This window comes from Streptomyces viridifaciens, assembly GCF_001888885.2.
Taxonomy (GTDB): domain Bacteria; phylum Actinomycetota; class Actinomycetes; order Streptomycetales; family Streptomycetaceae; genus Kitasatospora; species Kitasatospora aureofaciens.
Window position 1 is genome coordinate 7,121,030 of record NZ_CP090841.1, and the last position, 53,841, is coordinate 7,174,870.

At 73.0% G+C, this 53,841-nt stretch carries 58 protein-coding genes and 4 pseudogenes (2 of these 62 only partly in view); 27 read left to right on the plus strand and 35 right to left on the minus strand.

Annotated features, from left to right (window positions below; all coding sequences use genetic code 11):
* A protein-coding gene (locus tag BOQ63_RS39070; protein WP_223886171.1) for a HAMP domain-containing hybrid sensor histidine kinase/response regulator crosses the window boundary here: on the minus strand, positions 1–1,058 show its start. 2,398 nt of this gene lie to the left of the window's left edge; only the first 1,058 of its 3,456 coding nucleotides appear in the window; its start codon is at positions 1,056–1,058; the stop codon falls past the left edge of the window.
* Between the two features lie 286 nt (positions 1,059–1,344).
* Between BOQ63_RS39070 and BOQ63_RS39075 the strand changes: the two genes are divergently transcribed.
* The 7 genes from BOQ63_RS39075 (at position 1,345) to BOQ63_RS39105 (ending at position 8,047) form a co-directional block, all read left to right on the plus strand.
* The gene (locus tag BOQ63_RS39075; protein ID WP_072655880.1) at positions 1,345–2,247 is read left to right on the plus strand and encodes an RNA polymerase sigma factor SigF; all 903 of its coding nucleotides are present in this window, start codon (positions 1,345–1,347) and stop codon (positions 2,245–2,247) included.
* 74 nt (positions 2,248–2,321) lie between these two features.
* On the plus strand, positions 2,322–2,720 hold the full coding sequence (locus tag BOQ63_RS39080; protein WP_050367011.1) for an STAS domain-containing protein: 399 nt from the start codon (positions 2,322–2,324) through the stop codon (positions 2,718–2,720).
* Between the two features lie 136 nt (positions 2,721–2,856).
* Positions 2,857–3,336 carry an ATP-binding protein gene (locus BOQ63_RS39085; RefSeq protein WP_030288919.1) on the plus strand — a complete coding sequence of 160 codons (480 nt, stop codon included), beginning with the start codon at positions 2,857–2,859 and terminating at the stop codon, positions 3,334–3,336.
* Between the two features lie 369 nt (positions 3,337–3,705).
* Complete coding sequence (locus BOQ63_RS39090) at positions 3,706–4,530, plus strand: 2,3,4,5-tetrahydropyridine-2,6-dicarboxylate N-succinyltransferase (RefSeq protein ID WP_197698018.1); 825 nt, start codon at positions 3,706–3,708, stop codon at positions 4,528–4,530.
* Between the two features lie 49 nt (positions 4,531–4,579).
* Entirely contained in the window at positions 4,580–5,866 is a 1,287-nt protein-coding gene (locus tag BOQ63_RS39095) for an acyl-CoA dehydrogenase family protein (RefSeq protein WP_050367012.1), read from the plus strand.
* Between the two features lie 48 nt (positions 5,867–5,914).
* Positions 5,915–7,462, plus strand: a complete 1,548-nt coding sequence (locus BOQ63_RS39100; RefSeq protein WP_072655882.1) for an AMP-binding protein — start codon at positions 5,915–5,917, stop codon at positions 7,460–7,462.
* Between the two features lie 138 nt (positions 7,463–7,600).
* Positions 7,601–8,047: a MarR family winged helix-turn-helix transcriptional regulator gene (locus BOQ63_RS39105; protein WP_030288915.1), complete on the plus strand. Its 447-nt coding sequence runs from the start codon at positions 7,601–7,603 to the stop codon at positions 8,045–8,047.
* Positions 8,048–8,236: 189 nt separating this feature from the next.
* Here the strand turns inward: BOQ63_RS39105 and BOQ63_RS39110 are convergent, their stop codons facing one another.
* The 3 genes from BOQ63_RS39110 to BOQ63_RS39120 all read right to left on the minus strand — a co-directional run bounded on the left by BOQ63_RS39110 (position 8,237) and on the right by BOQ63_RS39120 (position 9,834).
* The gene (locus tag BOQ63_RS39110; RefSeq protein ID WP_072655883.1) at positions 8,237–8,407 is read right to left on the minus strand and encodes a hydrophobic protein; all 171 of its coding nucleotides are present in this window, start codon (positions 8,405–8,407) and stop codon (positions 8,237–8,239) included.
* Between the two features lie 101 nt (positions 8,408–8,508).
* On the minus strand, positions 8,509–9,477 hold the full coding sequence (locus BOQ63_RS39115) for an LLM class F420-dependent oxidoreductase (protein ID WP_030288913.1): 969 nt from the start codon (positions 9,475–9,477) through the stop codon (positions 8,509–8,511).
* 102 nt (positions 9,478–9,579) lie between these two features.
* Positions 9,580–9,834, minus strand: coding sequence for a DUF6479 family protein (locus BOQ63_RS39120; RefSeq protein WP_046386445.1), 255 nt, complete (start codon positions 9,832–9,834; stop codon positions 9,580–9,582).
* 421 nt (positions 9,835–10,255) lie between these two features.
* Between BOQ63_RS39120 and BOQ63_RS39125 the strand changes: the two genes are divergently transcribed.
* Complete coding sequence (locus BOQ63_RS39125) at positions 10,256–10,732, plus strand: Dps family protein (protein WP_030288908.1); 477 nt, start codon at positions 10,256–10,258, stop codon at positions 10,730–10,732.
* 58 nt (positions 10,733–10,790) lie between these two features.
* Here the strand turns inward: BOQ63_RS39125 and BOQ63_RS39130 are convergent, their stop codons facing one another.
* The 3 genes from BOQ63_RS39130 to BOQ63_RS39140 all read right to left on the minus strand — a co-directional run bounded on the left by BOQ63_RS39130 (position 10,791) and on the right by BOQ63_RS39140 (position 13,526).
* Positions 10,791–11,267, minus strand: coding sequence for a flavin reductase family protein (locus BOQ63_RS39130; RefSeq protein ID WP_030288906.1), 477 nt, complete (start codon positions 11,265–11,267; stop codon positions 10,791–10,793).
* Between the two features lie 3 nt (positions 11,268–11,270).
* Positions 11,271–12,755, minus strand: a complete 1,485-nt coding sequence (locus tag BOQ63_RS39135) for an MFS transporter (RefSeq protein WP_030288905.1) — start codon at positions 12,753–12,755, stop codon at positions 11,271–11,273.
* Positions 12,756–13,052: 297 nt separating this feature from the next.
* The gene (locus tag BOQ63_RS39140; RefSeq protein ID WP_046386444.1) at positions 13,053–13,526 is read right to left on the minus strand and encodes a hypothetical protein; all 474 of its coding nucleotides are present in this window, start codon (positions 13,524–13,526) and stop codon (positions 13,053–13,055) included.
* A gap of 350 nt (positions 13,527–13,876) precedes the next feature.
* Between BOQ63_RS39140 and BOQ63_RS39145 the strand changes: the two genes are divergently transcribed.
* From BOQ63_RS39145 to BOQ63_RS39160, 4 genes are all read left to right on the plus strand, one after another.
* Complete coding sequence (locus tag BOQ63_RS39145) at positions 13,877–14,365, plus strand: hypothetical protein (RefSeq protein WP_030555990.1); 489 nt, start codon at positions 13,877–13,879, stop codon at positions 14,363–14,365.
* A 231-nt stretch (positions 14,366–14,596) separates the two neighbouring features.
* Complete coding sequence (locus BOQ63_RS39150) at positions 14,597–15,538, plus strand: MerR family transcriptional regulator (protein WP_030288901.1); 942 nt, start codon at positions 14,597–14,599, stop codon at positions 15,536–15,538.
* A gap of 52 nt (positions 15,539–15,590) precedes the next feature.
* Positions 15,591–17,138: an SDR family oxidoreductase gene (locus tag BOQ63_RS39155; protein WP_046386443.1), complete on the plus strand. Its 1,548-nt coding sequence runs from the start codon at positions 15,591–15,593 to the stop codon at positions 17,136–17,138.
* Positions 17,135–18,454, plus strand: coding sequence for a cryptochrome/photolyase family protein (locus tag BOQ63_RS39160; protein ID WP_150476304.1), 1,320 nt, complete (start codon positions 17,135–17,137; stop codon positions 18,452–18,454). Before BOQ63_RS39155 ends, BOQ63_RS39160 begins: the two co-directional genes overlap by 4 nt.
* A gap of 114 nt (positions 18,455–18,568) precedes the next feature.
* Here BOQ63_RS39160 and BOQ63_RS39165 read toward each other — a convergent pair whose 3' ends face one another.
* From BOQ63_RS39165 to BOQ63_RS39195, 7 genes are all read right to left on the minus strand, one after another.
* Entirely contained in the window at positions 18,569–19,021 is a 453-nt protein-coding gene (locus BOQ63_RS39165) for a protease inhibitor I42 family protein (RefSeq protein WP_030288898.1), read from the minus strand.
* Positions 19,018–19,422, minus strand: a complete 405-nt coding sequence (locus tag BOQ63_RS39170) for a nucleoside phosphorylase-I family protein (RefSeq protein WP_223886172.1) — start codon at positions 19,420–19,422, stop codon at positions 19,018–19,020. Before BOQ63_RS39170 ends, BOQ63_RS39165 begins: the two co-directional genes overlap by 4 nt.
* Before the next feature lie 16 nt (positions 19,423–19,438).
* On the minus strand, positions 19,439–21,034 hold the full coding sequence (locus BOQ63_RS39175) for a peptidoglycan-binding protein (RefSeq protein ID WP_141763631.1): 1,596 nt from the start codon (positions 21,032–21,034) through the stop codon (positions 19,439–19,441).
* Positions 21,031–21,360 carry a type VII secretion target gene (locus BOQ63_RS39180; RefSeq protein ID WP_030288894.1) on the minus strand — a complete coding sequence of 110 codons (330 nt, stop codon included), beginning with the start codon at positions 21,358–21,360 and terminating at the stop codon, positions 21,031–21,033. Before BOQ63_RS39180 ends, BOQ63_RS39175 begins: the two co-directional genes overlap by 4 nt.
* A 334-nt stretch (positions 21,361–21,694) precedes the next feature.
* Positions 21,695–23,221 carry an FMN-binding glutamate synthase family protein gene (locus BOQ63_RS39185; protein WP_030288892.1) on the minus strand — a complete coding sequence of 509 codons (1,527 nt, stop codon included), beginning with the start codon at positions 23,219–23,221 and terminating at the stop codon, positions 21,695–21,697.
* 275 nt (positions 23,222–23,496) lie between these two features.
* Entirely contained in the window at positions 23,497–23,868 is a 372-nt protein-coding gene (locus BOQ63_RS39190; protein WP_030556005.1) for a hypothetical protein, read from the minus strand.
* A 128-nt stretch (positions 23,869–23,996) separates the two neighbouring features.
* Positions 23,997–24,494 (minus strand): hypothetical protein, encoded by a 498-nt coding sequence (locus BOQ63_RS39195; RefSeq protein WP_030288888.1) that lies wholly within the window; start codon positions 24,492–24,494, stop codon positions 23,997–23,999.
* A gap of 249 nt (positions 24,495–24,743) precedes the next feature.
* On the opposite strand from BOQ63_RS39195, the gene BOQ63_RS39200 reads away from it, so the two are divergent.
* The 3 genes from BOQ63_RS39200 (at position 24,744) to BOQ63_RS39210 (ending at position 25,560) form a co-directional block, all read left to right on the plus strand.
* A complete protein-coding gene (locus tag BOQ63_RS39200; protein ID WP_030288886.1) occupies positions 24,744–25,037 on the plus strand; it encodes a WhiB family transcriptional regulator in 294 nt (97 codons plus the stop codon).
* 137 nt (positions 25,038–25,174) lie between these two features.
* Positions 25,175–25,378, plus strand: coding sequence for a CsbD family protein (locus tag BOQ63_RS39205; RefSeq protein WP_030288884.1), 204 nt, complete (start codon positions 25,175–25,177; stop codon positions 25,376–25,378).
* A 17-nt stretch (positions 25,379–25,395) separates the two neighbouring features.
* Complete coding sequence (locus BOQ63_RS39210) at positions 25,396–25,560, plus strand: hypothetical protein (protein WP_167395845.1); 165 nt, start codon at positions 25,396–25,398, stop codon at positions 25,558–25,560.
* A 324-nt stretch (positions 25,561–25,884) separates the two neighbouring features.
* Here the strand turns inward: BOQ63_RS39210 and BOQ63_RS39215 are convergent, their stop codons facing one another.
* The gene (locus BOQ63_RS39215; protein ID WP_030288882.1) at positions 25,885–26,388 is read right to left on the minus strand and encodes a hypothetical protein; all 504 of its coding nucleotides are present in this window, start codon (positions 26,386–26,388) and stop codon (positions 25,885–25,887) included.
* Positions 26,389–26,505: 117 nt separating this feature from the next.
* Here BOQ63_RS39215 and BOQ63_RS39220 point away from each other — a divergent pair, with 117 nt between their 5' ends.
* On the plus strand, positions 26,506–27,429 hold the full coding sequence (locus BOQ63_RS39220; protein ID WP_223886173.1) for a hypothetical protein: 924 nt from the start codon (positions 26,506–26,508) through the stop codon (positions 27,427–27,429).
* 139 nt (positions 27,430–27,568) lie between these two features.
* Here BOQ63_RS39220 and BOQ63_RS39225 read toward each other — a convergent pair whose 3' ends face one another.
* Together BOQ63_RS39225 and BOQ63_RS39230 are read right to left on the minus strand one after the other, a co-directional pair.
* Positions 27,569–28,120 carry a hemerythrin domain-containing protein gene (locus BOQ63_RS39225; RefSeq protein ID WP_072655887.1) on the minus strand — a complete coding sequence of 184 codons (552 nt, stop codon included), beginning with the start codon at positions 28,118–28,120 and terminating at the stop codon, positions 27,569–27,571.
* A 180-nt stretch (positions 28,121–28,300) separates the two neighbouring features.
* Positions 28,301–29,191 carry a universal stress protein gene (locus BOQ63_RS39230; RefSeq protein WP_050367016.1) on the minus strand — a complete coding sequence of 297 codons (891 nt, stop codon included), beginning with the start codon at positions 29,189–29,191 and terminating at the stop codon, positions 28,301–28,303.
* Between the two features lie 310 nt (positions 29,192–29,501).
* Between BOQ63_RS39230 and BOQ63_RS39235 the strand changes: the two genes are divergently transcribed.
* Positions 29,502–29,963: a carboxymuconolactone decarboxylase family protein gene (locus tag BOQ63_RS39235; RefSeq protein WP_046386896.1), complete on the plus strand. Its 462-nt coding sequence runs from the start codon at positions 29,502–29,504 to the stop codon at positions 29,961–29,963.
* A 59-nt stretch (positions 29,964–30,022) separates the two neighbouring features.
* Here the strand turns inward: BOQ63_RS39235 and BOQ63_RS39240 are convergent.
* Positions 30,023–30,385 (minus strand): annotated as a pseudogene (locus BOQ63_RS39240) (TetR/AcrR family transcriptional regulator); the annotation flags it as partial.
* Between BOQ63_RS39240 and BOQ63_RS39245 the strand changes: the two are divergent.
* Positions 30,381–30,875: pseudogene (locus BOQ63_RS39245) on the plus strand (alpha/beta hydrolase fold domain-containing protein); the annotation flags it as partial. The pseudogenes BOQ63_RS39240 and BOQ63_RS39245 sit on opposite strands and share 5 nt — an antisense overlap.
* A 66-nt stretch (positions 30,876–30,941) precedes the next feature.
* On the opposite strand, the gene BOQ63_RS39250 reads toward BOQ63_RS39245, so the two are convergent.
* From BOQ63_RS39250 to BOQ63_RS39265, 4 genes are all read right to left on the minus strand, one after another.
* A complete protein-coding gene (locus BOQ63_RS39250; RefSeq protein WP_030556011.1) occupies positions 30,942–31,343 on the minus strand; it encodes a DUF2267 domain-containing protein in 402 nt (133 codons plus the stop codon).
* A gap of 98 nt (positions 31,344–31,441) precedes the next feature.
* Positions 31,442–31,846: a DUF2267 domain-containing protein gene (locus BOQ63_RS39255; protein ID WP_030288866.1), complete on the minus strand. Its 405-nt coding sequence runs from the start codon at positions 31,844–31,846 to the stop codon at positions 31,442–31,444.
* Entirely contained in the window at positions 31,843–32,190 is a 348-nt protein-coding gene (locus BOQ63_RS39260; RefSeq protein ID WP_072655888.1) for an STAS domain-containing protein, read from the minus strand. Before BOQ63_RS39260 ends, BOQ63_RS39255 begins: the two co-directional genes overlap by 4 nt.
* Positions 32,191–32,309: 119 nt before the next feature.
* Positions 32,310–32,744, minus strand: coding sequence for an Hsp20/alpha crystallin family protein (locus tag BOQ63_RS39265; RefSeq protein WP_030288862.1), 435 nt, complete (start codon positions 32,742–32,744; stop codon positions 32,310–32,312).
* A gap of 109 nt (positions 32,745–32,853) precedes the next feature.
* Here BOQ63_RS39265 and BOQ63_RS39270 point away from each other — a divergent pair, with 109 nt between their 5' ends.
* On the plus strand, positions 32,854–33,525 hold the full coding sequence (locus BOQ63_RS39270) for a type III effector protein (RefSeq protein ID WP_150476305.1): 672 nt from the start codon (positions 32,854–32,856) through the stop codon (positions 33,523–33,525).
* Complete coding sequence (locus tag BOQ63_RS39275; RefSeq protein WP_030288856.1) at positions 33,500–33,760, plus strand: hypothetical protein; 261 nt, start codon at positions 33,500–33,502, stop codon at positions 33,758–33,760. The genes BOQ63_RS39270 and BOQ63_RS39275 overlap by 26 nt, the downstream gene beginning before the upstream one ends.
* Positions 33,761–33,811: 51 nt before the next feature.
* Here BOQ63_RS39275 and BOQ63_RS39280 read toward each other — a convergent pair whose 3' ends face one another.
* The gene (locus BOQ63_RS39280; RefSeq protein WP_030556012.1) at positions 33,812–34,483 is read right to left on the minus strand and encodes a TetR/AcrR family transcriptional regulator; all 672 of its coding nucleotides are present in this window, start codon (positions 34,481–34,483) and stop codon (positions 33,812–33,814) included.
* 98 nt (positions 34,484–34,581) lie between these two features.
* On the opposite strand from BOQ63_RS39280, the gene BOQ63_RS39285 reads away from it, so the two are divergent.
* Positions 34,582–36,033, plus strand: coding sequence for an MFS transporter (locus tag BOQ63_RS39285; RefSeq protein ID WP_150476306.1), 1,452 nt, complete (start codon positions 34,582–34,584; stop codon positions 36,031–36,033).
* Entirely contained in the window at positions 36,030–36,434 is a 405-nt protein-coding gene (locus BOQ63_RS39290) for a cupin domain-containing protein (RefSeq protein ID WP_030288848.1), read from the plus strand. The genes BOQ63_RS39285 and BOQ63_RS39290 overlap by 4 nt, the downstream gene beginning before the upstream one ends.
* A gap of 158 nt (positions 36,435–36,592) precedes the next feature.
* Here BOQ63_RS39290 and BOQ63_RS39295 read toward each other — a convergent pair whose 3' ends face one another.
* A complete protein-coding gene (locus tag BOQ63_RS39295) occupies positions 36,593–37,291 on the minus strand; it encodes a DUF1444 domain-containing protein (protein WP_072655889.1) in 699 nt (232 codons plus the stop codon).
* A gap of 194 nt (positions 37,292–37,485) precedes the next feature.
* Here BOQ63_RS39295 and BOQ63_RS39300 point away from each other — a divergent pair, with 194 nt between their 5' ends.
* Positions 37,486–37,845, plus strand: coding sequence for a nuclear transport factor 2 family protein (locus BOQ63_RS39300; protein ID WP_030288844.1), 360 nt, complete (start codon positions 37,486–37,488; stop codon positions 37,843–37,845).
* A 52-nt stretch (positions 37,846–37,897) separates the two neighbouring features.
* Here the strand turns inward: BOQ63_RS39300 and BOQ63_RS39305 are convergent, their stop codons facing one another.
* On the minus strand, positions 37,898–38,122 hold the full coding sequence (locus BOQ63_RS39305) for a hypothetical protein (RefSeq protein WP_030556016.1): 225 nt from the start codon (positions 38,120–38,122) through the stop codon (positions 37,898–37,900).
* Between the two features lie 304 nt (positions 38,123–38,426).
* On the opposite strand from BOQ63_RS39305, the gene BOQ63_RS39310 reads away from it, so the two are divergent.
* Positions 38,427–40,241 carry an alkaline phosphatase family protein gene (locus tag BOQ63_RS39310; protein WP_072655890.1) on the plus strand — a complete coding sequence of 605 codons (1,815 nt, stop codon included), beginning with the start codon at positions 38,427–38,429 and terminating at the stop codon, positions 40,239–40,241.
* Positions 40,242–40,502: 261 nt separating this feature from the next.
* The gene (locus tag BOQ63_RS39315) at positions 40,503–40,763 is read left to right on the plus strand and encodes a GlsB/YeaQ/YmgE family stress response membrane protein (RefSeq protein ID WP_030288841.1); all 261 of its coding nucleotides are present in this window, start codon (positions 40,503–40,505) and stop codon (positions 40,761–40,763) included.
* A 79-nt stretch (positions 40,764–40,842) separates the two neighbouring features.
* Here BOQ63_RS39315 and BOQ63_RS39320 read toward each other — a convergent pair whose 3' ends face one another.
* Together BOQ63_RS39320 and BOQ63_RS39325 are read right to left on the minus strand one after the other, a co-directional pair.
* Positions 40,843–41,190, minus strand: coding sequence for a hypothetical protein (locus BOQ63_RS39320; RefSeq protein WP_072655891.1), 348 nt, complete (start codon positions 41,188–41,190; stop codon positions 40,843–40,845).
* Between the two features lie 8 nt (positions 41,191–41,198).
* Positions 41,199–41,303 (minus strand): annotated as a pseudogene (locus BOQ63_RS39325) (non-homologous end joining protein Ku); the annotation flags it as partial.
* A gap of 211 nt (positions 41,304–41,514) precedes the next feature.
* Between BOQ63_RS39325 and BOQ63_RS39330 the strand changes: the two are divergent.
* Complete coding sequence (locus BOQ63_RS39330; RefSeq protein WP_143174855.1) at positions 41,515–41,745, plus strand: hypothetical protein; 231 nt, start codon at positions 41,515–41,517, stop codon at positions 41,743–41,745.
* A 121-nt stretch (positions 41,746–41,866) separates the two neighbouring features.
* On the opposite strand, the gene BOQ63_RS39335 is transcribed toward BOQ63_RS39330, so the two are convergent.
* On the minus strand, positions 41,867–45,127 hold the full coding sequence (locus BOQ63_RS39335) for a GDSL-type esterase/lipase family protein (protein WP_143174856.1): 3,261 nt from the start codon (positions 45,125–45,127) through the stop codon (positions 41,867–41,869).
* A gap of 261 nt (positions 45,128–45,388) precedes the next feature.
* Here BOQ63_RS39335 and BOQ63_RS39340 point away from each other — a divergent pair, with 261 nt between their 5' ends.
* On the plus strand, positions 45,389–46,429 hold the full coding sequence (locus BOQ63_RS39340) for an iron-containing redox enzyme family protein (protein ID WP_030288838.1): 1,041 nt from the start codon (positions 45,389–45,391) through the stop codon (positions 46,427–46,429).
* Here BOQ63_RS39340 and BOQ63_RS39345 read toward each other — a convergent pair.
* The 7 genes and pseudogenes from BOQ63_RS39345 to BOQ63_RS39375 form a co-directional block, all read right to left on the minus strand.
* Positions 46,382–46,624, minus strand: coding sequence for a CDGSH iron-sulfur domain-containing protein (locus BOQ63_RS39345; RefSeq protein ID WP_078938910.1), 243 nt, complete (start codon positions 46,622–46,624; stop codon positions 46,382–46,384). The two genes, BOQ63_RS39340 and BOQ63_RS39345, sit on opposite strands and share 48 nt — an antisense overlap.
* Before the next feature lie 37 nt (positions 46,625–46,661).
* The gene (locus BOQ63_RS39350; protein WP_030288836.1) at positions 46,662–47,318 is read right to left on the minus strand and encodes a HemK2/MTQ2 family protein methyltransferase; all 657 of its coding nucleotides are present in this window, start codon (positions 47,316–47,318) and stop codon (positions 46,662–46,664) included.
* Between the two features lie 156 nt (positions 47,319–47,474).
* A complete protein-coding gene (locus BOQ63_RS39355) occupies positions 47,475–47,912 on the minus strand; it encodes a universal stress protein (protein WP_030288834.1) in 438 nt (145 codons plus the stop codon).
* 183 nt (positions 47,913–48,095) lie between these two features.
* Positions 48,096–48,866 carry an Ig domain-containing protein gene (locus tag BOQ63_RS39360; RefSeq protein WP_499504941.1) on the minus strand — a complete coding sequence of 257 codons (771 nt, stop codon included), beginning with the start codon at positions 48,864–48,866 and terminating at the stop codon, positions 48,096–48,098.
* Positions 48,852–50,048 (minus strand): annotated as a pseudogene (locus BOQ63_RS39365) (S53 family peptidase); the annotation flags it as partial. The pseudogene BOQ63_RS39365 and the gene BOQ63_RS39360, both read right to left, overlap by 15 nt.
* A gap of 105 nt (positions 50,049–50,153) precedes the next feature.
* Positions 50,154–53,396, minus strand: a complete 3,243-nt coding sequence (locus BOQ63_RS39370) for an amidohydrolase family protein (RefSeq protein WP_079183957.1) — start codon at positions 53,394–53,396, stop codon at positions 50,154–50,156.
* A 124-nt stretch (positions 53,397–53,520) separates the two neighbouring features.
* A protein-coding gene (locus BOQ63_RS39375; protein ID WP_150476307.1) for a MarR family winged helix-turn-helix transcriptional regulator crosses the window boundary here: on the minus strand, positions 53,521–53,841 show its 3' portion. Its footprint extends 150 nt past the window's final position; 321 of the gene's 471 nt are visible here — the last part of the coding sequence; the start codon falls outside the window, past its right edge; it ends in the stop codon at positions 53,521–53,523.

Below are 53,841 nucleotides of genomic sequence, written 5' to 3' on the forward strand. Positions count from 1 at the left end.
TCGTTGGCGCGGGTCGTCTCGCGCAGCGACTCCACCATGAAGTTGACGTTGTCCTTGAGGTCGGCGACCTCGCCGGAGGCGTCCACGGTGATCGAGCGTGTCAGGTCGCCGGCCGCGACGGCGCTGGTGACCTCGGCGATCGCCCGGACCTGCCGGGTCAGGTTGCCGGCCAGCTCGTTGACGTTCTCGGTCAGCCGCTTCCAGGTGCCGGAGACGCCCTCGACCTTGGCCTGGCCGCCGAGCCGGCCCTCGGTGCCGACCTCGCGGGCGACCCGGGTCACCTCGTCGGCGAACGAGGACAGCTGGTCGACCATCGTGTTGATGGTCTCCTTCAGTTCCAGGATCTCGCCCCGGGCGGTGACGGTGATCTTCTGCGACAGGTCGCCCTCGGCGACCGCGGTGGCCACCTGGGCGATCGCGCGGACCTGGCCGGTGAGGTTGCCGGCCATCGAGTTGACCGAGTCGGTGAGGTCGCGCCAGGTCCCCGAGACGCCGACGACGCGTGCCTGGCCGCCGAGGATGCCCTCGGTGCCGACCTCGCGGGCCACCCGGGTCACCTCCCCGGCGAACGAGGACAGCTGGTCGACCATCGTGTTGACGGTGTTCTTGAGCTCCAGGATCTCGCCCCGGGCGTCGACCTCGATCTTCTGGGTGAGGTCGCCGCGCGCCACCGCCGTGGTGACCTGGGCGATTCCGCGCACCTGCCAGGTCAGGTTGCCGGCCATCGCGTTGACCGAGTCGGTGAGGTCCGCCCAGGTGCCGGAGACCCCGGGGACCTGCGCCTGGCCGCCGAGCCGGCCCTCGGTGCCGACCTCCCGTGCGACGCGCGTCACCTCGGAGGTGAAGTGCGACAGCTGGTCGACCATGCCGTTGAACACCGAGGCGATCTCGCCCAGCAACCCGTGTGCGTCGTCGGGCAGTTTGGTGCTGAAGTCGCCGTCCCGGACGGCCGTGAGACCGGCCAGCAGTTGCCGTAGTTCGGGTTCGTTGCCCAGTGCTGCGTCCGGCCCGATCGCCGGGCGGTGCTGCGAGCCGTTGGACGTGGTCGGGCCAGCCATCGAACGTCGCCTCCGTAGAAGGCGGGGCCGGGGCCCGCCTTCGGTCGTGGGCATCACCGGTCCCGGCCGGGTGGGTCCGGTCGTCGGTCGGGTGCGGTGGGTGTCGTCACGGAGGCTACCTCAGCGTCCGCACCACCCGGAAACGGCTGCCACCAGCGTGGAGAGGCTCCGGGTGGCGGGGTACGGTGCGGAGAGGACTTCGCGAAATCTTCACGGTTTGCGGGTGCATCGATCTGCCGCACCGGGGTAGCAGGGCACCCGTCGTACCGTCAGGGAAAGGACTCGGATGCCCACGCCCACCGGTGAAATGCTCGCCCCCACGACCGCCCCGGGCGGGAGGACACGGGAGCCGCTCCAGGCTGCTCCGGCCCGGGCAGATCTGCCCGAAGTCGATCTGCCCCAGGGCGCGGACCTGCGGGAAATGGCCCCGGCCGACGCACGGGAACTCACCCGCGTCCTGCTGCGCCGCCTCAGCACGCTGGAGGAGGGCACGAGGGAGTACTCGTACGTCCGCAACACCCTGGTGGAGATGAACCTCTCACTCGTGAGGTTCGCGATCCGCCGCTTCAACTCGCACCGCGAACCGAAGGAGGACCTCCTCCAGGTCGGTGCGGTCGGCCTGGTCAAGGCCATCGACCGCTTCGACCCGGACCTCGGCGTGGAGTTCACCACCTTCGCCATGCCGACCGTCCTCGGTGAACTGCGGCGCCACTTCCGCGACACCACCTGGGCCGTGCACGTGCCCCGCCGGCTCCAGGAACTGCGCATCGTCCTCGCCAGGGCGCAGGAGAAGCTCGCGCACGACCTCGACCGCGCCCCCACTCCGGCCGAACTCGCCGAACACCTCTCGCTGCCCGTCGAGGAGGTCGTCGAGGGGCTGACCGCGGCCAACGGGCACACCGCGGGCTCGCTGGACCTCGGCGGCGCGGAGGACGAGGACGGCCCCGGCCCGCTGGCCGACCGCCTCGGGGAGGAGGACCAGCGCCTGTCCCGGGTCGAGGATCTGGTGGCGCTCAAGCCGCTGGTGGCCGCGCTGCCGGAGCGGGAGCGGCTGATCCTCTCCATGCGCTTCTGCGAGGACATGACGCAGTCCCAGATCGGCGCCCGCCTCGGGCTCTCCCAGATGCACGTCTCCCGGCTGCTGAGCCGCACGCTGCGGAAGCTGCGCGAAGGGCTGGACAGCGACTGACCGGCGCCGGGGGGCCGTGTTTGGCGCAGCGGTCCCGTCTACGTAAGGTCGGAAGGCACGGACATGGAGGGACGATGATGATGCCATCCGACAACGGCCGGGGCGAGGCCACCCTGGTGACCGCCCTACCCCGGCCCGGCCTCGAAGTGCGCAGTCGTGCCACGGAGACCGGGGCGGTGGTGTGCGCGCTCGCGGGCGACCTCGACATAGAGACGCTGGCCTCCGCCGCCGAGACGCTCACCGGGCTCGTCGCACAGCGCCCGTCCGCACTGGTCGTCGACCTGCGGGAGGTCGCCTTCTGCGACTCCTCCGGGCTGAACCTGCTGCTCAGGACGCGCATCGCGGCCGAGAAGGAGGGGCTGCACCTGCGGCTCGCGGCGGTGGCGCCGACGGTGCTGCGGGTGCTGGAACTGACCGGCGCCAGGACGGTTTTCACGATCCACGAGACGGTCGAGGAAGCCCTGAGCGTCTGACCGCCCGACCGCCCGGGCGTCGCCCGGCGTCGCCCGGGGGCGCCCGGCTTCCGGGCGGGGCCGGGCGGGAGGCATAATCCCGGAGCTGCCGGGAAACCGAGCTGCGACAGTCGTCGATACGGAAGGGTGCCCTTAGATGTCGATGAGCCGGGGGACCCTGGACGGCGATCCACGCCCGGGCGAGCTGGTGCTGCCCGTCGGGGGTCAGCGCAGACGGTTGCCCCTGGTCGGGCTGACCAAGCCGGTCGCCCGCGCCAGGGCCCACACCATCAGTGCGCTCGGCGACTGGTGTCCGTCGGGCCTGGGTCCCGGTGCCGCCGAAGGGATCGCCGAGGACGTCGTCCTGGTGGTCGCAGAACTCGTCGGCAACGCCATGCTGCACGGCGACGGTCCGCTGGAACTGGTCCTGGACATCACCCCGGCCCGCCTGCGGATCGAGGTCAGCGACCGCAGCTCGGAACTGCCCGCGCCCCGGCAGCCGCACCACCCCGCGCTGCCCGGCGGCCACGGCCTGTTCATCGTGCAGCGGATAGCGGACCGCTGGGGCGCCCAGCCCCACGCCCAGGGCAAGACCATCTGGGCCGAGTTCGACACCCGGCGCCTCCGGGGCGAGTGACCGGCCGCAGGGCTGACGACTCCGGGGCATCGGCCGGTCTCGCACCGTGCCGCGCTGTCTCTGGAACTCCAAGCGCCCCTTTAATGGTGCCAAAAATTTACTTTTCAACCCTAATATCAATGCCCTAGCTGCGATTTGATCTACGAATCCCAGGTGTGGAAGGCTGCCTTCGGCGCGCCGTTACCGACAGGTAACCCGGCGCGCCGTTGTCGCGTGGACGCCCAGGGGGAGCGCCGGCGTCACGCGACACGGTCGGAGACCGCACCTGGGGGCATCGCGTGCGGACCGCCCTCCGACCCGGAAGCCCGGAAGACCGGGAAAGCCCGGAAGACCTGGAAAGCGGGGAGCGCCATGGGCAATGGTGTCGATGTGACGAGTTTGCAGAGCGAGCTCGAGGACCTCTGGAAGCGACGGGACGAGGTTCCGCTGCAGTCCGCCGAGGCGGTGGCCGCCGTCGACGCGGCGATCGGCCTGCTGGACACCGGGCGCGTGCGGGTGGCCGAACTGCTGGACGGTGAGGTCGTGGTGCACGAGTGGCTGAAGAACGCGATCCTGCTGCTCTACAAGCAGGCCTTGCCGCAGCCGTCGCAGTTCGGCCCCTTCCGGTGCGCCGACAAGATCCCGCTGAAGAGCGCGATCGACGGCGTCCAGGTGTCACCGGGTGCGGTCATCCGGCGGGGCAGCTACCAGGAGCCCGGCGCCGTGGTGATGCCGAGCCACATCGGCATCGGCTCGTACGTCGGCGAGGGCACCCTGGTGGACTCCTGGGTGGGCATCGGCTCCTGCGCCCAGATCGGTCGCAACGTCCACCTGTCCGGGGGAGTCGGACTCGGCGGCATGATCGAACCCCCCATGGCCAGGCCGGTGGTGATCGAGGACGACGCCTTCATCGGCGCCCGCTCGATGGTCTACAGCGGCGCCCGGGTCGGTGAGGGCGCGCTGCTGGGCGCCGGAGCCCTGCTGACCGACACGATCCCGGTGATCGACGCCGCCACCGGCGAGGAGCTCAGCCGCGGCGAGGTGCCGCCGTGGACGGTCGCCGTCCCCGCCAGCCGCCCACGCGAGTTCGCCGGCGGCACCTTCGGACTGCCCTGCCTGCTGGTCATCAAGCACCTGAAGAAGGGCGAGCGCCACGACAAGGCCAAGCTCAACGACGCCGTGCGCACCCAGCCGCCCGCCACGCTCAGCCTCTGACGGACCCGGCTCGCACCTCCCCGACGCCCCTTCACGGAAAGACCACCCCATGCCCGCCACCGGCATCAGCCCGCTCCTGGACCGTCGCCCCGAACTATCCGGCCTCGCGGCCAAGTTGACGGCCTTTCTGGACACCCACCTGCCCGAACCCGTCTGTGAGGGCGGCCCCCGCCCCGACTGGCTCGCCCTGCGCGCCCGGGCCGCGGCCGCCGGGCTCACCGGCATCGACGTCACCTTCCCCGACGAGTTCGGCGACGGCTCCCAGGGCGAGCTCCCCGCCGAGTTCTCTGCCGAGCAGGGTGAGCCCGGTGAACCGCGCGGCCGCGTGGCCCAGGGGATGGCCATGTTCCTCGCCGGGCAGCGCGACTGCGACGCCCGGGAGATCTTCAGCACCGGACACGCCGCGATGCCGCTGCGCTACGGCTCGCCCGCGCTCGTCCGCCACACCCGCGAAAAGGTCGTCGGCGCGGGGGAGTTGGCGGGTATCGCGTCCAGCGAGCCGCACTCCGGCTCGGACCTGCGGGGCTTTCGCACCGTCCTGGTCGACCACGGTGACCACTTCACCCTCTCCGGGTCCAAGGGTTTGATCAGCCGGGTCGAGGAGGCCTACGGCTTCGTCGTCTTCTGCAAGCTGGTCGACCGCGCCGACGCCGGCCGCACCGATCTGCGCGACGTGCCGCTGTCCGCCGTGTGGGTGCCGGCCGACGCCGCCGGCGTGCTCACCGAGACCACCGACCCGATGGGGATGCGCGGCTGGAGCTTCGGCCACCTGCACTTCGTCGACACCCGCCTGGACAAGGACTTCCTGCTCGGTGAACCCGGCGACGGCCGTCGGATCTTCGACACGCACTTCTCCGCCTGGCGTCTGATGATGTCGCTGGTCTGCCTCGGTGCGGCCGCCGCGGCGATCCAGGAGTCCGCGGCCCGTACCCGCGCCCGCACCGTCGCCCGGATGCCGCTGGCCGCGATCCCGTCCGTCGCAGCCCGCCTGGGCACCGCCGCCGCCGAGGTCGAGGCCGCCACCGCCTGGTGCTTCGCGCTGCTGGAGCGCATCGACCAGGGCGAGACCGACGTCGCCGCCTGCTCCGCGGCCAAGGCCCTGGCCACCGACACCGCCTACCGCGCCGTCGACCTCGCCCTCCAACTGCACGGCAGCGAGGGCTACACCAAGCACACCCCGATGGAGAAGCGCCTGCGGGACATCCGTGGGCTGCGGATCGCCGACGGACCCAACGACACGCTCTACAGCGTGCTGGCGCACGCCCTGCTGGCCGAGGGGCACCAGGCCGGGGACCACCAGGCCGGAGACGCGCGACTCCTGGCGGCCCGGCGCTGACTTCCCGCCGCCCAGCACACCACCGAACCGAGGCGCAAGGAACCGCCCATGCCACCCACCTCGCCCTTCCGGACCGAAGTCGTCGACATCCTCGACGAGTTGGGTGCCGATCCCGACCGTCCCGCCCTGGTCCACCAGGGATGCACCACCACCGCCGGGGAACTGCGGGACCTCGTCCACCGACTGGCCCGCGCCCTGCGCGCCCGCGGCGTCGACCGCCACCACACGGTCACGCTGCTCACCGGCAACCGGCCCGAGGCCGTCGCCGCGCGCTACGCCGCCAACCTGGTCGGCTGCCGGACCAACCAGCTCTACACCAGGCTGCCGGCCGACACCCAGGCCGCCATGGTCCGGGACGTCGAGACGCACACCCTGATCGTCGACCCCGAACACGCCGCCCGCGCCGCCGAGATCGCCGCGCGTACGGACATCGAGGCCGTCCTCGTCCTCGGCCCCGCGCCCGGTGGCTCCACCGCGGAGGCCACCGACCTGCTGACCCTCGCCGCCGCCCAGAGCGCCGACCCGTTCACCAGCCGGGCCCGGCCCGGCGACGTCCGCACCATCCGCCACTCCGGCGGCACCACCGGTCACTCCAAGGGCATCTGCATCAGCTACGGCCAGGTCCGCCGTTTCGGCCCCGACCTGCCCACCGCCGACCCGGCAGGCCCGCCGCGCCTGCTGGTGTGCACCACCATCGCCCACGCCGCCGGCCAGATGACCGACAAGGTGCTGCGGGCCGGCGGCAGCGCGGTGCTCCTCGACGGGTTCGACCCGGCCGCCGTCCTGGCCGCCATCGAACAGGAACGCATCACCGACGTGTTCCTGATGCCCCCGCTGCTCTACCAGCTGCTGGACCACCCGCGATCCGGGCACACCGACACCACCAGCCTGCGCCGCCTCACCTACGGCGGCTGCCAGGCCTCACCGGCCCGTCTCACCGACGCGCTCCGCCGCTTCGGCCCGGTCCTCGTCCAGCTCTACGGACAGCACGAGGCGGGTATCGTCAGCGTCCTCGACACCGGCGACCACGATCCGGCCCGCCCGCACCTGCTGCGCTCGGTCGGCCGGATCGCCCCCGGCTACCGGGTCGCGATCCGCGACGAGCAGGGCCGCGACCTGCCCGCCGGCCGGCCCGGCGAGGTGTGCATCGCCTCGGACAGCCTGATGCAGGGCTACTGGAAGCAGCCGGAACTGACCGCAGCCACCCTCGAGGACGGCTGGCTGCACAGCGGCGACGTCGGATACCTGGACGACGAGGGCTACCTCTACATCGTCGACCGGCTGAAGGACCTGATCAACACCGGCGCCGGGCACGTCTACACCTCCGAGGTCGAGGACCTGCTCAACTCCCATCCCTCGGTGCACCAGAGCGCGGTCTTCGGCGCCCCCGACGCCAACGAGGTCGAACGCGTCCACGCCGTCGTCGTCCCCGTCCCCGGCACCCGCCCCGACCCGGAGGAGCTGCGCACCCTGGTCCGCACCCGCCGCGGCCCGCTGCACGAGCCCGCCCACATCGCCTTCCTCGCGGAACTGCCGCTCACCGACGCGGGAAAGCCCGACAAGAAGCTCCTGCGCCGCCAGGCGGCGGGCCGGTAGCGCGAACCGAGGTGCTCAGCGCTCCGGTGCCGACCGGCTCTCGTCACGGGACGTCGACGGCGGTGCGGCGCACGCGTGCTTGGGGCACGCACAGAACGGTACCGGAAAAGCGTGTCCGACGCACGCTAAAGTGGTGGGGTGACGAATCCGACGGGACATGAGATCGCCGAGGCCCTGGGGCTGCTGCTGCGACGCAGCACCCGTGCCGGCCTCCACGCCCAGCTGACCGAGGGCCTGGGCGAGGCGGTCGACGAGCTCACCTACCCGGTGCTCAGCGGCCTGGCGCGGACCGGTCCGTGCAGTGCCGCCGACCTCGGGCGTGAGGTGGGGCTCGACCGCACCACCGTGACCCGCCGCGCCGACCGGCTGGAGGAGGCCGGCCTGCTGCGGCGCGAGGCCGACCCCGGCGATCGGCGCGCGACGCTGCTCGTCCTGACCGATGCCGGGCAGGGCGTGGTGCGGACCACCCGGGAGCGGCTGGCGGCCCGCATCGAGGACTCGCTCGCCTCCTGGCCGGCGGCGGACGCGCGGGCCTTCGCCCGGCTGCTCCGGGTGTTCGTCGACGAGGGCCCCTTCCACGCCTGACCGCGGCGAGGGCGTCGGATGGACACGCCCGGGCCTCGATCCCCAGGCGGCTCGGCGGAATTCGTCTTGCACGCCCATCATGCCGAACCCTCCCACAGTTGGACGGCACAGAACGCGGTGGGGCCGCCCGAACCGGGCGGCCCCACCGCGTTGTCGTGTGCCGGACGGGCCGGCGGGTTGTCGGAGTGGTTACCAGCGGTACCAGCGGCCGCGTCCGCCTGCGGACGTCGTGCCACGTGCGACGAAGCCGAGCAGCCATACGACGAGCACGATGAGGGCTGCCCACCAGAGCACCTTCAGCGCGAACCCGGCGCCGAACAGGATCAGGGCGAGCAGAAGGACAAGCAGGAGCGGGACCATGGATCGACCTCCTCGACGTGGTGATGTGCCCGCCTTGTGCCCCGGAAGCGTGGAGACATGTACCGGTCGACGATCTTTGTCGGGATCGTCCTGGCGTTCCGTCAGAAGGCCTTGCGCAGCGCCGGCAGCAGGGTCTCCTCGGCCCAGTCCAGGAAGGCGGGCTGGCTGTCCCCACCCACCTGCACGAGGGCGACCTCGCCGAACCCGGCGTCGACGAAGGGCCGTACGGCCTCGACGAAGTCCTCGACCCGGTCGCCGCACGGGATCGCCTCGGCGACGTCCTCGGGGCGTACGAACCGGCTCGCCGCCGCGAACCCCGCGGTGCCCGGCAGTTCGGCGTTGACCTTCCAGCCGCCGCCGAACCAGCGGAACTGCTCGTGGGCGCGGCGCACGGCCGCGTCCCGGTCGCGGTCCCAGCACACCGGCAGCTGGCCCACCGCGGGCTTGCCGGCGCCGCCGTGTTCCGCGAAGCCCGAGACCAGCCCCGGGTCGGGCTCGACGGCGATCGCCAGGTCGGCGAGACGCCCCGCCAGGGCGCACGAGACAGGGCCCGACACCGCCATCCCGATCGGTGGCGGCTGGTCCGGGAGGTCCCACAGTCGGGCGCCGACCACGTCGAAGTGCTTTCCGTGCCGGGTCACGTAGCCGCCCTCGAACAGCGCGCGGATGATCTCCACGGCCTCGGCGAACATCTCCAGCCGCACCGACGCCGCCGGCCAGCCCCGGCCCACCACGTGCTCGTTGAGGTTCTCACCGCTGCCGAGTCCCAGCCGGAAGCGCCCCTCGGACAGCAGCTGGAGCGTCGCCGCCTTCTGTGCCACCACCGCGGGGTGGTAGCGGAAGGTCGGGCACGTCACGTACGTCATCAGCGGGATGCGGGAGGTGGCCTGCGCGGCCGCCCCCAGCACCGCCCACGCGTACGGAGCGTGTCCCTGCTCGTCCAGCCACGGGAAGTAGTGGTCGGAGACCACCGAGAAGTCGAAGCCCGCCCGTTCGGCGCGCACCACGTCGCAGACCAGGTCCCGGGGGGCCCGCTGCTCGGTCATCATCGTGTATCCGATCTTCACCATGACCGGCGTCTGCCCCGCGGAGCGCGTCGTCCACCCCCGGAACCGGTCTTCGTTCGATCGCACGAACACCGGGCGGCGCGGGGGAGCCGGGGCCCCTCCGGCTCAGCGGCCGGGACGGCCGGGGCCGGTGGGCGGCTCCTCGTTCGCCCGGGGGCCCTCGCCGTCGGGGGTGCGCCAGGAGTCGGCGCGCTCGGCGGCGGCGCCCTCGGCGGGCCTCGGCGGCCGACGGCGCAGCAGGCGGTGGCTGCCCCAGGCGAAGGCGCCGATGAGCAGCACGGCGATGACCAGTGCGGGCACCAGGACGCCCGCCGCCGAGGGGCCGGCGGCCGCCGTGGTGGGGAGCGAGTGCATGATCAAGGTTCGCGTTCCTTTCCTGGGTTCGTCCGGTTGCCGTAGCCGTTGCACGCGCGGCACGGCGCGGCGGTCCCGGGGAGAGGGGGCAAGCCGGGCCGGGACCGCCGCCCGCGTCCGTCTACCCCGCCGTGTCGGGCGCATTCCCGCTCGGGTCGGGCGCGTTCCCCCGTCGTGAGCGCCGCACCGGGGGATCGAACGGCCCGCCGGCGGGGCGGGTGGTTTCCGCGACCGAAGAGGGGGAAGCCGTCGAACCGTACGCCGCCCGGCCGGTCGTTCGTGTTCGAACCCGGACGCCTCGGGGTGCCGTCGGCCTGCCTCCGTGCGGGCACGGCTACCGGCGAGGCCCAACCGCCGGGCGGCGGGTAGCCAGCCATCACTCAACGGATGCCGGACGACGGCTCCTCGACCCGGAAGGAACACAGCGATGGGCATCGTCATCAGCAGCCCTCTGCCGGACAACGACCGCAGGACGACCGGGGAAGCGCTGCAGGGCGCCCTGGTCGACCTGCTGGACCTCTCCCTGGTGGCCAAGCAGGCGCACTGGAACCTCTACGGACCCCGGTTCCGCTCCGTCCACCTGCAGCTCGACGAAGTGGTCGCCACCGCGCGCAACTTCGCCGACGAGGTGGCCGAGCGCGCCGCCGCGATCGGAGTCAGTCCGGACGGCCGGGCCGCCACGGTCGCCGCCTCCAGCTGCCTGCCCGAGTTCCCCGAGGGCTGGACGGCCGACACGGCGGTGGTCGACCACCTGGTGAAGGCGTTCGGGGCCGTGATCGAGCGGATGCGGGACCGGATCGACGCGACCGAATCAGCGGACCCGGTCACCCAGGACCTGCTGATCGGACTCACGGCCGCGCTGGAGAAGCACAGTTGGATGTTCCAGGCGGAGAGCCGGGGCTGACGCCGACGGGCCGGGCACCAGCCCGGCCCGTCGGGGAAGCGGCGCCGTGGCAGCCGGGTCATGCCGGGTGCCCGGCGTCGATGTCCGCCACGTCGCGGAACGACAGTACGGGCGTGGCCGACCCCGGGGCGTGGACGTGGCGCGGCTCCAGCAGGAAGCCGGTGTGATCGCCCCAGTCCACCCGGTCCAGCACCCCGCCGACGAACCAGGCCGGCGCCGCGGCGAGGACCGGCACGCCCTCCGGTCCTCGCCGCCAGGCCGTGGCGGCGAACTTGTCGCACTCGTCGCCGGTCCGGCCGCCGAACAACTCGGCCAGCCGGTGGTCGGGCGGCAGCAGATGGACCCCGAGCGCGGGCGCGCGCAGCGCGACGGCGTGGGTGTGGTTCGCCTTCGACAGCCAGACCGTGAACCGCGCCGGATCGATCGAGCACTGCCCGGCGAACCCCACCAGGCAACCGGCGGGCTCCGGTGCGGCCGCGGTCACGACGTACACCGGATAGTCCAGCATCCCCGTGAACGCGTCGAAACCGGTCATCGCTCAGGCCTCCGTCCGGACCGCGCTCAGCGGCGCAGCCAGCGACTCCAGGCTGCGCCGCTCGGCCTTGACGCCGATGGCGGCCTCGACCAGGCCGGCGACGGTCATGAGGCCGGCGCCGATGCAGAAGGCGAGGGTGGTGTCGGAGACCTTGCCGCTGCTGACCAGGCCGTTGAACAGGAGCGGGCCGCTGATGCCGCCGACCGCCGTGCCGACGGCGTAGAAGAAGGCGATGCACAGGGCGCGGGTCTCCAGCGGGAAGATCTCGCTGACCGTCAGGTAGGCCGAACTGGCGCCCGCCGAGGCCAGGAACAGCACGGCCGTCCAGCAGCCGGTCAGGGTGGCGGCGGAGAGCGAGCCGTGCTGGAAGAGGGCGGCGGTGGCGAAGAGCAGGACGCCGGAGCCGATGTAGGTGCCGGCGATCATCGGTTTGCGGCCGAGCGAGTCGAAGAGGTGGCCGAGCAGCAGCGGGCCGAGGAAGTTGCCGACCGCGATCACCGCGAAGTAGTAGCCGGTGTGGCCCTCGGGCACGGCGAAGTAGGTGGTCAGGATGGTGGCGTAGCCGAAGGTCACCGCGTTGTAGAGGAACGCCTGGCCGACGAACAGCGCGAAGCCCAGCGCGGTGCGGCGCGGATAGCGGGACACCACGGTACGGGCGATGGCGACGAACCCCAGCGGTTCGCGCGCGCGGATCCGGATGGGCGCCTCCTCGACGGGCGGCAGGGGTGCCCCGGTCTGCCGCTCCACCGTCCGCTCCGCCTCCGCCACGATCTGCTCGGCCTCGTCGGCCCGCCCGTGGGTGAACAGCCAGCGGGGACTCTCCGGGACGTGCCGGCGCACCAGCAGGATGACCAGGCCGAGGACGACACCGATGCCGAAGGCGAGCCGCCAGCCCACGGCGGTGGCGAAGAGCGAGGTGTTGAGCAGGGCGATCGACGCGAAGGCGCCGAAGGCGGCGCCGACCCAGAAGCTGCCGTTGATGACCAGGTCGATCCGGCCGCGCACCCGGGCCGGGATCAGCTCGTCGATGGCGGAGTTGATCGCCGCGTACTCGCCGCCGATGCCGAATCCGGTGAAGAAGCGGCAGAGGAAGAAGAACCAGGCCGTCCAGGACAGCGAGGTGACGGCGGTGGCGGCCAGGTACACGGCGAGGGTGAGCATGAAGAGCTTCTTGCGGCCGAGCCGGTCGGTCAGCCAGCCGAAGAACAGCGCACCGCTGCACGCACCCGCCACGTAGACGGCTGCGGCGACGGTGGTCACCTGGGCGGTGCTGATGCTGATGCCGCTGCCGTGCTGGGCGAGGCGCCCCGCCATGTTGCCGACGATCGTCACCTCCAGGCCGTCCAGGATCCAGACGGTGCCCAGTCCGATGACGATCCGCCAGTGCCAGCGTGACCAGGGCAGCCGGTCGAGGCGGGCGGGGACATCGGTGCTGATCACGCCGGGTTCCGCTTCCCGCGTGCTTCCGGGCTTCGCCGGATCGGCCATGGTGGACCTCCTCGTCCTCGGGTCGGTGATCGATGCGCGTCTGCCCGGTTCTGCGGAGCCCAAGCCGGTCGGCGCGCCGTTGGAGCAGGCCGGGGGCGGGTAGGCGCGGGCCTCGAGACGTCGGTGCCGTGGGCCACCGTCCGTGACCGGGTGGAGGAGGACGAGAATGAACACGACGACGCACGGTGGCGCCGAAGAGGGTGGGGGCGACGCGGCGCGCAGTATCACCGAGTTCCACCGCGAACCTGGTCCGCCAGGAGCTCCTGAACCGGCCCTGGAACGCTCCGTCCCGGCGGATCAGGCGGCGGTGTCCGCTTCCGCGCCCGGCACCCCGCGGGGCCCGTCCGCCGGTGGGCCGGCGGCGACCGCCCCGAGATGGACCAGGAGAGCGCGCAGCCGACGCGAGGCCTCTTCGGCGTCGGCCAGTTCGCCGGGGGTCGGCACGGTGGTGCCGAAGGACCGCCGCGGGTCCGCGGGCAGGGACCGCCAGTGCAGGACGGGCGCGAGGACGGTGCTCGCCCGCGCGAGCAACCACGCCAACTGTCCGTGGGTGCGGGCGATGCCGATGGCGAGGACGGCCAGGACCTCGCGGAGGTGCTCCAGGCGGTCGAGGACCGGCAGCCGCTCCTGGGCGGGCGCGGCGCCGACCGAATCCGCGATGCCCTCGGCGGCGCGTCCGGCAAGCACCACGTCCTGCGCTGTGAACTCCCATATACCATCGAGGAGTTGGAGTTCTACCTCGGCGGCGAGCCGCTCAACTCGCGTGCACATCAGGGAACACGGGCCGGATGCCGGGGCGGGTGGATTCGGGTGCGAGGTCATGCGGTCCCTTCCGGTGGAGAACAGCGCTCTGGGACACGGCAATGGGGACGCAGTGTTGCTCCAGCGTGGTGGGCCGCGGCGCCCGCCCGCAGCGACCGGGACGAAAAACCCGGCCCCGGGCAGTCAGCTGAGCGAAACCAGCCGCTTCGCCCGGGTGTGAAGCCGCCCGTTCTGCGGAAGCCACCCGTACGGAAACCGGCGCATGGACGGCCCCGATCCGGTAAGACGCCGGGGCGGCGGCCGACCGACCGTCGCGCAGGAGCGGTCCGCACCGGACGGCCGGGCGGGAAGGAGACATCATGACCGTGCGCACCCGCGCGCTGGAGGGCCTCGCCGCCGGAGCGGTCGGCACCACCGCGCTCAACGCCGTCACCTACCTCGACATGGCCGTCCGCGGCAGGGCCGCCAGCGAGGCCCCGCAGGAGGCTGTCGAGACCCTGGCCGACCGGGCGGGAGTGTCCGTTCCGGGAGACCACGACGAACGCGACAACCGGATCGCGGGCCTGGGCCCGCTGCTCGGACTGGGCACCGGACTGGCCGTGGGCCTGGGCATCGGCGTCCTGACCGCCGCGGTCAAGGCCCCCGCCGGCAGGGCCGGCGCCTGCATCGTCGCCCTCGGCGCCGCGGCGGCGGCACTGGCCGCCTCCGACGCCCCGATGGCCGCGCTCGGCATCAGCGACCCCAGGGAATGGGAGCCCGCCGACTGGGCCGCCGACATCGTCCCGCACCTCGCCTACGGCGCCGCCACTGCCGCCGTCCTGCTCACCCTCCGCCGCGCCCGGCGCTGACCTGCCCCGCGTTCGGTGCGGCGAAGACGCGACAACGCTGCAAGAACGATGCGCAAACGATGCGACTCGCGACACCGCCCGCCGCTGCGTGAGAGTCGGACCGTGCAGGCAATCACCGAGCGGTCGCCCGTCCAACGGCCGGCCCCCAGGCCCGTCGCCCCCGGCGGACCGCTTCCCGCCGCGCGCGCGTCGGCCGACCGCGCCCCGGCGACCCGTCGTAGGCTCACCGGCGTGACCGCCCCGCCCGCTCCCGCCCCGGCCGGACTGACCACCGGAGCCCTCGGCCGGCGGCTCGGCGTCTCGCCCACCACCATCCGGTCCTGGGAGCGCCGTTACGGCATCGGCCCCGCCCACCGCGACCCCGGGCGGCACCGGCGGTGGGAGCCGGCCGACGTGGCCGTCCTGGAGGAGATGTGCCGGCTCATGGCGCGGGGAGTCACCCCCGCCGAAGCCGCGCGCGTCGCCCTGGCGGGCGCCGGATCCACCCTCCCGACGGTTCGGACCGGAACGGCCTCCGGCGGCAACACCCTGCGCGTGGGCACCGTACGGCCCGAGTGCCGGGGTCTGGCCCGTGCCGCCGTACGGCTCGACGCCCCCGAGATGGCCCTCATCCTGCGCCGAAACGTCGACGAACTCGGCCCGGTCACCGCCTGGACGGAGGTGATGACCCCCGCGCTGCGGGCGGTCGGGCGCAAGTGGGCCACCGAGGGCGAACGCTACGTCGAGGTGGAGCACCTGCTGTCCTGGCACGTCTCGGCCGCCCTGCGCCGGGCCGCCGAGCAGGTGCGGCCGCAGACCGGCCCGGCCGCGTTGCTCGCCGGCATGCCGACGGAACTGCACAGCCTGGCGCTGGAGGCGCTCGCCGCCGCCCTGGCCGAGCGCGGGCTCCCGTTCCGGATGTTCGGCGCGGCTCTGCCGCCCGACGCCCTGCTCGAAGCCGTCCGCCGGACGGGCCCGCCCGCGGTGCTGCTCTGGTCGCAGGCCACCAGGACCGCCGACCGGGCGCTGGTCGAGCGGGTCGTCAGCACCGCCTGGGGCCCGCAGGGCGCGCGCACCCGACCGGTGGTGCTGGTCGCCGGACCGGGCTGGGCCGGCTCCCGCCGCCCGCCCGGCACCCTGCGCCCCCGGGACCTCACCACCGCGCTCCACCTGCTGGAGGGGCTGCTGCGCTGATCCGCCGCAGGGCAGGCCCTCGGCACCCGACCTCCGGAAGGAGCGGAACACCGTGGACGAGCGAACCCGGACCGGAAAACTCTGCCTGGTCACCGGCGCCACCGGCTACATCGGAGGACGGCTGGTCCCCGAACTGCTCTCCGCCGGGCACCGGGTGCGCTGCCTGGTGCGGGACCAGCGCCGGCTGCGCGACCAGCCGTGGCGCGGCCGGGTGACGGCCGCCACCGGCGACGTCACCCGGCCCGAGACCCTGGACGGCGCCTTCGACGGCGTCGACGTCGCCTACTACCTGGTGCACTCCCTCGGCACCGGGCCGGACTTCGAGGACACCGACCGCCGCGCCGCCCGGGCCTTCGCCCGCGCGGCAGCCCGGGCCGGGGTCCGCCGGATCGTCTACCTCAGCGGGCTGCTGCCCACCGGGGTGCCCGAGGCCGAGCTCTCGCCGCACCTGCGCTCGCGCGCCGAGGTCGGCCGGGTCCTGCGCTCCGCCGGCGTACCGACCGCCGAACTGCGGGCCGCCGTCATCATCGGCTCCGGCTCCGCCTCCTTCGAGATGCTCCGCTACCTGACCGAACGCCTGCCCGCCATGGTCACCCCGCGCTGGGTCAACACCCGGATCCAGCCGATCGCCGTCCGTGACGTGCTCCGCTACCTGGTCGCCGCCGCCTCGCTGCCGCCGGAGGTCGACCGGGCCTTCGACATCGGCGGACCGGACGTGCTGACCTATCGGCTGATGATGCAGCGCTACGCGAAGGTGGCCGACCTGCCCCGGCGGCTGATCGTGCCGGTGCCCGTCCTGACCCCGGCGCTGTCCAGCTACTGGGTCGCCCTGGTCACCCCGGTGCCCGGTCCGCTCGCCCGCCCGCTGGTGGAATCGCTGCGGCACGAGGTGGTCTGCGGCGAGCACGACATCGCCCACTGGATCCCGGACCCGCCGCAGGGACTGACCGGCTTCGACCGCGCCGTCGAACTCGCCCTGCGCCGCATCCGCGAAGCCAGGGTCACCACCCGCTGGTCCTCCGCCTCACTCCCCGGCGCCCCCAGCGACCCGCTGCCCACCGACCCGGACTGGGCGGGCGGCAGCCTCTACCAGGACCTACGGGAACGGCGGGTGGCGGCGGACCCGGCCGCCGTGTGGCGGGTCGTCGAGGGCGTCGGCGGTGAGAACGGCTGGTACTCCCTGCCGTTCGCCTGGGCGCTGCGCGGCACCCTCGACCGGCTGGCCGGCGGCGTCGGGTTGCGCCGCGGCCGACGCGACCGGGACCACCTCCGGGTCGGCGACGCCCTCGACTTCTGGCGGGTGGAGGAGATCGAGCCCGGGCGGCTGCTGCGGCTGCGGGCCGAGATGCGCCTGCCGGGCCTGGCCTGGCTGGAACTGAGGGTCGCCCCCGACGGCGCCGGCGGGACGTGCTACCGCCAGCGCGCGCTGTTCCACCCGCACGGACTGGCCGGCCACGCCTACTGGTGGTCGGTGGCGCCGTTCCACTCCCTGGTGTTCGGTGCGATGGCGCGCAACATCACGGAACGCGCCCGAGCGGCCGCCGTGCCCCGCAGCACCCTGAACACCCCGACCGCATCCGCTCCGAGGGCCCATCCATGACCGTCTCGATCGCCCTGTTCACCCAGGACCTGCGCCTGCACGACAACCCCGTGCTGCACGCCGCCCGCGACGCCGCCGACCAGGTGGTGCCGCTGTTCGTCCTCGACCCCTCCGTGGAGGCGGCCGGCTTCGCGGCCCCGAACCGGATGGCCTTCCTGGCCGACTGCCTCGTCGACCTGGACGCCGGGCTGCGCGGCGCCGGCTCGCGCCTGATCGTGCGCCGCGGCGCGACCGCCGAGCAGACGGCCCGGGTCGCCGCCGAGACCGGCGCCGCCACCGTGCACGTCGCGGCCGGCGTCAGCGCCTTCGCCCGTCGGCGCGAGGCGGCGCTGCTCGCCCTGTTCGGCGGACGGCTGCACGTCCACGACGCCTCCGTGACGGTGGTCCCCGCCGGGCGGATCGCCCCGGCGGGCCGCGACCACTACGCGGTCTTCACGCCGTACCACCGGGTCTGGCAACAGGCGCCCCACCGCACGGTGCTGGGCGCGCCCCGGGTGATCCGCACGCCGGACGGCATCGGCAGCGAGAGCCTCGTGGCCACGGGCCCGCTCTCCCCGGCCCTGCCCCGCGGTGGGGAGAGCGCGGCCCGGGAGCGCTGGCGGCGCTGGGACCTCGACGGGTACGCCGAGGGGCACGACGACCTGGCCGGCGACTCGACCTCCCGGCTCTCCCCCTACCTGCACTTCGGCTGCCTGTCACCCACCGAGCTGGTGGCCCGCGCCCTCCGGCACGGCGGCGCCGGGGCGGAGGCCTTCGTCCGGCAGCTGGCCTGGCGCGACTTCCACCACCAGGTCCTCGCCGCCCGCCCCGACGCCGCCCACCGCGACTACCGCACCAGGAACGACCCCTGGCACCACGACGAGCGCGAGGCCGAGGCCTGGCGGCAGGGCCGCACCGGCTACCCGATCGTCGACGCCGGGATGCGCCAGCTCGCCCACGAGGGCTGGATGCACAACCGCGCCCGCCTGCTGACGGCGAGCTTCCTCGCCAAGTCCCTCTACCTGGACTGGCGGATCGGCGCCGCCCACTTCCTCACCCTGCTGGTCGACGGCGACATCGCGAACAACCAGCTCAACTGGCAATGGGTCGCCGGCACCGGCACCGACACCCGCCCCAACCGGGTCCTCAACCCGCTGCGCCAGGCCGAGCGCTACGACCCCGACGGGAACTACGTGCGCCGCTGGCTGCCGGAACTCGCCCACCTGCCCGGGCGCGCCGTCCACCGCCCCTGGTCGCTCGCCCCCGACTACCCGGACCCGCTCATCGACCCCGACACCCTCTCGGCCCGCCTGCGCCGGGCCCGCGGCCTGGACTGAGGACACCCGCCGCACCGCGGCCGGTGCCGCCCCGTCGCTCTGCGGGGGCGCTGCGTCCGGCCGTACGCGGCGGAGGCGGCGGCAGTCGGCTTCACTCCGTGGCGGCCCCGGTGTTCAGCGCACCTCGACGGTGTAGTGCCGCTCGCCCTGGTCAGAGCCGCCCGCGCCGCCGGTGTGGTTGGGGTTGCGCAGGGTGATGGTCGCCCGGCCGGGGTTGGGGCCGGCCCGGAAGACGAAGTAGTAGCGGCCGCCGGAGCCGGCCGAACCGGTGGCGCCGACCAGGTCCTTGAGGCCGAAGTTCTTGACGTACTCGTCGCCCACGGTCTGGACGGCCGTCGGGTCGGGAACCGGCTCGGCCACGCTCCAGACCTGGCCGGTCACCCGGTGGGCGCTGACCTCGACGGAGAACAACTCGCCCGGTTTCACGGCCAGTTCACCGGAGTCTGCGGTGAACACCGCGCCGTGGTCGAGCTTGCCGGTGGTCATCCGGTGGACCACCACCGCCCCCACCACGCCCGCGACGGCCAGCAGCGCGAACGCTCCGACCAGGATCCGACGCCAGTTCACGCGCTCGCCTCCCGGTGGGCGACCCGCAGTGCCAGCACGGCGGCGACCGCGTCGAGCCAGCGGGCGACCAGGAGGTCCCCGGTGGCGTCCCCGACGACCGTCGCGGCCGCCTCCAGCCAGCCGCGTGCCACCGCCGCAGCCGGGCCGGGCAGCGGCTCGGGCAGGCCGGCCGCGAAGCGGGTGCCGCCGGAGCGGACCACCTCGCCGAGGAAGACCACGGCGCGCGGCATGACGCCGAGCCGGTCGACGGTGATCGCGGCGGCCACCGCGCCGTCGCCGAACAGCGTCGAGCGGTGCGGCCCAGCGGCGGGCAGGCCGAAGCGCAGCAGGACCTCGACGTCCAGCTCGGCCAGGCGGGCGTCGCTCATCGACTGCGGAGTCGGTCGGGGGGAAGTGCTCACTTGCTCACCTAGAGCCTCACTGGGGCATCTGGACGTGGTCGGCGATCGGCATGTTGCCGCCCTGCGCCGCGCCCTCCATGTGGTTGTTGACGAAGTCGTTCTCGCTCACCCAGACGGTGTAGCCCCAGGGATTGTAGATCTCCAGCTGGTCGCCGCGGTGTCCGATGATCATCATCTGGTGGCCGTCCGGACGGAACCAGGTGTCCTCCTTGACCCCGATCGGCACCGGCTTGCCCTGGTCCACCGCCGACTCGACCTGGGCCAGCACGTCCCGGCGCTGCTCCGGGCCCTCCAGGTCGACGGTGTGGTAACCCGCCCCGGTGTGCTTGCCGATCTCGTCGTTGGCGGCGTCCTTGGACTCGCCGTCGCTCATCCCGTCCTGCCACTCGTTCCACCAGTTCTTGGTGTCGTAGACGCGGTCGGCTTCCTTGAGCCAACGGTCGTACGCCGCCTGGCCGTTGTCGTACTTCGGGTCACCGGGGTGCCCGCCGGTGGTGAGCTGCAGCGAGTAGAGCGGGTCGACCATCGCCCGGGCGGTGACGGTCGAGGCGGCCACGCAGGTCGGCTTGTCGCCCTGGTTCCACGCCACGCCCTGGTAGGCGGTGTCCGACTGGTTGGTGGAGGCGGAGTCGATCTGCACCGGTGAGAGGCGCTGGGCCAGCCAGGCCGGGTCGTCGCCGTGCCCGTGGATCTGGTCGTCGAAGGCCTTGACCTCGTCGTAACTGTGCCCGGCGGCCAGCGCCTTCATCAGGTAGGCGCGCTCCTCGGGGGACTTGCTGCCGGCCAGCAGCTGGTCGAAGCGGGCCCGGTCGGCGTCGCTCATCTTGTCCATGAACTGGCCGGCCCGGGTCACGTCGTTGGCCGTGAGGATGGTGCCGAACTGGTCGCTGCCGGCGACCTCCGCGTCCGCGACGACCAGCTTGTCGGCGGCGCCCAGGCCCTTGTTCTTGAAGCGGGCGGCCAGCGCCTTGTCCGCCAGCGCGTGCAGCTCCCGGGCGGCGGCCCGGCCGGCCTCCTCGGCCTTCACCGCGGCGTCGTAGACCGACTTGATGCCCTCCTTCGCCTTGGCGTGGGCGCTGTGCATCTTGTCGTCGTCCCAGTGGACCAGGTCCGGCCCGTCGCTGAAGGTGATGTCGTGCAGCAGCTTCAGCGCCTCGCTCAGCGGCGCGTGGCCCTGCCCGTGCAGGGACTGCGCCTCGCTGAGCGCGGAGGCCAGCGCCTTGAGCTGGTCCCGGCCCTTGCCCAGGATCTCGTGGCAGCGCCCGAGGTCGTCGGCGGACGCCTTGACCACCTCGGCGGCCTTCTCCCCGACCTGCCCGGTCCAGGCGTCGGGCAGGTGCTGGGCACCCACTCGCGCCACCTTCATCTGGACCGTGTCCAGTTGGGAGACGGCGGTGTTGTACGCGGCGGCGAGCTCGCCGAGCTTGCCCGGGTCGCCCTTGGGCGCGGGCAGCTGGAGGGCGTCGTGCACCGCGTACTTGAGGTCGCCGGCGCCCCACATGCCGTGGGACTCGTCGATGGTCTTCTTCAGCCCCTCGACCTTCTCCCGCTGGGAGCGCTGGTCGACACCGAGCGGGTTGAGCGGGTCCATGCCGTGGTCGGGCACCGTCACGCCCCCTGGTGCTGGTACTGCTGGCCAACGCCGTGGTCAGTGTTGGTGTAGTTGGCCGCGGTGGTGTGCACCTTGCCGCCGAGGTCGTTCAGGGCGTCCACGTTCACGCCCAGTTCGTCCTGCCAGGCCTGCCAGAACGCCTTGGCCGCGTCGCTCGCGCCGTACTCGCCGAACGTGTCCTCACCGGACATGACGAGCTTGCCCAGTGCGTCCTTCACCGAGCCCACGTCCGTGCTCGCGGCTATCAGCTGATCACCCGCGTCCCCGAGCTTTTCCGGGTGCGCGCTGAACCCCACCCCGACCCCGCCGTTGTCGCCGCCGCTCACGTGTCTCCCCCCGATGTCCCGGTCGCCCCCTCCGTGGGGCGGCGGTCAGTCTAGGGGCAGTTCTGCCGCCCGCTCCGGCCCTGAGCACCGGTTTCGACAGGTGCTCGCACAACCCGCCCGATCTGCGCGGAACGATCACACGACGCGACCAGAGCCGCCTCGGGCGACGTTCGCCCCGTCCGCTCCGCGTGTTCCGTCGGTACCGTCCGCCGTGGTCGGGGACCGCCTGTGCCCGTATTCCTCCGCACGGCAGGCGGCTCGCGGCGCGACTGACGTGGGATTCCGTCCCCCCGGGGCCGGCGGCGCGCCGGTCCCCGAGGGGTTCCACCTGGGCTCAGGCGGCCGGGCCGGAGGTGAGGAGGGCGGTGATCTCCTTGGCGAGCCGGGGGCCGAGTTCGCCCCAGCCCTCCTTGTAGCCGTAGACGCCGGCGAGGGTGCGGGCCTCGTAGTCGCCGTTCATGATCTCGATGTCGTTGGCGGTGATGAGGCCCGGGTGGGCGACGCCGACGGCGGAGGAGACCTTGAGGAGTTCCTTGCGGAGGGTGCGGAGGTAGACCGCGGCGCGGGTGGACTTGGAGGCCGGGTCGAGGCCGCGGGCCAGCCAGGGGTTCTGGGTGGCGATGCCGGTGGGGCACTTGTCCGTGTGGCACTTCTGGGCCTGGATGCAGCCGATCGACAGCATGGCCTCGCGGGCCACGTTGATCATGTCGACGCCCAGGGCGAAGGCGACCGCGGCGTTCTCGGGCAGGCCGAGCTTGCCGGACCCGATGAAGGTCAGGTCGTCGGTCAGCCCGCGCTCGGCGAAGGTGCCGTAGACCCGGGAGAAGCCCATCCGGAAGGGAAGTGACACCGAGTCGGCGAACATCCGGGGCGCCGCGCCGGTGCCGCCCTCGCCGCCGTCGATCGTCACGAAGTCGACGCCCCGGTCGCGGCGTTCCATCAGCGCGGCCAGTTCCTGCCAGAATCCCATGTCGCCGACCGCGCTCTTGACGCCGACCGGCAGACCGGTCTCGGTGGCGAGCAGTTCGACGAAGTCGAGCATCGAGTCGACGTCGCCGAAGGCGGTGTGCCGCGACGGGGAGGCGCAGTCCTGGCCGACCGGGATGCCGCGGATGGCGGCGATCTCCGGGGTGACCTTCGCCCCCGGCAGCATTCCGCCGAGCCCGGGCTTGGCGCCCTGGGAGAGCTTGATCTCGATCGCCCTGACCGGCGCGCCGGCGACGACCTCCTTGAGCTTGTCGAGGTTGAAGCTGCCGTCCTCGTTGCGGCAGCCGAAGTACGCGGTGCCGAGTTGGAGGACGAGGTCGCCGCCCTGGCGGTGGTGCGGGGAGAGGCCGCCCTCGCCGGTGTTGTGCATGGCGCCGGCCTCCGCCGCGCCCTTGTTGAGCGCCGTGATGGCCGCGCCGGAGAGCGAGCCGAAGCTCATCGCGGATATGTTCACCACGCTCGCCGGCCGGAACGCCTCGGCGCGCCCGCGCGGCCCGCCCAGGACCTTGGCGGAGGGCAGCGGGGCCTGCGGGTCGTGGATGTCGGGCAGGGCGCCGGCGAAGGTGCGCTGCTTGACGTAGGCGTGCCCCTGGACGTGCTCGACGTCGACCTCGGTGCCGAACCCGAAGTAGTTGTTCTCCTCCTTGGCCGATGCGTAGATCCAGGTGCGCTGGTCGCGGCTGAAGGGGCGCTCCTCCTCGTTGGAGGTGACGATGTACTGCCGCAGTTCCGGCCCGATCGTCTCCAGCAGGTAGCGGGCGTGTCCGAGCACCGGGAAGTTCCGGAGCAGCGCGTGCTTCTTCTGGACGAGGTCGCGGGCAGCCAGAAGCGCCACCGCTGTCGCGGCGGCCGCGCCGATCTTCCGGGCTTGCATGGAGGTTCCTCCTCGGTGGGCGACCCCATCGCCGTCGGCGGAGTCGTCGTGTCGTGCGTCGGGTGGTGCAGGACGTTGAGCAGCGGGCACCCGGCCGGTCGGGCTTCGGGTCCGTCGGAGAACGCGCACTGATCGTAAGAGGCCCCCCTGACCGCTCTGCGGTCAGGGGGGCCTGCGGGGGACGCCGGGGAAGGGCTCCGCGGGAGGACGCCTACGTGGCCACCGCCCGCACCGGTTGCTGGGCGTGCCGAGCCACCGCGGCCTCCGTTCGCCGGTCAGAGTCGTTCTTCCAGCCGGATCGCGTCCTTCAGCCGCTGGTGCGCCTCGCCCGGCTCGCCCTCCTGCTGCTCCAGCAACGCGGAGGCGATCGCGTCGAGCTTGCGCTGGACGGCGTGCTCGGCCCGGCGTTCCGAGTTCTTCAGCAGGGCCAGCAGGAGCAGGGTCACCGCTGCCATCGCGTCTCCGACCAGCAGTTGCACCGCCAGGGACTCACCGGCCACGTGTACGGCGACGAACGCGGCGACCAGTGCCAGACAGAACGCGGCGAAGAGGGGGGAACTGGTCAGGTTCGACGCCAGTTCGGCCGTCTGCTCGAACCGGCCGCGGCGCCCGTCGTCACGCTTCCGAGCCGGATGCCGAAGTGTCATGATCGTCTCCCGCCGGTTCACCAGCCGGGTCGGGCCGAGCCGACGCGGCCGGAGCTGGACCGTTGTCGCGGAGCGTCTGCCCGGCCGGTGGGAGCGCACACCGCTCGGGAGGACCGGGTCGCCGTTGCTCAGTCGGCTCTCGCGCCTTCGGTCACCGCGTGCACGGCTTCCGCGTGCACGGCTGTCGCGTCCTCGGCTGGCGCGTGCGCGGCCTTCGTTCCTCCGTCTCCCGCACCTCGCGGCTCCGGCGAGTCACCGAGCAGGGGGATCGGCGAGGGCGCCCCCAGCCCCAGGGCCCTTTCGAGCTCCTCGATCCGGTCGGCCACCGTGGGCGCCGGCATCGCGGGAGTTTGCGACACAGCGGGCCGGCAGAGCACCAGCCCGGCCACGACCCGCCTGAGTACCAGGGCCGGTATGGCGACGACCCAGCACAGCCCCGACATCAGGGCCACCGCCTCGGCCTGTGCCCGCTCCTGCTGCTCGAACCGCTCCTGGACCCACTCGGTGGGCCCTCCTCCTCTGCTGGCGACGAATCCGGCCCGTGATCGCGCGAAGACCGTTCGAGCGGTCAGCCCGGCGACGACTCCGTACGCTGTGAGCGTGACGAGGAACAGCCACGGCACCACCGGTCACCTCCTCCATCCCCAGTCCGTGTCGTTGACGTGTCTGCCCGCCTGCCCGGAACGGGCCGGTTGCTAACAAAAAGGGCACCGCCGTGGTCGCCGATCACGGAAGTCGGCGTGCGCCACCGCGGTGCGTGCGCGCAGTCGGGCACCGTGGTCGGGCTTGACGGGCACGGGCGTGAATGGGATCCCGGAATCCGGCTACACGGATCAGCGACATGTTTCCGGCCGATCGAAGGAAGGTCGCTTCTGATGGCGGACATATCGCGTTTGCCCGGAGCTTACGACCACTACTGGGAGTGGCAGTTGGAGGCTGCCTGCCGCCGGGTGGAGAACAGCCTCTTCTTCCATCCCGCCGGTGAGCGGGGCGCCGCGCACAAGGCTCGGGAGGAAGCGGCGAAGGCAGTCTGCGCCAGGTGTCCGGTCCAAATGGAGTGCCGGCGCCACGCGCTCGAAACGCGCGAACCGTACGGGGTGTGGGGCGGGTTGAGCGAGGAGGAGCGGTCTCTGCTGCTCAGTCCTGCCCACCGTCGGTCGGCGGCCTGACCGTGGGCCCCGGAGCGGGCCGCCGGCGTCGGGTTCGGCGCGGGTGGTGATCGATTCCGGGGTATGAAAAGTTAAATTTGGGGCAAATGCGACGCATCGGCGGCGTGGTGCCACTGATTCGACGATCGGAGGATCCGATGGGTGACCTGTCGAACAAGGCCCAGGAGCTGGCCGGCAAGGTGAAGGAGAAGGCCGGCGACCTGACGGGCAACGAGAGGCTCAAGGGTGAGGGCCGGGCCGACCGGGGTGGGGCGAAGGTCAAGCAGGCCGCGGCCGACGTCAGGGACGCCATGACCGGCGTCGCCGACCGGGTCAAGGGCGCTCTGAAGCGCGACGACTGACGAGCGAGGAGATCGCCATGGCGCTGTTCCTGTTCATTCTGCTGGTCGCCGTTGTGTTCGGGTTCGTCGGCGTGCTCGTGAAGGGCCTGCTGTGGCTGCTCGTCATCGGCGTCGTGCTCTTCATCGCCAGCCTGGTCCTCGCCGGCATGCGCCTGGGTCGCCGCCGGGGAACGCGCAGATAGCGAGACGGGACGGCCTGCCGGACGGGAGGTCCGGCAGGCCGTCGACGTGCTCCCACCTCATCGCCTTGGCCCGGCCGGTGCGACAGCCGGGCCAAGGCGATGAGGTGCTCGTGTCGTTCCTGGCGAGGGCCGCCCGGCCGCCGGGTGTGGTCGTCACGGTGGCCGGGCTCTGAGCGGCGGAGGGACCGGTGCGGACGGAGGCCCGAGGGGAGGAGCCTCCGCCCGCACCGCGTTCTGCCCCACCCGGTCTTCTTGTCACCCGAAACGGGGCCGCCAAACGGGCTGATCGGACCAGAGAAGGCGAACGAATCGAGCGGGCGGGCGCTACCCCGCGCTCCCGGCCGTGAGCCGGCGGTGGGTTCTCCGGACGAGCTCGTGCCAGAACGGCGCGGCCGACAGGTAACCGCCGAGAGCGGCGAGCACGCCGAACGAGACGTCGACGCTCACCCGGCCCTGCTTCGCCCAGTAGACGTCCTGCAGGTCCAGCAGCAGTGCGAACTCGTCGGTGATCAGGGCCGCGCCCGCGCCGTAGACGGCGGCCACCGCCGGGTGGCCGACCGCCGGTTCGTCTCCGCGGACGGCCACCAGGCCGACCCCGGCCAGCGCCGCGATGCCGATGTTGTAGTGGTGCAGGTGCTTCCCGCCGGCCGAGACGTTGCCCCAGGGCAGCCAGCCGCCCCTGATCCCGTGGGTGATGAAGCGCACCGTGCCGAAGGTGGTGCCGAACGCCGCCCACATCACCATCAGTGACCGCTTGGTCGGCGTCAGGTGCTGGTCCGCCGCCCGCCGCCAGTCCTCCGCGAGCCGTGCGATTGCCGCTGTTGCCATGCCGCCGACCTCCGACCACCGTCCGGTCCCCATGGCCGACGCTAACCGAAGTACCGGCCGCCCACCCGGCGGGCCGTCCCAGGCGTGCCGCCCGGACAGCCGGGTACCCGCACAGCCATGGCAGTCTTTCGCAGACCGGGCGGCCGCTCCGGGCGACCGCGGCCTTCGGAGCGCGGAACTCCGGGGACGAGCCCCAGCGCACCCGGAACCCCGAACTCCGATCACGCTCCTGTTCCCCTTCCCGAGGTCGACGGTGCCGTCCCGGACCCGGGCCTGGCCCAAAGCGTCGCCGAGCTGGTCGAGCGGGCCGAGCGGCCCGGCGGGGCCTGGCCGGCCGCCGAGCAGCACGTCGAGCGTGGCCGCGCCCGGGCACTGACGGCGAAGGTGGCGCGGCTGCTGAGCAGCGGCGGCCGTGGCGCGGTCCTCGGCGGCAAGGCCCTGACCGAGCAGCTGATGCGCGCAGCCCCGCGGATCCCGATCCGCGACCTCGCCACCCTGCGCGCCCAGCATCCCGGCGTCGACGACCCCGAACGCCTGGCCGACCTGCTGGCCGCCGGCGCCACCCGGGCCTCCGGTGCGCTCGGCGCGGGCGTCGGGGCGATGGCGATGCTGCCCGTGCCGCCGGCCATGCTGGTGGAGATCGCGGCCGAGACGCTCGCCGTGGCGGCCGTGGAGATCAAGCTGATCGCCGAGCTGCACGAGGTCTACGGTGTCCCGGTACGGGGCAGCGGCCCCCAGCGGACCGCGGCCTACCTGGCCGCCTGGGCCAACCGCCGGGGGATCGACGCCAACCTGCTGATCCGCCCGGCGGGCCTGGCGGCGCTCGCCCTCGGGTCGGAGGTGCGCCAGCAGGTGCGCCGCCGGCTCACCCGCAGCTGGATGCGCCGACTGCCGTCGATGGCCCCGCTGTTCCTCGGCGCGGGCATCGGCGCGACGGTCAACCGGCGCGACACCCGGCGGGTGGCCGAGCAGGTCCGCGGCGACCTGCGTGGGCGCCTGCCGGCGGACAGGGGCTACTGGACCGCAGCCGGCCGGGGCTGACCGCCGGGCACCCCGCAACCGGCTCCGGGCTTCAGGCACCGGGCGCCTGGCTCCCGGCGTCCGGCGACGGGCTACGAAACGCAGTCGTGGGCCGGCCCGCCGCGAAGAACGGCGGGCCGGCCCACGACGATCTCCGGTGTCACGAGGACTTGCCGCGCCCGGTGGCGAGGTCGCGGACGCGGTCGACCAGACCGGTGCCGGCCGCGAGCAGCTTGTTGTCGGGCGCGTTCGGGTGGGGACGGGTGGGTGCGAGCTTCTTCGCCCGCCGGACCCGCTCACCGAGTTCGTTCAGCTGCTCGGGCGAGCAGACCTCGGCCAGGGAGGGGAACAGGTTCTGCTCCTCGTCCCGGATGTGCGCCGAGACCTCGGAGATGATCCGGTCGACCAGGACGCCGAAGCGGGCGTCGCCGCAGTCCACGCCCTCGATCTCCTTGAGGAGCTTCTCGACGGTCGCGTGGTCGGCGATCTCCTTGTCCGCGAGATCCCCACCGCCGGGCACGTGCTCGCGCACCGCCGGGTACAGGTACTGCTCCTCGGCCACCGAGTGGCGCACCAGCTCGATGGTGAAGTCGTCCGCCACCTCGCGGCGCCGCTCGTCGCCCGCGGGCAGCGCCTGGATCCGGGCGAACATCTCCTCCACCTCCCGGTGGTCCGTCATCAGCTCGTGGATCACGTTGCCGCCGTGGCCCATGTCTTCGCTCCTTCTCGTCGTGATGGCGTGATGGTGAGTGCAAGGCTCGGGGTCCGCCCGAGGACGGGCCGCCCTGGGCCTGTCGTATCCCCGGGATCCGGCGAGGCATGCGCGTCGTGCGGGGAGACCACCCGTGGAGGTCGTTGCCGAACCCGATCCGCTGCCCGTCGGGCGCGCGGTTCAGCCGTAGGGGACGACGGCGACCGGGCAGTGGACGTGGTGGATCGCGGCGTGGGCGACCGGGCCGAGGTGGTGGTGCCGGAACGGCAGGTGGCGCAGGCGGCGGCCCAGGACCAGGAGCCGAGCCGAGGCCGCCGCGTCGACGAGTTCGACGGCGGGTTTGCCGCGGACCAGGTCGGCGGTCACCTCCACCTCCGGGTACCGGGCCCGCAGGGGTTCCAGGGCCTCGGCGAGGCCGCTCCACTCCACGGATGAGAGCTCGCCCTCCAGCCCGCCGATGGCGCCGTAGGACATGTACTCGCTGCCGGCCGGCGGGGACCAGACGTGGATGACCCGCAGCGGAGCGGAGCGGAGGGCGGCGGCCTGGAAGGCGAAGGCCAGCACGTGCCCGGCGGGGTGGACCAGGTCGATGCCGGCCGTCACGGAGCCGTCCGGCTCGTCCTCCCGGGCACGGACCAGCACCACCGGGCAGGCGGAGCGGCGCAGCACCTCCTGGCTGACCGAGCCGACCAGGAAGCCGCGCAGCGTGCCCAGCCCGCGGGAGCCGAGCACCAGCACGGCGGCGCGGTGCGAGGCTTCCTCCAGGGCCTCCACGGGGTCGGCGGACACGGGGGCGGTGGAGACCGGCACCCCGGGCACCAGGGCGGACAGTGCGGACTCGCGGTCTGCGAGGTGGGCGAGGGCGCGGTGGTACGTCTGGTCGCTGCCGACCACGTCCCGTTTCGGCCAGGGCCAGGCCTCCAGGACCTCGAGCGGGCGGTCGCGGCGCTCTGCCTCGCGGGCGGCCCACTCGGTGGCGGTGAGGCTCTCGGGCGAACCGTCGAAGCCGACGACGACGGGCCCGGTGGAGGTCCCGGGCACGGACGGTCCGGTCGGGGCGGGATCGGTCACGGCGCGCTCCTCAGGTTCCGCGGCGCGGCGAGGCCGTAGCCGGCCCGCCGGGGCCGCCTCGGGTTGCGACCCCAGTATCGGCGGTGGCCGCGTCCGCCACCTCTCGGGGCTCCGACGGCGGACGCGACGCAGGGGCCGAAAAAGATCTCGCGCCGGGCTGTCACACTCCCGCCCCGCGGTCCGTCGGGTCAGTGAAAGCACCGAACAGTCCGAGAGGAACACGACGTTGACCACCCAGCCGACCGCCCAGCCGATCAACCGCCCGATCACCACCCGCCCGATCACCGCCGAGATCCCGCTGCGCCCCCGGATGGCCCAGGACCCGGCGCAGCTGATCCCCGAACTCGCCGAGGTCTCGGCCGCACTGTTCAAGGTCGTCGGCAACCGCTCGATTCCCCGGACCACCATCGGCCTGGTCCAGCTGCGGGCCGGACAGATCGTCGGCAGTACCTACCTGACCGTCCTGCACACCGCATTCCTGCGCAAGGCGGGGGAGTCCGAGGAGCGGATCACCTCGGTGGCCGGCTGGCAGGACTCTCCGTACCTGACCGCCCCCGAGCGCGCGGCCCTCGCCCTGGTCGAGGCCGTGCTCCAGCCCAACCCGCACGGTGAGCGCGTTTCGGACGAGCTGTACGCGCTGGCCGCAGAGCACTACGACGAGAAGGCGCTCGCCACCCTGATGACGGCCATCGGCCAGGTCAACTTCTTCGTGGCGATCGCGCTGATCGCCAAGCCCGTCCCCGGCCGTTCCTTCAGCGAGCCCTGGGCCTGACCAACCCGTGGTGTCGCCCTGGCCCGCCGAGCGGTGCCTCGCTCGGCGGGCCAGGGCCGTCAGGGGATCCGGGCCTCGATGTGGGCGAGTTGGGCGGCGCGGAGCTCCTCGAACGCGGCCCGCCGGTCCGCGCCGAGCGGGCGGACGTCGCGGGCGAAGTGGGCCAGGGCGGGGAAGCGTTCGGGGTCGGCGCCCAGCACGGCGACGCGGAACTGCTCCATCCCTTGTTCGTACTCCTCGGGGGTGACGGTGCTCATTCCGGCCTCCGAGGAGATCAGCGCGGCGAGCAGGACCACGATGCGGTGGTAGCGCGCCGGGACGTCCCGGTCGGGCAGTCCGGACGCGCGCATGGCCTGCAGCAGCTCCTCCATGACCAACCGGGATCCGGTGCCCCCGGACCCGTACCGCCCCCAGATCCCGGCGCGCGTGGCCGTCTTCGGCGAGAGCTGCGGCGCGCTGATCAGCGCCCTGACGGCGATCCGGGCCCGAGGGGCGGGCCCGGAACTCAAGGCGCAGGTGCTGGTCAACCCGCTGGCCGACGTGACCGCCACGATGGACGACCACCCCTCGATCGCCGAGTACGCGTACCACCCGACCCGGGCCCTGCCGCAACTGCGGCTCCTGCGGCGCCTCGCCGTTCCGCAGGGAGGCGACGCCCGCGCGCTCTCGCCGCTGTACGCGGACGACCTGAGCGGGCTGGCCCCGGCGCTCGTGGTGGTGCCCACCCAGGACGCGCTCGCCGATCACGGTCGCCGTTACGCCGAGCGGCTGCGTGCGGCCGGGACGCCCGTGACGCTCTCCGAGTACCGGGGGGCGAGGCACGCGTTCCTCAGCCTCCCGGGGGTGGAACCCCAGGCCCACGCCGCCCGGGCCGAGATCCTCCGGTTCCTCCGTACGGCCCTGGCGGAGTGACGGGGGAGCGGTGCACCCCGCCAGGGGATCCGGCGGCTCGGTGCCGACGGGGGCTGCGGTGACGGCTCAGGCCGGCACCGGGGTCAGGTCGGCGCGGCCGAAGAGCAGGGCCCAGCCGTGGGGGAGCTGGGCGAGGACGCGGTCGGTGAGACGGTCGCCGGCCAGGTCGGAGAGGGCAGCGAGGACGGAGGAGGCGTCCCACCGGGCCGCGGTGAGGCTGGTGCCCAGGACGTCGGCGAGGGCTTCGACGAACGCGGGCGCGCCGACCGGCGCCGGGAGGGGGATCTGGGAGGAGAAGACGGCGCGGGCCCGCTCGGGGAGCACGGAGGCGAGTTCACAGCGTTCGTCGCCGGTGAGCTGTGAGCCGAGCAGGGCCAGGACCGCGTCGAGGACGCGCTCGGCCTCCTCTTCACCGGGGTAGCGGCCCAGGGTGCGGACCTGCTGGATCAGGCGGCGGTGCCGGGTCATGGCGATGGCCTTCCGGGGCGCGGGCCGCCGCGAGCGCGGCGGCCCGTAACGGCGGTCAGGGGACGGCGGTCGAAGGGCGGGCGGAAGGGGGGGGCGGTTCAGGAGCGTCGGACGGCGTCGGGCCGGCCGAACAGGACGTCGTAGCCGGGCGGCAGCTGGAGCAGGACCTGCTCCATGAGCTGATCGTCGGCCGCGTCGGCGACCGTGGACAGGACGGCGCCGATGTCCCACAGGGCGGTGGCCTCGGTGGCGCCTTCTATCCAGGCGGCGGTGGCGCGCACGAACCGTTCGGGACTGAGCGGTTCGGCGGCCTGGAGGGGGTTGAGCAGGACCAGGGCGAGGGTTTCGGGCAACCGGGCGGCGAGGCGGGTGCGCACGTCGCCGACCAGGTGAGCGCCGAGCAGGGCCAGGACCACGCGGGCGCAGCGCTCGGCCTCCTCGGGTGTGCTGTACTCGCCGCGTTCCCGGACCTGGTCGAGGAACGCTTCCCAACGGATCGTCACCGTGCTCTCCCTCCTTCGGGATCGGGGACGAACGGGTTCCGGTTCGTCGTCGGCCGGGTCGCGGGGGCCAGCCGGCGGCCGAGGCCGGTGAGCTTGAGTATTCGGTCCACGGGGCGGCCGATGCCACGCAGGACGAGGCGCCGGCCGCTGCGGTCGGCCTGGTTCCGGGCTCTGACCAGGACACCCAGGCCCGAGCAGTCCATGAACGTCACCTCCGAGAGGTCGAGCACCACCTCCTGGTGCTCCACCAGCGCGCGGGACAGCTCTCGCTGCAGGTGTGGGGCGGTGTCGAAGTCGATCTCGCCGCACGCCGTCACCACGAACGAGGTCACCTGGGTGGTCATGGGACTGCTCGCTGTCCGTCCGGCCCGCCGTCGCGGGCAGGGGGTGGTGCCGGGGGCCGGGGGTCCCGTGCCGCTCCGCCGGGGGGATCCGGGCGGCACGGGACGGCCTCGGGAAGGGGTCAGGCCTGGATCTGCTTACGGCTGTCGCTGTGGCCGATGGCGATCTTGCGGGGCTTGGCCTTCTCGGCCACCGGGATCCTCAGGGTCAGCACGCCGGAGTCGTAGTCGGCGGTGATCCCCTCCGGGTCGAGGGTGTCGGAGAGCATGACCTGGCGGGAGAAGACCCCGAGCGGGCGCTCGGACAGCTCCCACTTCACGCCCTCGCCCTCCTGGCGCGGACGGCGCTCGGCCTTGACGGTCAGCATGTTCCGTTCGACGTCGATGTCGATCGCCTGCGGGTCCACCCCGGGCAGGTCGAAGCAGATCACGTACTCGTCGCCGGTGCGGTACGCGTCCAGCGGCATCGGGGTCGGCCGCGACCAGGTGCCGGTCGTGTTGAGGAACTGCTGGGTCAGCCGGTCCAGCTCGCGGAACGGGTCAGTGCGCATCAGCATCGCGAAACACCTCCACTGATCGATGGGTGCCAGTGCGCTTCACCTGACACCGTTGTAGCACGTCGTCCTTTCGATGACAAACGCTGGATGTCGTCGATAGAATGACGTCATGAGTACGAAGCCGTCGAAGCCCGCGCCCGGCTCCGAGCCGGTCTCCTTCCTCGCCGCCGCGTCGGCGCTCGCCGCCATCGACGACGCGGTCCGCACAGCCCGTGCGGCCTCTCCCGTACCCGAGGACACCCAGGAGGACGGCGCCGGGCAGGCGCTGGCCGCCCTGGTGCTGCTGCGCGAGTTGCGCGCCCGGCTCGCGGACTGGGAGGCCCCGCTGGTCGAGGCGGCCCGGGCCGGCGGCGCGACCTGGGCCGACCTCGCCCGCCCGATGGGCGTCGCGAGCCGCCAGGCCGCCGAGAACCGTTACCTGCGCCTGCGCCCTACCGGCGCGCCCGCCGCCAGGGAGACCGGAGCGGAGCGGCTCAAGGCCGTGCGCGACCGCCGGGCCGCCGACCGCGCCGTGAGCGCCTGGGCCCGCGACCACGCCGCGGGCCTGCGCGTGCTGGCCGCCCAGATCACCGCCGCCCCGGGTCACGCCCCGGCCGCGGGGCCCGCGCTGAGGGCGCTCACCACCGCGCTCGGCGCCGCCGACCCGGCCGACCTGATAGCGCCCCTGGCCGACATGCGGCCGCACCTCGCCGCCGCCCACCCCGACCTCGCCACCCGCCTGGACGACCTGACCCGCGAGACCGACCGCCTCCGCCATGACAGCGATCAACGACGCGCCTGAGATCCGCCGGACGGGTCCTGAGCCCCCGGCCGCGGGCCAGGACCGCTGGCAGCACATCGAAGAACGGCTCTCCGCCCTGGAACGCCGGATCCGGGAGCACGGCGGCGCGGCCCTGACCGCGATCGACGCCTGTCTGGCCCGGATCGACGCCCTCCGCCACGATCTCGCCACTCAGCCCTGGCCCCCGACGAGCCCCGAACCCCCGGGCGGACCCGCCCGCAACAGGCCCGACTAGGGTGTCAACCCCCCGGCCCGCCGAGCCCTTCGCTCGGCGGGCCGGTTCCGTTCAGTGTGCGGCGAGCAGGCCCGCCACCAGGGCGCGGAGCCCGTCCCGGTAGGTGTCCTGGGCGGTCAACGGCTCCCAGCGGTCCGCGACCTGCGCCAGGCGCGGGTACTCGTCGGCGTCGAGGCCGGCGAAGACCTGCTCGCGGTACGTCGGCCGGTCGTTCCCGGCGCGGCGGCGGGCCGCCGTGGTGCGGACCACGATCTCCCCGGCGGTGTAGTACCAGATCGCGCGGTAGCCCTGCACGGCGCGCTCCAACGACAGGCCGCAGTCGACCAGTCCGTCGACGAGCTGCTCGACGAACCACAGGGCGTGGGTGGACATCAGGTCGTCGGCGGTCAGCACCTCGACGATCCATGGGCAGGCGCAGAGCGCCTCGTGGATCGCCGCGGCCGCGGCGACGACCCGTTCGCGCGGCTCGGACGGCAGCTCGGTCGGGCGCAGCGTCCGGGCGGCGTGGTCGTCCAGCAGCAGGACGAGCAACTCCTCCTTGTTGCGGACGTGGTGGTAGAGCGCCATCGGCGTGCTGCCGACCTCGGAGGCCAGGCGGCGCATGGTGAGCCGCTCGACGCCCTCCTCGGTCACGATCCGGCGGGCCGTGTCGACGACCTCCTCCCGGGAGATGCGGGGAGGTCGGCCGGTGGCCTTGCGCGGGGCGGGGGAGGGCTGCTGCATGAGCCCATCATCTCCCGTGCCCTTTCCGGGCCTCTCCCGCGTGTCTCCGTCTCTTCCGGGCCTCGACAGGGCAGGGACTCCCGGGCTACTTTCCTTACATGTATAAAAACTCGCGAGGCCGCCCCGGCCTGGTGCTCGCGGCGGTCACCGTCGCGCAATTCGTCTTCGCCCTGGACATGTCGGTGGTCAACGTCGCCCTGCCCGCGATCCGCGGCGCGCTGGGATTCGCGCCGCTCGACCTCTCCTGGGTCGTCCACGTCTACGCCCTCACCTTCGGCGGGCTCCTGCTGCTCGGCGGCCGGGCCGGCGACCTGTACGGCCGGCGGTGGTTGTTCCGACTCGGCCTGGCCGTCTTCGGACTGTGCTCGCTCGCGGGCGGCCTGGCCCAGCAGCCCTGGCAGCTGGTCGCCGCCCGTGCCGGGCAGGGCATCGGCGCCGCGGCGGCCGCCCCGGCCGCGCTCGCGATGCTCACAACCACCTTCACCGAGGGCCCCCGGCGGGTCCGCGCCCTCGGCGTGTGGAGCGCGGCGAACGCGGCCGGGGGAGCGCTGGGCGTCCTGGTCGGCGGACTGCTGACCGAGTACGCGAGCTGGCGCTGGGTGATGCTGGTCAATCTGCCGATCGTCGCGGCGGCGCTGGTGCTGCTCCCCACGGGCACGGCGGACGGGGCGCAGCCCGTACGGCGGGAACGGCTGGACGTGATCGGAGCCGTGCTGGCGACCGGGGGAGTCGGGCTGCTGGTGTTCGGCGTCGTGCGCACCGACGCCCGGGGTTGGGGATCCCCGGCCACCCTGGGCACGCTCGCCGTCGCGGTCGCCCTGCTGGCCGCCTTCGTGCTCGTCGAAGTCCGTTCCGCCGCACCGCTGTTGCGACTGGGCCTGCTTCGCAGCCGCTGGGTCGCCGGGGCCAACGTGCTGGTGTTCCTGGCCGCGGCCGGGCAGTTCGCGGCCTTCTACTTCGTCTCGCTCTACCTGCAGCAGGTGCTCGGTCTGGGCGCCGCTGCCACCGGCGCCGCCTTCCTGCCCTTCTCCGCCGGGCTGGTCGCGGGCACCGTCGTGGCGACGCGGATCACCGCGCGCCGCGGCCCACGGGCCGCGCTCGTGCCGGGAGCCGTCCTGGCCGCGGCGGGTCTCGGCTGGTTCGCCCTGATCGGCCCCGACGGCGGCTTCCTCACCGATGTGCTCGGCCCGTCCGTGGTCACCAGCATCGGCGCCGGGCTCGTCCTGGCCCCGGTCGCCGCGGCCGCGACCACCGGCATCGCGCCCCGTGAGGCCGGTGCGGCCTCCGGGCTGCTCAACAGCTCGCGTCAACTCGGCGGCTGCGTCGGCCTGGCGGTGCTGGCCACCGTCGCCGCCCACGCCACCGGCACGGCCACCGACCCGGGCGCCCTCAGCCACGGCTACGCCCTGGGCCTGGCCGCCGGCGCCGTCCTCTTCGCCCTGGCGGCGGTGGTCGCGGCCACCGTGCTGCCCCGCCGCCGTCCGGGCGTGCCGGAATCCCGGCCGGTCACCATCCGCTCCGAGAACCCGCTGGAAGGAACCCGCTCATGATCACGACCCCGATCGCCGCCGTCGACCTCTTCGCCTCGGCGCTGCACATCCACCCCGACGGCGACGTCCGGGCCACCGAGCGCCGGATGACCGGCGGCGACGCCGACGCCTGGCAGATCGCGACCTTCCACGTGGAGACCGATGCCGACGTCCACGCCGACCACTGGGAGATGCACCCTGCGGCGGAGGAAGCGGTTTGCTGTCTGGCCGGCGGCGTCCGCGTCCACTTCCGCCCGGTCGAGCCCGGCGCCGCCGAGGAGATGGTGCGGCTGCCGGCCGGCACCGCCGTGGTCGTCCCGCGCGGCCGCTGGCACCGACTGGAACTCGACGCCCCCAGCGACCTGATGTCGATCACCCTGCGCCACGGAACCCGCCTGGAGCGCCGCCCCGAGGAACACTGACGCCGCCTGTCGCGGGGGCGGAGCGGTACGCCCGGAGGACCCCTGGTCCTTCGGGCGTACCGCTCGGCGGCCACCGAACACGTGGGACCGAGTGGCCCCCGCCGGCGCTCCGGCGCCGGCGGAGCAGCCGGCCGGCCGGGTCGGACGGCGGGGGCGGGTCAGGCGGCGGGGAGGCTGTTGGCCATCTCCCGGAATTCGGCGGACGGCCGCATCATGCCGTTGTCGCCGACGTTCAGGTTCTGCAGCCAGCCGTTCCGGTACCAGAAGATCGACGAGGTCAGCGGGGCCGGGTCCTTGGTCTGGAGCTGCTTCGACAAGTCGATCATGAAGCGGATCGCGTTCAGCGACGAGGCGCTGCGGATCGGCGCCGCGCAGAACGCGTTGCTCGTCGGCAGGGTGACCAGGGCGCCGTGGGGCAACTCCGTCCCGCCCAGGGCGTTCTCCAGGCGCAGGGCCTGCGCGGCGCCGGGCCACGCCCCCGTTCCGTTGACGGCGTACAGGACGTCACCGTTGGTGGCGTTGAAGGACTGCCGGTTGAGCTGCTCGGTGGCCAGGTTGGCGAAGGCCCGCTCCCAGAGCTCGGCCCGGCTGATGCTCCACTGGTCGGCGGCGTGCTCGGCTATCGACAGCGCCTCGGTGGTCCCGCCCCGCTTCCCGCCGTTGACGCACATCACGACCGACAGCTCGTCGTCGATCTGCCGGGCCATGGGGTCGGGGCCCAGGCCGCGGGTCGGGGTGATCAGGAGCCGCAGGCGGTCCCGGGCCTCGAAGACCGAGATCCCCGCCAGGGCCCTGCACGGACCGTGCTCGTCGCACAGCGGTTTGGGAAGGTTCTTGCGGTTGCCGAACAGCGGCATGGAGGGCCCCCGGGTCGGTGCGGTGGACGGGTCAAGGTCACAGCATCCCACCGGAGTTCGCCGCCGTCCCGGCGATCACGTGATTTTCGTAGTACTACGCGTTCAACCAGGTGAAGGGGCCACTGGTCGACCAGAGGTGACCGGATGGTGGAAACACCGGCGGCCACCGGGCGGTTGTCGTACCGTCCTGGGCCATGGATCACGACTTCGCCACCCGCTTCGCCCAGGACTGGGCCGCCGCCTGGAACTCCCACGACCTGGAGCGGATCCTCGCCCACTACACCGAGGACGTCGTCTTCGCCTCGCCCCGGATCGTCGAGCTGGTCGGCGACCCGACGGGTGAGGTGCGCGGCAAGGAGGCCCTGCGCGTCTACTGGGCCAAGGGCCTGCGGCACCTGCCCGATCTGCACTTCACCGTCGAGGACGTCCTGGTCTCCGTCGACACGCTCGTCATCAACTACCGCAACGAGCGCGGTCGGGCCGTCGCCGAGGTGCTCACCTTCCGTGACGGCCTGGTCTGCCGCGGCTTCGGCGCCTACGGGCCGCAGATCTGAGGCGCGGCGGAGCGCCCCGGGGCGACACCGCTCCGGGGCGCTCCGCGCACGGTCACTCCCAGGCGACGAAGTGGTCGTTGAACTCCCCGCCGACGCAGAACTCGCGACGGGTGCGGATGTCGGCGGCCACGAAGCCGCGGCCCTCCTCGCACTGCAGGGCGGTGACGGGCGGGTCGAGGTGCCGGACGTGCTCGATGGCGAAGGCCGGGACGCCGCCCAGCGCGAACGCGGCAGCGGCCAGGACGGCCACGGTGGTGAGGCGTTGGGTAACGGTCATGTCCGATCCAACGAGGCTGCGCCGGCCCCGGTCACCGTCGGTCACCTCCCCGGACGCCCGCCCGCGTGACGGCCCCGCCGGAACCGGCGCCGCGCCGCCCGCACGAGGGGCGACCTCGACGCATCGTCACGGCACGGCTCCGCGCCGGAAACGGCAGAGCGCTGCGTGAAGTTGTCTGACCAAGTTCGATCGCTGTTCGCCCGCGCGCCCTTCCCCGGGCCACGCCGAACCGGTATCTGTGTCCCGCCGTGGTGCACACCACGGCAACCATCCTCACGCAACCAACGGGACGAGGTACCCCCTCATGCGACTGCGCTGGAGCCCCCTCGGCGGGCTGCTCGCCACCCTCCCGCTCGTCGGCGCCCTGGTCGTCGGTGCACCGACCACCGCACGGGCGGCGGTCGGCAGCGGCAACCTGATCGTCAACGGCGACGCCGAGGCCGGCGGTTACTGCACCAACGACTGGAGCGCCGCCACCACCGTCCCCGGCTGGACGACCGAGGCCGGCGGCGTCGACGTCATGTGCTCCTCGGTCGGCTCCTTCGGCCTGCCGAAGGACGGCAACACGCCCGGCAAGGCCTTCTTCGGGCCGGGCAACTTCGGCGACGGCTCGATGACCCAGACGGTCGACGTCTCCTCCGCGGCCACCGCGATCGACGGCGCCGGCGTGCACTACAACCTCGCCGGCTGGCTGGGCGGTTGGACCACCTACGGCGGCTACGTCGCGGTCGCCCTGCACTTCCAGGACGCCAACGGCAGGCCGCTCGGCCCGACCGCCAAGCTGCCGACCGTCTCCGCGACCGACCGCGGCCTGAGCACCGAGTTCCTCTCCCGCACCGCCACCGGCGCCGTCCCGGCCGGGACCAGGTCGATCCAGGTCGAGGTGCAGTTCCTGTCCTCCACGAACGAGACCGGCTACCTGGACAACCTCTCGCTCACCCTCGACACCCCGGTCGCCGCGCCCGCGCCGCCCACCCCGCCCGCCTCCCAGGTGCCGGGCTACGACCACGTGTTCACCGTCATGATGGAGAACACCGACTACTCCCAGATCATGAACGACCCGGCGGACACCCCGTACATCCACAGCCTGATGTCCCAGGGCGCCACCCTCACCGACGCCCACGGCGTCTACCACCCCAGCGACGAGAACTACCTCGCCGTCGCGGGCGGCGACACCTACACCAAGGGCGCCACCTACTGGCCCAACATCAACTCCCCGCAGCGCAACCTCGGCGACACCGTCGAGGACGCGGGCAAGACCTGGAAGGCCTACGAGCAGGGCATGGGCACGCCCTGCAACACCAACAAGAACAACGACAGCTACTACATGCCCGACGACGCGCCCTTCATCAACTACACCGACATCAGCGGCAATCCGTCCCGCTGCGCGGCCCACCTGTTCGACACCACCCAGCTGACCACCGACCTCAGGTCGGCCGCCACCACGCCGAACTTCTCCTGGATCGCCGCCGACGACTACTACGACGGCGAAGCCTCCGGCAACGGCAGCGCCACCAGCCTGAGGACCCAGGACGGCTGGCTGCAGCAGACCCTCGCCCCGGTGCTGTCCTCCCCGGCCTGGACCCAGCAGCGCTCGCTGCTGCTCCTGACCTGGGACGAGAGCCAGAACGAGGGCTACAACCACCTCGCCACCGTCGTCGTCGGCTCCCAGGGCACCGTCCCGGCCGGGACCAGCAGCCCGCTGCACTACGACCACTACGGCATCGGCCGCACCATCGAGTCGGCCCTCGGCCTGCCCGGCCTCACCGCCAACGACACCTACGCGACGCCGCTGAACGCCGCCTTCGCGCCGTCCACCGCGACCGGTCCGACGCTGACCGGCGACCTGAACGCGGTGGCCAACGGCGGCAACGTCACCCTGCGCTACGGCCTCCCGAACGCCTCCCAGGCCGGCCCGAAGAACTGGATCGGCCTCTACCCGGCGGGCGTCACCCCCGGATCCCGGTCCGCGCTCACCTGGTCCTACACACCCAACCAGAGCGGCGCCGTCACCTTCGCCACCGGAAAGCTCAGCGGCGCGGGCCGCTACGACGCGTACTACCTGGCCAACGACGGCTACTCCGTACTGGCCGGACCGTTCACCGTGACCGTCGGCTGACGGCGGCGGGCGGGGCCCGCGCCGTGCGGGCCCCGCCCGGGGGCGCGGTCCCGAGGAGGTCACAGCCCCAACTCGCGCATCCCGGCCACCGGCAGCTCCCACCCTGGGATCCGGCCACCCCGGAGGCCGCCCCTCCGCCTACCGCGGCGGGATCCTTCGCCGGGCCGGGGGGCCGGACCGCTGCGGTGCCGGGCATGAACGCCCAACGGCGGGGCACACGAGGGGCGTTGCGGAAGGTCGAGAACGAGCGGGAGGAAAGACGTGACGATTCTGTGGGCCCTGATCGCGGGACTGGTGGTGGGCGTGCTGGCGAAGCTCGTCCTGCCCGGCCGTCAGCCCGTGCCGCTGTGGCTGACCGTCCTCGTCGGCGTGGCCGGAGCGGTGCTCGGCAATGCCGCGGCCTCCTACTTCGGTGTGCGGCACACCGCCGGGATCGACTGGATCCGGCACCTGATGCAGGTCGGCGTGGCGGCGGTGCTGATCGCCCTGGTGTCGCCTGCCTACGCGGGCCGGCGCCGCTGAGTCGCCGTACGGCTTCCGGGGAGCCCGCGGGTGGTCGCGAGCGTCCGGCCACCGCCGCGGCCGCTGTCGGGCGGCGGGTTCAGGACGCCTTGCGGCGCGACCGTCCCGCGTGCTCCAGGGCCTCCTGGAGCTCGTCGCGCGTCATGGTGGAGCGGTGCGGGATGTCGAGGTCGGTGGCCCGCTGGTAGAGCTCGGCCTTGGTGAGCCCGGACAGCTGCTGCTTGCCGGTGGCGCCGCCGGTGGCGCCGGCCCGCTTGCTGCTCCTGGCCGTGCCGCCCTTGGCGGCGGTGCTCTTCTTGCCGCCGGTCGGCTTGGGGGAGCGGCCGGCGAGGGCGGCCTGGGACCGGTCGGCGCGCCGCCCCTTCTCGGGCGCGTCGGCCGGTTCTCCCTTGCGGGCGGTTTCCAGGCTGCGGCGCAGCGCGTCCATCAGGTCGGCAACTGGTGGAAGTGCACGTCGTGGGACTGCGTCGCGGTGTACAGCGCGACCGGCACGGTGACCAGGCCGAAGGTGAGCACTCCGGTCCACATGGGTCGGGCCATGACGGGCTCCCTTCGCCCTGCCGCGCCCGCCGGCCGGTGCGCGGGCTGGTCATGGCCAGCGTCGCCGGGTGCCCGGCTCCGCGCACGCGGTGTTGGGCCGACGGGCGCCGCCGCCCTGCTGGGCCCCGCTCGGAGGCGAAGCGACGACGCCCTACCGGGCGCTTGGCCAGCCGTGGACCCGCCCAAACCCCGCAAGTCCTGGCGAGGAGGTGTGCGCGTCAGCCGGCCGGGCCGCTGCGGCCGCCGTGACCGCTCGCCTCCAGCTGCCGTAGCCGATCGGCCGCCTCCCGGGCGCTCCGTCCTGTTCGTCGATCACCCGGCCGGGGGCCGCCAGGATGCGGGCGGCGGCCACCACTACGCACGTCTTGCCCGGATCGATCTCGATGCCCATCGCAACGTCGTCACCAATGCCGAACCCCGGCCGTGGTTCGACAAGACCTGAGCTCCGTCTCACGGCGATTCGAGCTGCCGGGACGCGAAGTCCCAGGGTGTCTCGGACGTGTGCTGAGTGAGGAGGCGGTGAGGCGTTCACCCACCGCCTCCTCACTGGAGTGCGGCCCCTGTTACCCGGCCGCCCCGACCAGCGCGCGCGGGGCCTGGATCAGGGCGGAGGGCGGTGCGCCCTTCTTCGGGTCCGTCGGGGCCGGCGTCTGGGCTGTGGCCGACGGCTTTGGTGCGATCACGCAGTTGGACTTGCCGGATTCCGCTTCGCCGTTGATGGCGGTGACGCAGAATTCGTAGTTCCAGACGCCGGGGACGAGGAAGGCGATGCCCCGGCTGGTCTCGTTGGTGATGTACTCGTCGGCCTTGAACCCGCTGCCGTCGTGCTTGGACCCGCTGTCGTCGTTGACGTTACGGATCCAGACGCGGTAACCGGCGGCCCACAGGGACCCGTTCCATGACAGCTGGACGGTAGTGGCGTCGGTGGAGGTGACCTTCAGAGCGGTGGGTGCCGGAGGTGTGCCGGCCCCGACGGTGACGGATCGGGCGACGCCCGGCATGCCGCCACCGGCGGCGTTCCAGGTGGCGACCGCGACGAGGTAATGGTGGGCCGGCTTCAGCCCGTCGATATGCACCGAATTTCCCCTGACCGCAGTGCTGTTGAGGAACGCGCCGGGGGTGTCCCTGTCCCAGGTGGTGATCTCGTACCGGTCGATCGTGTCGGTGTACGGGCCGGTCGCCGCGTCCCAGGACACGTCGACGCCGGTGGCGGTGGCCCGGGTGACGATTCCCTTGGGGGCCACGGCGGTTTCCGGGTGCGCGACACCACCGACCGTGTGGGACCACTCGGACTTCCCGTCCTCACCGTTGTCGGTACGGACCTGGTATTCCCACTCCCAGCCGTCGAGGGTCCAGGTGGTGTCGAAGCGGGCCGCTTTGACCGGTGTCTCGTCCCAGGTGCCGGAGCCCTTGATCCGGTGCCGGACGGTGTATCCGTGGGCGCCGAAGACCGGCTCCCAGTTCAGGGTGATGCCGCTCGGGCCGGTGCCGATCTCGACCGGGTCCGGCGCGGGCGTCGGCCGGTTCGGGATGTGGGTGGGGATGTCGATGAGCTCGCTGCCGAGGCCGTAGCTGTTGTGCAAGGTGCGCACGAACGCCTGGGCGATCTGGTACTCGCCCAGGGCGTTGGGGTGCAGCCCGTCGTAGCCGGCAGGGCAGTCATGCGTGTCGCAGCTGTAGTTGCCGGCCCAGTCGACCAGGGCAACGCGGGACTTGTCGTTGTTCCACGACGGGATCGCGGCCGCGAGCATGCTGTTGTACTTGGTGGTGTTGACGGGCAGGTCGTCCCGGCCGCCGATGGACGTCCGCTGGGGAACGTTGGCCAGGGCGAAGTTGAGGTCCGGTTTGGCGGCGCGGGCCTGGTCGACCAGCGTCCGCATACTGTCCAGCGTGCCTTCCGGGCCGCTGACGAACCAGCCCATGTCGTTGAAGCCGAGCCCGACCAGGAGCAGGTCGGGCTGGTACTTCGTCACCTGCTCGGCGATCAGCGTCTTGTCCTGTGCCGCCTGCCGGCCCCAGACCGAGAAGTGGTGGGAGTCGAAGTCCTTCGCGACCCCGGGGGCATACGCGCCCGAGGTGACGGGAGCGCTCTGAGCCGGTGGCGGGGCTTCCCCCTGCAACGGCGGCACGGGCGGGGGCTTGGGGGATTCCTGAGGACGGGTTCCCTGGTACGGACCGACGAACTCGACGTCGATGTGCTCCTTCTTGAACCATTCCCAAAGGCGGTAGCGCCAGGTCCAGTCACCTTCGTAGCCCTGGCTCATCGAATCGCCCACCACCATCACCTTCAGTGGCGCCTTCCCGTCGCCGGCTCGTGGTTCCGGGACCCAGTCCATGACGAGGGCCCAGCGGATGGCGTCCTGGAACGCCTCGGCGATCTTCTTGTTGCCGGAGTCGTTCGGCGTCAGGCCGTCACCGGACAGGTCCTCGGTGGTCATGGCGCCGGTGTCGGCCAGGACGACGTGCCGCCCCGCGCTCTGCCAGGCGTCGACCATCTTGCGGATCTCGGCGTTGTAGGCGGTGATCCGGTCCTGGACGGCGGGGTCGGTGGCGGGACCCAGGGTGGCGAGTGCCACGACCGTGCCCGGGTTGTCCTTCTCGATCTGGTCGACCAGGTCCTTCAGCCGCTGCGCGGCGCCGTCCTGCTTGCCGTCCCGCATGTCGTACGTGCCGGCCTGCAGCGTCACGATGTTGGGCCGGTACTTCGGCAGGGCGGTCGTGGACCGCTTGGCGATGGCGCTGATCTGCTCGCCGGGAGCGCCCTCGTAGGAGGGGTCCCCCTTCTGCCCCGTCGAGCCGGAGCCGACGAAGTCCACCGGTACGTCCCGCTTCTTGGAGACGATCGAGATCAGGGCCAAGAGCGAGCCGGCCAGGGTGGCGCCGTAGCCGATCTTCTCGGCGGTGCCGATGGTCGAGTCGCCCAGCGGCATCACCTTCAGCTCCGGCGGTTCCGCCGCCGCGCGCATGCCGTTCCACCACACGGGGTAGTGGTCGCTGCTGCCTGCGTTCATACGGCTCGCGGTGGCGTCGCCGGCTTCCCGGTCGGAACTGACGAAGTAGTCCAGTTCATTGCGCTCGTGGGTGGGAAGTCCGGAGTTGTAGACGCGGGCGCCGATCGGGAAGGTGCCGCGGCGTTGCAGCGTCCGCGGGTCGACGTTGAAATCGCCGCCGGCCGTCCAGCGGTACTGCGCGCCCCAGGAGCGGACGGAGTCGCGGATCGCCGTCAGCAGGGTGTTGGAGTCACCGCCGCCGCCCGACAGGCCGTGCACGTTGAAGTACCAGTCGTCTCCGAACCGGACGCCCAGGGCGGCCCGGCCCCGCTCTAGCGGGTTGGTGACGACGCGTACCTCGTCGGGCTGGTCATGGGTGATGGTCGCCAGGTTCACCCGGCCGCCTTGGCCCCGGCCGCCGTTGTCGTCGGTCTGGATGAAGAAGACGTGGTACGGGCTGGGCTGCAGCCGGCTGGTGAGCGGTTGCCAGGTCGAGTGCCGGACGGTGTCACCGTCCGCGGTGGTGACGTCCGGCTGTTGGGTGGCGTGGCTCGGGCCCTGGGGCCCGGCTTCCTGGATCAGGACGATCTCGGCGGACCTGGCGTAGCCCTGAACCTGCGAGGACCACTTGCTGGCCGTCCCGTCGCCCTCGCCCTGGATGTTGTTGGTGATGATCGACGTCTCCCGTAACGGCGCCGCGGCGGCGGGGGAAGCCCCTGGTGCCACGACGAGTGCCGTACCCAGAATCGACAGCGTTACCAGTGCCGCCCTGGATCTGGTCACCAGACGCAGCCGGGCCAGTGCACGGGTGAGGTGTTCCTTTAATACGTTCACCACAGCAAGGTTAATGGACTATACATCTATGTGGTACGAATCAACTCTTCGTTCCGAGAGCGCAGTTCATCGACCTTCTCCCGCGCGGCAGCCTCTCGCCGCTCGAGTTCCTCCAGTCACGACACCCCCCGGGAGTCAGGGCCGTGAGAGGCGGTTTCCACACGAATGGTGGACGAGACTCGCTCGGAACGTTAGGAACCGCGCATTCCGGGAACCCGCCCTGGGCGGACCAGGAGGGTTTCGCGGTGAGGAGGAGGCGGCATGGAGGGGCGCGACGAACGCGCGACGGGCGGCCTGCCGAGTCCCCGGGGACCGCTGTCGGCGGCGGTGCTCGGGCTGGTGACCGCCGGGCCGCCCGGTGCGGGGCGGCTGCTCGCGCCGGTCGCCCCGCTCTCCGACCCGTGGGGTGAGGACCACCAGCTGGCGCTGTACCTGTGCTACGAGCTGCACGACCGGGGCCTGCCCGGCGTCCACCCCGGCTGGGAGTGGGAACCCGAACTGCTGGCCCTGCGGCGGGAGTTGGAGCGCCCGTTCCTCGCGGCGGTGCGCGCCGAGGTCGAGCCGGTGCCGTCGCTGTCCGAGGTGCAGGAACAGCTGCTGACCGAGCCGGTCGAGGGCACCGGGCCGTCGTACTTCCTGCTGGGGCAGGGCGAGCGCCGCCACGCCCGGGAGTACCTGGTGCACCGGTCGGTCTACCACCTCAAGGAGGCGGACCCGCAGCTGTGGGCGCTGCCCAGGGTGCACGGGCCCGCACAGGCGGTGCTGATGTCGATCGCCTACGACGAGTACGGCGCCGGGCGCCCGGAACGGGCCCACGCCGCGCTGTTCGCCCGGATGATGGCCGCCTTCGGCCTCGATCCCCGCTACGGGCACTACCTCGACCTGATCCCCGCACCGGCGCTGGCGATGGTCAACCTGATGATGCTGTTCGGCCTGCACCGGGCACTGCGGTACGCGGCGGTCGGGCACTTCGCCGCCGTCGAGATCACCTCCTCGCCCGGCTCGGCCCGGCTGGCCACCGCCCTGGAGCGGCTGGGCGGCGGCCCGGACGGCGTGCTGTTCTACCGCGAACACGTCGAGGCGGACGCCGTCCACGAGCAGCTGGTGCGCCGCGGCGTGATCGGCGAACTGGTGGACGCCGAGCCCGGGGCGGCACCGGACATCGCCTTCGGGATCGCCGCCGCCGATGCCCTGGACCGGCGCCTCGGGGACCACCTGGTGGAGTCCTGGCAGCAGGGACGGACGTCCCTGCGCTCACCCCTCCCCGGCGACGGGCTCCTCCCCGTCGGCAACCCGCTCTGAACCGGCAGGTTCAACCCGCTCTGAACCGGCAGGTTTCGGCGCCCCCCGCCGGGGCCCGCCGTGCCGCCGGTGGCTGGTGTCGCAGAACGGATACGTCCGGCTTCGCCGACAGGCGCACAGCGCCACCACAGGGCGCTCGGACACCCGGCGCGAGCCGTCCGGCAGGACGACCTCCACCGGTCCCTCGACCAGCATCGGGCCGCCCGGCACGACCGTCACCCGGGTGGTGCGGTCAGTGCTCCCGGACACCGCGCACCACCACCAGCTCCTCCTCGCGCTCGCCCGGCCGGATCAGCCCCAGCTGCTCGAACAGGGCGGCGCGGGCCGTCAGCACCGGCCCGAAGGGCTGCCGCCGCCGCGCCGCCACGCCCGCGCGCAGTCCCGCGCGGCGCATGGCCGCCAGCGTGGCCGGGACGTCCGCGAGCGCGGACTGCACCACCAGCAGCACACCGCCCGAGGCCAGCACGCGGGGGGCCGTACGGCAGATCCGGTCCAGGACCAGCCGCCCGTCCGCTCCGGCGTCCCAGGCCAGGGCCGCGCCGCGTCCGGGGGAGCGGATGCCGGAGGCGGTGGGGACGTACGGGGGATTGGCGGTGACCAGGTCGAAGCGCCGGCCGGTCACCGGGACCAGCAGGTCGCCGCGCCGCAGCCTGATCCGCCGGCGGTGCAGCCGGGTGTTGCACCAGGCGGTGACGACCGCGCGGGCGGACAGGTCCACCGCCGTGACCCGGGCGCCGCTGCGCGCCGCCACCAGCGCGACGGCGCCCGTTCCGGTGCACAGGTCGAGCACCCGGCTGGAGTCGTCGAGGGATTCCCGGCGCACGCAGTCGGCAAGGAGCGCGGTGTCGCCCTGGGGCGGATAGACCCCCGGCGGTCGGATCAAGAGCATGGGGAGCGGCTTCCCCGGAAGCCGCCGTCCACACCCGCCCCGGCCCCCGGTTCCGTGTCGCCCGGATGTCCGCGCCGGTCCGCCGGTAGGGCCCGGATACGCTTCCGTCCGCACCGCAGCGCCTCGGTCACTGCGCGTACACGACGGCGCCCCGGCTCACCGGGCGCGAACGATGACCACCGGGCAGGTCGCGTGCTGCGCACAGCGGGTGCTCACCGAGCCGAGCAGCGCCCGGGTGAAGCCGCCGCGCCCGTGGCTGCCCACCACCAGCAGTTCGGCGCCCTTGGCCGCGTCCAGCAGGACGTCGGAGGCGTCGCCCATGACCATGGTCCGGCGGACCTGCACCGGGCAGTCCGTACCGAGCACCTCGCCCAGCTCATCGGCGAACTTCCGCTCGGCGAGTTCCTGGTCGAAGGTGGCGTCGACCACCGGCGCCGACCACCCGAAGTGGCTCGGCGGCTCCCACGCCCCGACCGCGTCCACCACCCCGCCGAGCATCGCGGCGTGCCGGACCGCCCAGCGCAGCGCGGCGCGCGACGGCTGGGAGCCGTCGACGCCGACCACGACACGGGGCAGGGAGTCGTTCGCGTTCATCGGTACCGTCCTGGGGTGGTGGCCATCGCTCCTCCCCACCACGGTGCGGACCGCCCGCCGTCACCGCCAGTACGGCCCGGCACCCGGGTGACCACAGCCAGGTGCAGGTGGTCGGTACCGGCCCCCCGGGGCAGGCCGATGGGGCCGCAGCCGGGCTGCGGCCCCGTCGGGGATCCGGGGTCGTCAGGAGGCGTTGAGGGCGGTGTCGTCGAGGACGAAGCTGGTCTGCAGGGAGGAGTCCTCGGTGCCGGTGAACTTGATGGTCACCGACTGGCCGGCGAAGGCCGACAGGTCGTAGGTGTGCAGGGTGTAGCCGTTGGCCGCGTTCACGTTGGAGAAGGTGGCCAGGGTGGTGGAGTCGGCCTGGACGGTGAGCTTGTCGTAGGCCGTGCTGCCGGTCTCCGCCGTGTCGACGTGTAGCCAGAAGGAGAAGCCGGCCTTGCAGCCGGCCGGGACGGTGACGGTCTGGCTCAGGGTGTCGGTGTGGGTGGTGCCGTAGCCGTCGAGCCAGGCCTTCCAGCTGCCGGAGTGGGCGGCCTCGCTGGAGGAGTTGTCGATGACGCCGTTGCTCGCGGTCCACAGCGAGGCGGTGCCGGTCTCGAAGCCGGGGTTGCCGAGCAGTTGGCCGCCGCCGGTGCAGGTGCCGCCGCCGGAGCCGGCGATGCTCCAGGTGAAGGAGGCGGAGCCGGAGGCGCCGGTGGTGTCCTTGGCGGTGACCGTGACGTTGCTGCTGCCCGCGGTGGTCGGGGTGCCGGAGATCAGGCCGGACGAGGAGTTGATCGACAGTCCGGCGGGCAGACCGGTGGCCGAGTAGGTCAGGCTCTGGCCGGAGGCCGAGTCACTGGCGTGGATCTGCAGGCTGGTGGCGGTGCCGACGGTGCCGCTCTGGTTACCGGGGCCGGTGACCGTGACGGTGTTGCCGCCGCTGCTGCCGCCCGCCGTGAAGGCGGTCAGGCCGTTCGGGGTGCCGAGGCCGGTCGGGCCGTGGTAGCCGGCGCCGGCGGTGCACAGGTAGCTCGGGGAGCAGCTGCCGTTGGCACCGCTGGTCACGTTGTTCAGCGAACTGGCGTGCTGGTACGGGTACTTGGCGGGGACGTCGCCCGCGCCCGGGGTGCCGGCGTCGGCGTAGACGGCGGCGATGATCGGGGAGGAGGCGCTGGTGCCGCCGTAGACGGCCCAGCCGGAGCCGCCGTAGGTCTGGTAGATGGCGACGCCGGTGGCCGGGTCGGCGACCGCCGACACGTCCGCGATGGTGCGGTTGGCGCAGCCGCTGTCGGTCTGCCAGCTGGGCTTGGGGTCGTAGGCGGAGCAGCCGGAGCCGGCGCCCTGGCCGCCGGAGCTGGAGCCCCAGACGCTCTCGCTCCAGCCACGGGCGCTGGAGTCGCGGGTCAGCGAGGTGCCGCCGACCGCGATGACGTACTGGGAGCCGGCCGGGTACTGCGCGCCGTAGCCGGAGTCTCCCGAGGAGGCGGTGATCGCCACGCCGGGGTGGTTGAGGTACTGGCTGTCCGAGGAGGTGTCGGTGGAGTCCTCGGCGCCGCCGTAGCTGTTGGAGACGAACTTGGCGCCCTGGGCGACGGCCTGGTTGACCGAGGCGCCGAGGTCGGCCATGGTCGCGGAGTTGGCCTCGACCAGCAGGATGTGGGCGTTCGGGGCGATGGCGGAGACCATGTCGAGGTCGAGGGAGATCTCGCCCGCCCAGCCGGTGTCGGAGGCCGGGTAGCCGCTGCCGCCGTTCTGGTCGATCTTCTTGAAGCACCCGTTGGCCGTGGTGCACGCCGGCTGCCCGTACTGCGTGCGGTAGGTCGCCAGGTCGGACTCGGCGTTGGGGTCGTCCATCGCGTCGACGATGGCGACGGTCTGCCCGGCGCCGCCGTTGGCAGGCAGGCGGTAGGCGCCCTGCAGGTCGCCAGGGCCGAAGCCGGACGGCGTCGCGTCCGGCGAGACGGCGTTGAGCGAGAAGGCGTGCGGCTGGACGACGTCGGTGCGCTGCAGGGCGTCGCAGGCCATCTGGTGACGGTCGGTCGGCTTGGCACAAGGCCGATGTCCGGGCCATGACCGAGGCTTGACCGGGCGGGATGTCGCCACTGGCGCCGTACCGCCGCCGCCTCCGCTGAGCGGCGGTTCACCTCGCACACGGAACGGCCGAGGCCGGTGGGGGCCTCGGCCGTTGCGGGCGGTGCGGCGCGGGGGCCGGAGGGCGGGCGGTCGTGGACGAACGCCGTGGGCGGGTGGTGGCCGCTAGAGGGCGCAGCAGCCGTCGCGGCGCAGGGCCTGACCGACGGCGTGCCAGTCCTCTCCGGAGACCGACGGCCGGGCTGGGTGCGGAGCCCGGGGCCCGTTGCCGACCAGGTCCGCGCGTCGGTGCACGATGCCGTCCCGCATCACCCAGGAGGTGCGGGCCAGGTCCGCGAAGTCGTGGAACGGATCCCCGTCCACCACCGTCAGGTCCGCGAGCTTGCCCTCCTCCACCGTGCCGAGGTCGTCGGCCAGTCCGAACAGTCGGGTGGGCGTCACCGTGGCCGTGCGCAGCGCCTGGGCAGGGGACAGGTCCGCGTACCGGACCAGGGCGCGCAGCCCCAGGTGGACCTGGAGGCCGACGGGGGTCAGCGGGGAGTCCGTTCCCAGGGCAAGGGCACCGCCGTCCGCGATGATCCTCCGGTAGACGTCCATCTCCGTCCGGACGGCGCGGCGCTGGCCCGGGGCGGCGGCCGTCTGCGCCTGGTGCTGCACACCGGCGGCGTCCCAGGGCGGCATCAGCGCTGTTACCCGGGAGTCCTCGGCCAGCGACGGGTCGTCGCCGAGCAGGTAGAACGCGGAGAACGGGGTGATGACGATCGCGAACGACCCGCCGCGGTAGATCTCGTGGACGTCCTGGTAGGCGCGCCCGGTCGGCGAGACCACCCGGCTGTACTCCTGCCGCTGGGTGGCCGACAGATGGGTGGTGAGGTCCTGCCCGACCTGCACCCCGGGCGTCAGGAGGTGGCTGCCCGCGGGCACTCCGAGGCGCTCGTGCGCGGTCCTGGCTGCCTGCGCCATGATCCAGGCGGGCGCGCGCACATAGGTCTTGACGAAGTCGTAGTCCAGCGCCTCGGCGCGCTCCAGGCTGCGCCGCACCCCGTCGGCGGTGCGGTGGGCGCGGCCCATGCTGTACGCCACCCGGCTGCCGTCCAGCAGTTCGCCGGTGGTCAGGAAGCGCGGGCCGTCCATCACCCCGGCGTCGACCGACTCGCGGATGCGCGCCTGCTCGTAGGCGAAACCGCCCAGTGAGGCGGTGCCGGTGATCCCGTAGGCGAGCAGCAGGCGGGACTCGCGACCGCCGTAGGTGTTCTGGTACGGGTGGGTGTGGGAGTCCCACAGGCCCGGCAGGACGGTGCAGCCGGTGGCGTCGACCAGCCGCTCCCCGGCCCGGCGCGCGCCCGAGCGGTGCGGTTCGACCGCGGTGACGCGATTGCCGGTGACGACGATGTCGACGTCCTCGCGGACGTTCTCGCCGGTGCCGTCCCACAGCCTGGCGGCGTGGATCCGGGTGACGTCCGAGCGCGGCGGCAGGGCGCGGGCGGTGCGCAGCGGAACGGCCACGGTGCGCCGGTCGGCCCCGTCGCGGCCGATCAACTGCAGCTTCCCGTCGGTGAGATGGAGTAGCCGGGCGGAGTCACCCGACCAGGACGGGTGGTCGGCGGCCTCGTCGGTGAGCCGCCGGGGTTCGCCCGTGGGCGTGCCGTCCGGGGCGACCGGCAGCACCCACAGCGCGGACTCCACGACCAGCGCCAGCCAGCGGCCGTCGGGCGACCAGACCGGGCCGCTGTCGCAGCGGTCGGCGACCGAGGTGTCCGGCAGTGGCAGGAAGGACTTCGAGGAGCCGTCCCGGGTGTCGATCACCCGGATGACGTTGTAGCCCTCGCGGAAGCGGTGGTTGAGGCGGTTGCGGTCGCAGAGCGCGAGGTAGCGGCCGTCGGGGGACCAACTTGGCCTGCCGGGAAGGCCGTTGCCGCCGAGGGGCGTCGCGAGGCGGTGCTCGGCGCCGGTGGCGGGGTCGACCAGGAGGAGGTTGCCCAGGACGTCCTGGCAGGCCAGCCGGGTGCCGTCCGGGGAGAGCGCCGGGTTGAACCGGCCTCCGCGGGCGAGGACGGTGTCGGTGCCGTCGTCCAGCGTCAGTCGGTGCACGGCGCCCAGGCCGTCGCCGTCGGTGTCCCCGCCGGTGTCTCCGCCGGTATCCCCGTCGTGGACGTACAGCACGCTGCGGCCGTCCCGGCTCCAGGACGGCATCTGCACGTAGTGGGCGGGGGAGGCCTGGAACAGCTTGCGCGGCCGGCCGCCGATCGGCAGCAGCCACAGGGCGTTGAGCGCGCAGAAGACCACCGAGCGACCGTCCGGCGAGAGCGCGGGCAGGTGGATGCCGCGCACGTCCCGCTCGGCGGTGGAGTCGAAGTCCCGCACCTTGCGCCGGTATTGGAGCCGGGGCGCCTCCTGCCGGGCGGTGAACGGGACTTCTTTGGCGGTGGCCAGGTCGGGGGAGCGGTCGGTGATCCGGCCGTTCGCGAAGTAGACGAGCCCGCCGTCGGGGGTCCAGCAGGGCGGCAGCGGTGAGACGTCCTCGTCGCCCGAGACCACGGTGCCGTCGACGGCCAGGGAGGCGCTCGCCGCCAGGTAGGAGGTGGCGGCGGAGGAGTCGCCGATCCACACGTACGCCAGCCGGCCGTCCCGGGCGACCACCGGACAGGTCACCGTGCCGCTGTCCACGGTGCGTTCGACCCGTACCGGCCCGCCGGCGGCCGGTACGGAGGCGATGGTCCGGGCGCCGGAGGCGTCCGAGCGGACGAAGAGGACCCGTTCGCCGTCCGGGTGCCAGGAGGGGTCGTAGTCCTCGACGCCCGGTTGGTCGGTCAGCCGGGTCAGCCGGCCGGTGGCGAGCTCCACCGTCCACACGTCGTACGAGCTGCCGGACACCGCGTCACCCGCGCGCTCGGAGGAGAAGGCGAGGCGGCGCCCGTCCGGGGACCAGGACACCCCGCGGTCGTCCCACGAGCCGCTGGTCACCTGGCGCAGGTTCGACCCGTCGGGCGCCATGGCCCAGAGGTGGAAGCCGCCGTCCTGGTAGGCGCAGAAGGCCACGGTCGACCCGTCCGGCGACCATACCGGGCGGGTCGGCTCCAGCCCGGGAGCGGTCAGCGCGGTCGCGGTTCCGCCGTGGCGCGACAGGCCCCACAGGACGCCCTGGACCTCGATGATCATCCGCTCGCCGCCGGGGGAGAGGGTCACGGCCGCGTTGGTGCCGGCCGTGAACTCCAGCACCCTCGACGGCCGTGCGGCCGGGGCGTCCGCGGACGCTGCCGCTGCCGTTGCCGTCGTGGCGGCCGGTCCGAGTGCCGCTCCGGCGCCCGCGAGCGCGGCCGCCCCGATGAACCCGCGCCGGCTCAACTCCCTTGCGCTGAATCCCTGTCCGCTGGACTCCCGCTCGTGCCCGTCCCGGAGAAACGACACACCCGCTCCCTTCCCGTCACCATGGACCCGTGGTTCTCGACATGTCCATTGTCGTCGGGAAGGGGGAGCGGGAGCGGCGCATTTCAATCTTCGCGCCGTCAAGCTGCCTACTGGTGAAGGGAATTCAGGCGATCGGCCGCTGCCGGGCGGGTGTGTCGGGCTCGTCGAGGAGGAGTTCCAGCAAGGGCAGGGCCGCCTCCAGCGCGCGGCACTGCTCGGGGCTGAGGCGGGTGCTGCGCCTGGCCAGCAGGGCGGTGCGCTCGCGGCGGATCCGGGCGAGGGTGTCCCGGCCGTGCCCGGTGGGGGCGAGCAGCTGGGAGCGGCCGTCCTGCGGGTCGGGGGTCTTGGCGATCAGGCCGTCGGCGACGAGCGGGGCGACCGTACGGACCATGGACGGGACGGCCACACCCTCGCGCGCGGCGAGTTCGCCGAGCCGCAGCGGACC

Excerpts from the sequence above, each read along its gene's own strand:
- BOQ63_RS39125 (WP_030288908.1), top strand. The coding sequence starts at position 10,256 with ATGGGCATCGTCATCAGCAGCCCTCTGCCGGACAACGACCGCAGGACG.
- BOQ63_RS39260 (WP_072655888.1), bottom strand. The coding sequence starts at position 32,190 with ATGACCACCCAGGTGACCTCGTTCGTGGTGACGGCGTGCGGCGAGATC.
- BOQ63_RS39210 (WP_167395845.1), top strand. The coding sequence starts at position 25,396 with ATGGCGCTGTTCCTGTTCATTCTGCTGGTCGCCGTTGTGTTCGGGTTC.
- BOQ63_RS39275 (WP_030288856.1), top strand. The coding sequence starts at position 33,500 with ATGACAGCGATCAACGACGCGCCTGAGATCCGCCGGACGGGTCCTGAG.
- BOQ63_RS39265 (WP_030288862.1), bottom strand. The coding sequence starts at position 32,744 with ATGCTGATGCGCACTGACCCGTTCCGCGAGCTGGACCGGCTGACCCAG.
- BOQ63_RS39110 (WP_072655883.1), bottom strand. The coding sequence starts at position 8,407 with ATGGTCCCGCTCCTGCTTGTCCTTCTGCTCGCCCTGATCCTGTTCGGC.
- BOQ63_RS39085 (WP_030288919.1), top strand. The coding sequence starts at position 2,857 with ATGTCGATGAGCCGGGGGACCCTGGACGGCGATCCACGCCCGGGCGAG.
- BOQ63_RS39130 (WP_030288906.1), bottom strand. The coding sequence starts at position 11,267 with ATGACCGGTTTCGACGCGTTCACGGGGATGCTGGACTATCCGGTGTAC.
- BOQ63_RS39350 (WP_030288836.1), bottom strand. The coding sequence starts at position 47,318 with ATGCTCTTGATCCGACCGCCGGGGGTCTATCCGCCCCAGGGCGACACC.
- BOQ63_RS39355 (WP_030288834.1), bottom strand. The coding sequence starts at position 47,912 with ATGAACGCGAACGACTCCCTGCCCCGTGTCGTGGTCGGCGTCGACGGC.
- BOQ63_RS39135 (WP_030288905.1), bottom strand. The coding sequence starts at position 12,755 with ATGGCCGATCCGGCGAAGCCCGGAAGCACGCGGGAAGCGGAACCCGGC.
- BOQ63_RS39235 (WP_046386896.1), top strand. The coding sequence starts at position 29,502 with ATGGCCCAGGACCCGGCGCAGCTGATCCCCGAACTCGCCGAGGTCTCG.
- BOQ63_RS39270 (WP_150476305.1), top strand. The coding sequence starts at position 32,854 with ATGAGTACGAAGCCGTCGAAGCCCGCGCCCGGCTCCGAGCCGGTCTCC.
- BOQ63_RS39095 (WP_050367012.1), top strand. The coding sequence starts at position 4,580 with ATGCCCGCCACCGGCATCAGCCCGCTCCTGGACCGTCGCCCCGAACTA.
- BOQ63_RS39205 (WP_030288884.1), top strand. The coding sequence starts at position 25,175 with ATGGGTGACCTGTCGAACAAGGCCCAGGAGCTGGCCGGCAAGGTGAAG.
- BOQ63_RS39140 (WP_046386444.1), bottom strand. The coding sequence starts at position 13,526 with ATGTGCACGCGAGTTGAGCGGCTCGCCGCCGAGGTAGAACTCCAACTC.
- BOQ63_RS39160 (WP_150476304.1), top strand. The coding sequence starts at position 17,135 with ATGACCGTCTCGATCGCCCTGTTCACCCAGGACCTGCGCCTGCACGAC.
- BOQ63_RS39215 (WP_030288882.1), bottom strand. The coding sequence starts at position 26,388 with ATGGCAACAGCGGCAATCGCACGGCTCGCGGAGGACTGGCGGCGGGCG.
- BOQ63_RS39345 (WP_078938910.1), bottom strand. The coding sequence starts at position 46,624 with ATGCTGGTCGAGGGACCGGTGGAGGTCGTCCTGCCGGACGGCTCGCGC.
- BOQ63_RS39250 (WP_030556011.1), bottom strand. The coding sequence starts at position 31,343 with ATGACCCGGCACCGCCGCCTGATCCAGCAGGTCCGCACCCTGGGCCGC.
- BOQ63_RS39300 (WP_030288844.1), top strand. The coding sequence starts at position 37,486 with ATGGATCACGACTTCGCCACCCGCTTCGCCCAGGACTGGGCCGCCGCC.
- BOQ63_RS39115 (WP_030288913.1), bottom strand. The coding sequence starts at position 9,477 with ATGGTGAAGATCGGATACACGATGATGACCGAGCAGCGGGCCCCCCGG.
- BOQ63_RS39290 (WP_030288848.1), top strand. The coding sequence starts at position 36,030 with ATGATCACGACCCCGATCGCCGCCGTCGACCTCTTCGCCTCGGCGCTG.
- BOQ63_RS39340 (WP_030288838.1), top strand. The coding sequence starts at position 45,389 with ATGGAGGGGCGCGACGAACGCGCGACGGGCGGCCTGCCGAGTCCCCGG.
- BOQ63_RS39100 (WP_072655882.1), top strand. The coding sequence starts at position 5,915 with ATGCCACCCACCTCGCCCTTCCGGACCGAAGTCGTCGACATCCTCGAC.
- BOQ63_RS39295 (WP_072655889.1), bottom strand. The coding sequence starts at position 37,291 with ATGCCGCTGTTCGGCAACCGCAAGAACCTTCCCAAACCGCTGTGCGAC.
- BOQ63_RS39310 (WP_072655890.1), top strand. The coding sequence starts at position 38,427 with ATGCGACTGCGCTGGAGCCCCCTCGGCGGGCTGCTCGCCACCCTCCCG.
- BOQ63_RS39190 (WP_030556005.1), bottom strand. The coding sequence starts at position 23,868 with ATGACACTTCGGCATCCGGCTCGGAAGCGTGACGACGGGCGCCGCGGC.
- BOQ63_RS39320 (WP_072655891.1), bottom strand. The coding sequence starts at position 41,190 with ATGGACGCGCTGCGCCGCAGCCTGGAAACCGCCCGCAAGGGAGAACCG.
- BOQ63_RS39200 (WP_030288886.1), top strand. The coding sequence starts at position 24,744 with ATGGCGGACATATCGCGTTTGCCCGGAGCTTACGACCACTACTGGGAG.
- BOQ63_RS39220 (WP_223886173.1), top strand. The coding sequence starts at position 26,506 with ATGGCAGTCTTTCGCAGACCGGGCGGCCGCTCCGGGCGACCGCGGCCT.
- BOQ63_RS39225 (WP_072655887.1), bottom strand. The coding sequence starts at position 28,120 with ATGGGCCACGGCGGCAACGTGATCCACGAGCTGATGACGGACCACCGG.
- BOQ63_RS39285 (WP_150476306.1), top strand. The coding sequence starts at position 34,582 with ATGTATAAAAACTCGCGAGGCCGCCCCGGCCTGGTGCTCGCGGCGGTC.
- BOQ63_RS39305 (WP_030556016.1), bottom strand. The coding sequence starts at position 38,122 with ATGACCGTTACCCAACGCCTCACCACCGTGGCCGTCCTGGCCGCTGCC.
- BOQ63_RS39145 (WP_030555990.1), top strand. The coding sequence starts at position 13,877 with ATGACCGTGCGCACCCGCGCGCTGGAGGGCCTCGCCGCCGGAGCGGTC.
- BOQ63_RS39080 (WP_050367011.1), top strand. The coding sequence starts at position 2,322 with ATGATGATGCCATCCGACAACGGCCGGGGCGAGGCCACCCTGGTGACC.
- BOQ63_RS39280 (WP_030556012.1), bottom strand. The coding sequence starts at position 34,483 with ATGCAGCAGCCCTCCCCCGCCCCGCGCAAGGCCACCGGCCGACCTCCC.
- BOQ63_RS39075 (WP_072655880.1), top strand. The coding sequence starts at position 1,345 with ATGCCCACGCCCACCGGTGAAATGCTCGCCCCCACGACCGCCCCGGGC.
- BOQ63_RS39185 (WP_030288892.1), bottom strand. The coding sequence starts at position 23,221 with ATGCAAGCCCGGAAGATCGGCGCGGCCGCCGCGACAGCGGTGGCGCTT.